The following is a 56,021-nucleotide window of genomic DNA, read 5'->3' on the forward strand; positions in this document are numbered from 1 at the left end:
GAGATTGTCGTAGCGGGACATGGAGTTCTCCGTAAGAAAAAGAGGGTCGATGGCAGTGTGAGAAACGCAGCGGCGTGGCGGTCAGGGCATGGCGCTTGCCACTGGCGTGGCCCAGGCCAGGGACACCGAGCAAGGGCCTGGCCGGCCGCGCCGCCCCGCAGCGATGGCGTCGTCCCCCTGGGGGGAAGGCGCGCAGCGCCTCAGGGGGAGGCATCACCTCACCATGCAGGGCCGTTTGTTGTCGAACTTCCAGCCGGGGATCAGGTGTTGCATGGCGATGGCGTCGTCGCGCGCGCCCAGGCCGTGTTCCAGGTACAGGGCGTTGGCGCGCTTGAGGGCTTCGCGGTCCACGGTCACGCCCAGGCCGGGGGTCTTGGGCACTTCCACAAAACCGCCCTTGATCTGCAGCGGGTTCTGCGTGAGGTACTGGCCGTCCTGCCAGATCCAGTGCGTGTCGATGGCCGTGACCTTGCCGGGCACGGCGGCGGCCACGTGGGTGAACATGGCCAGCGAGATGTCGAAGTGGTTGTTGGAGTGCGAGCCCCAGGTCAGGCCCCAGTCACGGCAGGTCTGGCCCACGCGCACCGAGCCGGCCATGGTCCAGAAATGGGGGTCGGCCAGGGGGATGTCCACGGACTGCAGCGACAGGGCGTGCACCATCTGGCGCCAGTCGGTGGCGACCATGTTGGTGGCCGTGGGCAGGCCGGTGGCGCGGCGGAATTCGGCCATGACTTCACGGCCCGAGAAACCGCCTTCGGCGCCGCAGGGGTCTTCGGCATAGGCCAGCACGCCGCGCATGTCGCGCATCAGGCGGATGGCGTCCTTGAGCAGCCAGCCACCGTTGGGGTCCAGGGTGACGCGGGCCTCGGGGAAGCGTTTCGCCAGGGCCGTCACGGCTTCGACTTCCTGCTCGCCGGCCAGCACGCCGCCCTTGAGCTTGAAGTCGTTGAAGCCGTAGCGGGCGTAGGCGGCTTCGGCCTGGCGCACGATGGTCTCGGGCGTCATGGCCGTCATGTGGCGCACCTGGGTCCAGTCGTCGGTGCCCAGCTTGTCTTCGCCGGGCTTGACGTAGTCCAGGCCGGTCTTGTCGCTGGGGCCCACAAAGAACAGGTAGCCCAGCATTTCCACGCGCTCGCGTTGCTGGCCTTCGCCCAGCAGTGCGGCCACGGGTACGCCCAGGTGCTGGCCCAGCAGGTCCAGCAGGGCGGATTCGATGGCCGTGACCGCATGCACGCCGATGCGCAGATCGAACGTCTGCAGGCCGCGGCCACCGGTGTCTCGGCCTTCCAGGGATTTCTGCACCTCTTGCAGCAGCTGCAGGTGCTGGCCGATGGAGCGGCCGATCAGCACCTGCTGGCTGTCCTCCAGCGCCTGGCGAATGCCTTCGCCGCCCGGCACCTCGCCCACCCCCGTACGGCCCGCGCTGTCGTGCACCAGCACGACGTTGCGGGTGAAGTAGGGCGCATGCGCGCCGCTGAGGTTCATGAGCATGCCGTCGCGGCCGGCGACGGGAATGACTTCAATGGCGGTGATGGTCGGGGTAGTGGACATGGGAAGGCTCTTCAACAGACTCGGAGGGAAAAGGAAATCACTGTGCGGCGGACCAGGGCACCTCGGCCGCAGGGCGGCCCGTGGCGATGAACTGCTGCAGGTTGTGCAGCACCAGGTCGGCCATGGCGCGGCGGGTTTCGTGGGTGCCGCTGGCGATGTGCGGGGCAAGCACCACGTTGTCCAGGGCCAGCAGGGCAGGCAGTGGGCGGGGCTCGTCCTCGAACACGTCCAGGCCGGCGCCGGCGATGCGCTTGCTCTCCAGGGCATCAGCCAGGGCGGCTTCGTCGACCACGCTGCCGCGCGCCACGTTGACCAGAAAGCCCTGCGGGCCCAGGGCGGCCAGCACTTCGGCATTCACCAGGTGGCGCGTGCCTTCGCCGCCGGCGGCGGTGATGACCAGGATGTCGGCCCAGCGCGCCAGCTCCAGCAGCGAGGGCAGGTACTGGTGGGGCGAGCCTTCGACGGGGCGGCGGTTGTGGTAGGCCACTTCCATGTCGAAGCCCGAGGCGCGGCGCGCCACGGTGCTGCCGATGCGGCCCATGCCGAAGATGCCCAGGCGCTTGCCGCTGGCACGGGTGCGGATACCGAAGCGGCTCTGGCTCCAGTCGCCCCGGCGCACGAAACGGTCGGACTCGCTCAGGCCGCGCGTGGCGTCCAGCAGCAGGGCAAAGGCCAGGTCGGCCACGCAGTCGTCGAGCACGCCGGGCGTGTAGCCCACACGTGCGCCACGGCGCAGCAGAGCGTCCTTGTCGAGGGCGTCGAAGCCCACGCCGAAGCTGCTCACGAACTTGAGATTGGGCAGAGCGTCGACCACGCCCGCAGGCAGGCCCATGGCGGCCGAGGTGACCGCATATTCGAACTGGCCGCCATGCTCGGCAAGAAAGCGCTCGGGATCGGGCTGCTCGGAGAGGATGCTCACCTCGTAAGCCTGAGCCAGTTCGGCATCAAGCTGGGTCAGCGGCATCTTGCCGTATTGAAGAACGCGTGGTCGGGTGGTCGCCATGCCGGAAATTCCTTGCTTTGGTCAATGGTGGAGGCCGCAGCCTCCAGGGGAGAAAGCGGCCCGCTTGTACGGGCCGCCAGGGGTTTAAAGCTTATTCGGCCTTGATCCCCTTTTCGGCGATGAGCTGGGCGTAGGTCGTGTAGTCGGACTCGATCAGCGCGGCGAACTGCCGGGGTGTGGTGGTCCTGGCGACAGCGCCCTGTTCGTTGAGCCGCTGGGCGATGTCGGGCTGGGCCACGGTATCGCGGATGGCCGCTGCCAGACGGTCGATGGTGGCCTGCGGCGTCTTGGCCGGAGCCAGCACGCCCACCCAGGAGATGGACTTGAAACCTGGCACGGTCTCGGCCACCGTGGGCACATCGGGCAGTGCCGGCACACGCTTGTCACCAGTCACGGCCAGAGCGCGCAGCTTGCCGGCCTTGATGTGACCCAGGCTTTCGAGCACGGTGGCAAACGTGATCTGCACATGGCCGGACAGCAGGTCCACGATGGCCGGCCCGCCACCTCGGTAGGCCACATGCTGGATATCGGTCTGGGTGGCGCTCTTGAACATCTCGCCGGCCAGGTGCATGGAGCCGCCCGGGCCCGAGGTGCTGTAGCTGAGCTTGCCGGGCTGGGCCTTGAGCAGGGCAATCAGGCCGGCCACGTCCTTGGCCTGCACGCCGGGATGCACCAGCAGCACCTGGGGCAGCTCGGCGACCAGGCTGATGGGGGCGAAAGCCGTCTTGGCGTCGTAGGGCAGCTTCTTGTAGAGGATGGGGTTGATGGACTGGGTGCCGATATTGCCCAGCAGGATGGTATTGCCGTCGGCCGGCGCTCGGGCCACCTGGTCGGCACCGATCACCCCCGCAGCGCCGGGCTTGTTCTCGATGACCACGGTCTGTCCCAGGCGGCTGGCCAGGGCCTGGCTGAGCAGGCGGGCACTGGTGTCGCTGCCGCCACCGGGCGCGAAAGGAACGACCAGGGTCAGGGGCTTGCCGGACTGTTGTGCGCTGGCGGCGCAGGACAGTCCGGCCAAGACCAGTGTGAGCAGCAATCGGCGGGAAGGGTGTCGCATGCTTTGTCTCCGTTATCGGTTTTGTGGGTGCATGGGCCGCGGTTCGCGGCAGGAAAAGCCGCCGGGCGCAGAGCGCCCGTCGGCGGCGGACCGCCTTCAGTCGGCGGTGATCTTGCGGGTCTGGATCAGCTGCTTCCAGCGCTCGTTCTCCTGGGCCTGAAAACGCGTGAATTCCTCGGGTGTGTTGCCCACGATTTCCAGCCCCTGCTCCACAAAGCGCTTGCGGATGTCGGATTGCTGCACGGCGACAATGGCGGCCTTGGCCAGTCTGGCCTTGACATCCGCCGGCAACCCCTTGGGAGCGGCCATGCCTTGCCAGGAGTAGACCTCGGCGCCCTTGACGCCGGACTCGGCCAGTGTGGGAACGTCGGGCAGCACGGGCGAACGCTGGCTGCCGGTCACGGCAATGGCACGCAGCTTGCCGCTACGCAGATGGGGCAGCACGGCATTGACGTTCTGGAAGGAAAAATCCACCTGGCCGCCCAGCAGATCGGTGATGGCCGGTGCTCCGCCCTTGTAGGGCACATGCACGGCTTCGGTACCCGTTTGCTGCCAGAACAGTTCGGCCGAAAGATGGTCCGAAGAACCATTGCCGGAGCTTGCAAAACTGATCTTGCCGGGATTGGCTTTGAGCGCGGCAATCACCTCGCTCACGCTGCGGGCCTTTTGCGTCGGGCTGGCAACGAGCACATTGGGCGCCTGCACGGGAATGGTGATGTAGTCGAAATCCTTGCTGGCGTCATAGGGCACGTTCTTGACCATATGAGGGGTCACCACAAAAGGGCCCAGCGAGGCCACCAGCAAGGTGTAGCCATCGGCCGCTGCACGCTTGACGGCTCCCGCACCGATGGTGCCCGTGGCACCAGGACGGTTTTCCACGACAAAGGGCTTGCCCAGTTGCTCGGCCATGCTCAGGGCCACCGCACGCGCCACGGTGTCGGTGGAGCCGCCGGCCGGGAACGGCACGATGATGTTGACGGGCCGGTCGGGAAAGTTGCCGGCCGCCTGGGCAGCCAGGGCCAGGGTGGCACCCAGCGTGATCAGTATCTTTTTCATGCGTTGTCTCCTGAAGACGCGGGGCCCGGTTCTTGGCCTGGCCCCTGCATCGGGTCTTACTGGGGGCCGAGCTTGTCGATCAGGACCTTGAGTTCCTCCATCTCGGAAGGCTTGAGGTCGGTCAGGGGAGCGCGCACGGGACCGGCATCGTGGCCGACCAGCTTGGCGCCGGCCTTGATGATGCTCACGCCGTAGCCTTCGACACGGTTGCGGATCTTCAGGTAAGGCATGAAGAATTCCTTGAGCAGCTTGTGCTGCGTGGCCATGTCGTCAGTGCGCACGGCTTCGTAGAACGCCATGGCCGTCTTGGGGATGAAGTTGAAGACGGCAGAGGAATACACGGGCGTGCCCAGAGCCTTGTAGGCGGCTGCATAGACTTCGGCCGTGGGCAGGCCACCCAGGTAGGCGAAGCGGTCGCCCATCTTCATGAAGATGGAGGACATGGTCTCGATATTGCCCATGCCGTCCTTGAAGCCCACCAGATTGGGGCAGCGCTCGGCCAGAATGGCCAGAGATTCGGGCGTGAAGCGTGTGCGATCGCGGTTGTAGACGATGACGCCGAACTTCACGCTCTTGCAGACCTGCTCCACATGGGCGATCAGGCCTTCCTGGCCGGCTTCGGTCAGGTAGTGGGGCAGCAGCAGGATGCCGTGGGCGCCCAGGCGCTCGGCTTCCTGGGCGTGGGCAATGGCGGTGCGGGTGGGGCCGCCGGCGCCGGCAATGATGGGCACCTTGCCGCGGCAGGTATCCACGGCGGTCTTGATGATCTGACCGTATTCCTCGCCATACAACGAGAAGTATTCGCCTGTGCCGCCCGCAGCAAACAGGGCACTGGCGCCATAGGGGGCCAGCCATTCAAGGCGTGCGGCATAGCCCTTGGCATTGAAGTTGCCCTGGGCATCGAAGTCCGTCACGGGGAAGGACAGCAGGCCGGAACTCATCACGTCTTTGAGGTCTTGGGGTGTCATGGTAATCCTTGAAAAGAGGAGAGCAAAAAAGATCTGGCAGCTCAATCCAGCTGCAGTTGGGCGGCTTGCACCACGGCGCGCCAGCGCGCGCGCTCGGCATTGAAGAATTTGTCGGTTTCGGCGGGCGTCATCGTGACGACCTCGGCACCCTGGCCGGTCAGCCGGGAGCGGACCTCGGTGGAGCGGATGGCACCGAGCAGCACCTGGTTCACACGCTGCACCACGGCTTCAGGCGTCTTGGCGGGCAGCACCACGCCCTGCCAGGTGCCCGAGGCAAAGCCCTGTGCGCCCTGCTCCGCCAGCGTCGGCACATCGGCAATCAGGGGCATGCGGGTGTTCTTGGAAATGCCCAGCAGCTTGAGCTTGCCGCTTTGCACATGCGGATAGGTGGCCAGCATGCCGTTCATCAGCACCTGGGTCTGGCCTGCCACCGTGTCCTGCACCGACTGCACGCCGCCCTTGTAGGGCACATACACCCATTTGGCGCCGGTGATCCGGGCCAGCTCCACGCCGGCCAGATGGGGGGCACTGCCCGATGCGGTAACGGCAAAGTTCAGGTCCTGCTTCTTGGACAGTTCCACCAGTTCCTTGAGATTGCTGGCCTGGACGGAGGGGTGCACCACCAGCATATGGGGCGAATAGGCCAGCATGGCCGCACCGCGCAGCGCCTTGGAAGGATCGAAGCTGAGCTTGGTATAGATCGAGGGAGAGATGGCCAGTGCACCGAGATCGCAGAGCAGCCAGGTATAGCCGTCGGCCGGTGCGCGGGCGACGAACTCAGCGCCCAGATTGCCATTGGCGCCGGGCTTGTTGTCGATCACCACGGTCTGCTTGAGCTCCTGGGATATCAGCTGCCCGATGGAGCGCGCAATGATGTCGGAGCTGCCGCCGGGCGGATAGGGAACGACCAGACGAATGGGTTTGCTGGGCCAGGCATCGGCAGCCAGCAATGTGGACGACAGCAAACCGCCGGCCGCCAGGGCCAGCAGAGAGCGCAGAAAGTGCGAGCGTCGGACCATGGTGAAATGTCTCCTTGTTGTGGTCAGTCATCATACAACTAGGTTTTTTTGAACACCAAGACATTTTTTCTAAGGGTAAGCACGGGTCACCGTCGTTGATCAGGCTTCAGCGCGTGCGACCCTCATCCATTAAATACGCTTCAAACTCAATAATGAAGAGCGTTTCAAGCTATCATTTTTAAATAGCCTTCATATGTTTGGCGCAGCGGAGCCACAGCGACCGCCGCATGCTGCGGGCAGTCCGCCGCGCTTTGCTGCGGTCAGGCTCCTCCATCAAGCGCCCGCCCAGGCGCCTGGGCACGGCGGGCTCAGGACTCGGCGCTCAGGCTCAGACGCTGGGCCAGGCGCAAACGCTCCCGCGAGTTGGTCAGATGGATGCGCATGGCGGCGCGGGCCGAATCGGCATCCTGGCGCACGATGGCGGCATAGATCTCCTCGTGCTCGCGGTTCACCCGGCGCAGATAGTCGGGATCGCGTGCCGGCGTATGCATGGAGGCGATGCGATTGCGCGGAATCAACAGCGTCCCGAAATGCTGCAGGATGTCCTGAAAATACCGGTTGCCTGTGGCCTGCGCGATGCTCAGGTGAAAGGCCAGATCATGTTCGACGGTGTCGTGCCCCAGGGCGAAATGATGCTCGAACTCCTGCAGAGCCTCGCTCATTACCTTCAGATGGGCTTCGCTACGGCGCTGGGCAGCCAGACCGGCAGCCTCGGTCTCCAGACTGATGCGCAGCTCCAGCACGGCCAGCACATCGACGGACTCGCTGAGCTCGCGCGCGCTGAGCATGGGGCTTGCACTCTGGCGCGCGGGCAGCACAAACGTGCCTATGCCATGGCGGGTCTCGACCAGACCCGCAGCCTGCAATTTGGACAGCGCCTCGCGCACCACGGTGCGGCTGACGTCATAGCTGCGCACGAGTTCGGACTCGGTGGGCAGCTTGTCCCCCTCATGCAGCAGGCCCTGACGGATCTTGTGCTCGAACTCCTCGGACAACAGATTCGCCAGACTGCGGCTGCCCTTGCTGGTTTTGCTGCGCAGCGCGTACCCCTCCGTCAGCGGCAAAGACGGGGTTGATTGGGGTAATTCCGATGTCTGAGTACTCATGAGCCTGATGATAATGGCTTTCAGTTGTACGACAACATACCACAAAGACTCCCTATTTCAACCTCGGCCCGCAGCTCCTGCGCCGCACCAGTCATCTCAAGATGAGCACTTCTCACCAGATCCGCCACATCCGCATCACGCCGATTGCCTTCCGTGATCCGCCGCTGCTCAACGCCGCCGGCATTCACGAGCCCTGGGCGTTGCGCTCCATCATCGAGATCGAGACTGCTTCCGGCCTGGTCGGCATCAACGAGAGCTATGGCGACCAGCCCATGCTGGATGCTCTGGCCAAGGCCGCACCGGCCCTGGTCGGGCTCTCGCCCTGGGCCCTCAATGAAATGGAGGTCCGTGTTGCGGCCCTGGTCACTCCGCCCAAACTCACAGCCTCGGAATTTCTGGGTCAGCAGGTCTCGCTGGCCCCAGGCACCCATGTCTCCAAGACCGTGGCCAAGGTGGTCAGCGCCTTCGAGGTCGCGATGCTGGACCTGCAGGGCCAGATGGCCAAGGCCCCCATCGTCGACCTGCTGGGCGGCCCCGCACGCGACCGCGTGCCCTACTCGGCCTATCTGTTCTACAAATACGCCGAGCATGTGGACCAGCCCTATGCACCCGACGCCTGGGGCGAAGCCCTGACGCCGGCCCAGCTCGTGGCCCAGGCCCGACGCATGATCGACCAATACGGCTTCCAGAGCATCAAGCTCAAGGCCGGTACGCTGCCACCCGAGCAGGAAGCTGCCGGCATCCTGGCGCTGGCCGAGGCCTTCCCCGGCACACCGCTGCGCATCGACCCGAATGGCAACTGGACTGTGGAAACCAGTCTGAAGATCGTGCAGCAGTTGCGCGGCGTGCTCGAGTACTACGAGGACCCGGCCCCGGGCCTGGACGGCATGGCCGCTGTGGCACGCGAGTGCGACGTGCCACTGGCCACGAATATGGTGGTGACGGACTTTGCCGAGTTCCGCCGCAACGCCGACATGGGCTGCCCCGTGAAGATCGTGCTCAGCGACCACCATTACTGGGGCGGCCTGCGTGCCACACAGCGCCTGTCCACGCTATGCCGCACCTTCGACCTGGGCCTGTCCATGCACAGCAACTCCCATCTGGGCGTGAGTCTGGTGGCCATGACTCATCTGTGCGCCAGCGTGCCCCTGCTGACCTATGCCTGCGACACCCACTATCCATGGCAGGACGAGGAGGTCGTCGAAGGCGGCCGCCTGCAGTTCGAGCAGGGCAGCCTGCGCGTGCCCACCACGCCCGGCCTGGGCGTGACCCTGGACCGCGAGGCCCTGGCCCGACTGCACGACAACTATCTGCATTGCGGCATCCGCAACCGCGACGACCTGGGCCAGATGCGCAAATACGATCCGGAATTCACCGGCAGGCAACCGCGCTTCTGAACTCCAGCCCCCTGCACATAGAGACCGCAAAGAGCAAACATCCAGCCCAAGCCGAGCTGGTTCGATCGCCCCCTTTCCACAGCGCAAGAAGACGCTTTTCAACCGGAGACAACCATCATGCAACGCCGCACCCTGCTTCAATCCACCCTCGCCGCCAGCACCCTGCTGCTGGGCACATCCCTTGTCGCCGCACCCGCACTGGCACAGGGCAACTGGCCCACGGGCAAGCCCATCACCTATCTGGTGCCGTTCCCCCCCGGCGGCAATACCGACACCCTGGCGCGCGTGATTGCGCAGCCGCTGAGCAAGGCCCTGGGCACGCCCGTGGTCATCGAGAACAAGGGCGGCGCCGGCGGCAGCGTGGGCTCGGCTCTGGCGGCACGTGCCCCGGCCGACGGCTACACCATTCTGGGCGGCACCATCAGCTCGCACGCCATCAATGTCAGCCTGTACTCCAAGCTGGACTACGACCCCGTCAAGTCCTTCACGCCCGTCGCCATGCTCGGCTCCGGCCCTCTGGTGCTGGTGGTGCCTGCCTCCAGCCCCTACAAGACTCTGGCCGACGTGCTGGCCGGCAGCAAGGCCAAGGCCTCCTCGGGCGGTCTGACCTCGGCCTCTCCGGGCAACGGCACCTCCAATCACATGGCGCTGGAACTACTGGCCTACCAGACCGGCGTGAAGTTCACCCATGTCCCCTACAAGGGCAGCGGTCCCGCCGTGCAGGATGTCATGGGCGGACAGGTGGACATGATGTTCGACACGGCCCTGGTTGTCGGCCCCCACATCCAGTCCGGCAAGCTGCGCCCCATCGCCGTGAGCAGCTCCAAGCGCCTGGAATCACTGCCCGATGTACCCACGATTGCCGAGGCCGGCGAGAAGGGTTTCGACATGGGCTCCTGGCAGGCCGTTTTCGCCCCTGCGGGCACACCCAAGCCCATCGTGGACCGCCTGCATGCCGAAATCCTGAAGATCGTGGCCACTCCCGAAGTCCAGGCCCGCCTCAAGAACTTCGGCATGCTGCCGTCGAACATGAGCACCGTCGAGCTGGCCGACTACCAGAAGGCCGAGGTGAGCAAATGGGCCAAGGTGATCAAGTCAGCTGGAATAAAAGCTGAATGACCCCCTGAGGCGCTTCGCGCCGTCCCCCTTCTCACTTCGTGGAGGGGGACAACGCCTTCGCCGCAAGGCGGCTCTTGCTCGGCGTTCCTGAGTTGGGAACCTGAAGTCTGCGAGGGCTGCACTCCGATTGCGACAGGCACCTAGAAAATTGAGACATTGACATGAGTACCCCACTTCCGCTTTCCATCAGCATGCATCCGGCCGACAACGTGGCCATCGTGGCCAATGACGGGGGCCTGCCTGCGGGCACGGTGATGCCCGGGGGGCTGGTGCTGATCGACAAGGTACCGCAGGCGCACAAAGTGGCGCTGGTGAACATTCCCGAAGGCGGTGCGGTGCGCCGCTACAACGTGATCATCGGCTATGCGCTCAAGCCCATTGCTGCCGGCAGCTGGGTGCATGAGCGCTTGCTGCAGATGCCCGAGGCACGCTCGCTTGAGGGCCTGCCCATCGCCACCGTCAAGCCGCCCGTGCTGGAGCCGTTGGCAGGCTATACCTTCGAGGGCTACCGCAATGCGGACGGCACGGTGGGCACGCGCAACATCCTGGCCATCACCACCACGGTGCAATGCGTGGCCGGGGTGCTCGACTTTGCGGTGCGCCGCATCAAGTCCGAGCTGCTGCCACGCTACCCCCATGTTGACGACGTGGTGGGTCTGGAGCACAGCTATGGCTGCGGCGTGGCCATCGATGCCGTGGGAGCAGAGATCCCGCAGCGCACGCTGCGCAATATCAGCCGCAACCCGAACTTCGGCGGCGAGGTCATGGTGGTCAGCCTGGGCTGTGAAAAGCTGCAACCCGAGCGCCTGCTGCCGCCAGGCAGCTTTCCCATCGTCGACGAGCGTGAACCCGAACTGGACGTGGTCTGTCTGCAGGACGAGGCCCATGTGGGCTTTATGTCCATGATCGACTCCATCATGCGCCAGGCCGAGCAGCATCTGCGCCGCCTCGACGCCCGCCGCCGCGAGACCGTGCCTGCCAGCGCCCTGGTGGTGGGCGTGCAATGCGGGGGCAGCGACGCCTTCAGCGGCGTCACCGCCAACCCGGCCGTGGGCTTTTGCACCGACCTGCTGGTGCGCGCGGGCGCCACCGTGATGTTCAGCGAGGTGACCGAGGTGCGCGACGGCATAGACCAGCTCACCTCACGCGCTGCAAGCCCCGAAGTGGCCGAAGCCATGATCGAGGAAATGGCCTGGTACGACGCCTATCTGGACAAGGGCCGTGTGGACCGCAGCGCCAACACCACACCGGGCAATAAAAAAGGCGGATTGTCGAACATCGTCGAAAAGGCCATGGGCTCCATCATCAAGAGCGGTACAGCCCCCATCACCGGCGTGCTGTCACCGGGTCAGCGGCTGGCCGATCGCGACATCAGCCAGGGTCTGGTCTATGCGGCCACGCCGGCCAGCGACTTCATCTGCGGCACGCTGCAGCTGGCGGCCGGCATGAACCTGCATGTCTTCACCACGGGCCGCGGCACGCCTTACGGTCTGGCTCAGGTGCCGGTGATCAAGGTGGCCACGCGCAGCGACCTGGCGCGACGCTGGCACGATCTGATGGATATCAACGCCGGACGCATTGCCGACGGCGAGGCCACGATCGAAGACATAGGCTGGGAGATGTTCAGGCTGATGCTCGATGTCGCCAGCGGCCGCAAAAAGACCTGGGCCGAGCATTGGCAGTTGCATAACGCGCTGGTGCTGTTCAACCCGGCTCCGGTGACCTGAAGCCACGCACTGATCATGCTTCTGAAGCTGTAGCAGCTTGTGCAAGCAATTGGTTGGCTGCGAGCAGAAATCATAAAAAAAACGCTGCCAAGGCAGCATTTTTTCATGGGTGCTTCAGCAAGCGATCAAGCCTGCATGGAGCCCGTCTTCAGATAGCGCTGATGCCAGGCATACGCCTGATCAAGCAAATGTGGCGTGTGCTTGCCCGGTGCATCGCGCAGCGCGCGCTCCAGATACTCGCTCATCGCCGCCTTGTAGTCGGGATGCACGCATTTCTCGATGATCAGACGTGCGCGCTGCACCGGAGCCAGGCCGCGCAGATCGGCCAGGCCTTGCTCGGTCACGATGACCTGCACGTCGTGCTCGGTGTGATCGACATGGGAGACCATGGGCACGATGCAGCTGATCTTGCCGTCCTTGGCCGTCGATGGCGTCATGAAGATGGACAGATAGGCGTTGCGTGCAAAGTCGCCGCTGCCGCCAATGCCGTTCATGATGGACGAGCCCATGACATGCGTGCTGTTGACGTTGCCGTACATATCGGCCTCGATCAGCGCGTTCATCGAAATCAGGCCCATGCGGCGGATCAGCTCCGGGTGGTTGGAGATCTCCTGCGGGCGCAGCATGATGCGCTGGCGGTAGTAGTCGATGTTGGCCAGAAAGCGCTCCATGGCCGCCGGGCTCAGCGCCAGCGAGGTGGTCGATGCTGTATCGAGCTTGCCCGACTCCAGCATGTCCAGCATGCCGTCCTGCAGCACCTCGGTATAGGCGTTCAGGTGGTCGAACGGGCCGTTGTTCAGCTCCGCCAGCACGGCGTTGGCGATATTGCCAACGCCCGACTGCAACGGCAGCAACTCGGGCGGCAGGCGGCCCACTTTCACCTCGTGCTGCAAAAAGTCGATGATGTTCTCGGCAATGCGCATGGAGCCCTCATCGGGTGCCGTGAACGCTGCCAGCCTGTCACGCTGGGCCGTTGGTACCACGGCAATCACCTTGCTCAGATCGCAATGCAGATAGGGCTCGCCAATGCGGTCGAACGGGTGCTCCATGGGTATGGGCTTGCGCCTGGGCGGGACGGCCGCACCGTAGTAGATGTCGTGCATGCCCTCGAGTTCGGCAGGCTGGGCACTGTTGACTTCGAGAATGATCTTGTCGGCCTGCTCCAGCCAGGTCTTGTTGTTACCCACCGAGGTCGATGGAATCAGACGACCGTCGGGCAGGATGCCCGCCACTTCGATCACCGCCACGTCAAGATGACCGAGGAAGCCGAACCACACATGCTGCGCAACATGGGACAGATGGATGTCTACATACTGCATGCGCCCCTCGTTGATCTCTTTGCGCACCGTGGGATCACTCTGGTAGGGCAGGCGGCGTTCAATGCCATGCACCTTGGCCAGTGCGCCATCGAGTTCGGGCGAGGTCGAAGCTCCCGTCCACAGACTGATGCGGAAGTTGCCGCCACTGGCGTTCTGCGCTTCGATGCGGCGTGCCAATGCCTGGGGCACGGCCTTGGGCGCACCTGCGGGAGTGAAGCCGCTCATGCCCAGTGTCATGCCGGATTGAATCAGGCCGGCGGCCTGGTCCGCCGACATGATGCGTTCGCGCAAGACAGGGCAAAGCACGCGATCTGCAGGAGATGCGGTGGAAAAGGAAGTCTGCATGTAATGTGTCTCGTCTTGCCAGCTTTCGTGAAGCGATATGGCTTTTTGTAGTTAAAGAGTTGCACTTTGACTGGTGCAAACCCGGATTGAACTACGACACACAGAAGGTCGCCAAGCGTAGTTGACTAGAGAAAACCCCGATGCGCTTTCTTAAAAGAAGCCAGCGAAATTGAATTCACAACTCAAATAAGTGAGCACCCATCGCTCAACGGACAACAGATGAAAACTTGAAACTGCTGAAATTTGTCTCCATGGCGGAGTTGCCAGAATGCAGGCGGAAATTACAAAATATTTGCCTGTACTCACTGCCAGCAGACATAGGCTGACAAAACGACCATGGTTCAGCAACCAGAATTCGACACATGGCTTTTGATACCTCCGGCTGGCAGCACAAGCTGCGACGCCTCGCCCACCCCCTGCAACCGCTGATCGACTCCGTGCAACTCTGGCTGCAGGCCGACGGTCTGCGCATGAGTGCCGCCATGTCGTTTTACGGCATGCTGAGCCTGGCGCCGCTATTGCTGGCCGTCGTGGGGCTGCTCGGCTGGTGGCTGGATCGCAGCTATGTGGAAAGCACCTTGATCAGCCAGATACAGAGCGTGGTCGGAGAGCGCGCGGCACAGGTCGTCAAGAGCGCGCTGGCCAGCGCCCAGAATTCCAATCAGGGCTCGCTCGCGTCCGTGCTTGGTCTGGTGATGATGCTCTCGGGCGCCACGGGCGTGTTTGTAGAGCTGCAGGCTTCGCTGGACAAGCTCTGGTCCATGGGCGAAGAGTCTCGCCCGCAGGAAAACAAGCCCTGGTGGAGCATGGCCGTCTCACGTCTGTGGGGTTTGAGCTATGTCGTGGGCCTGGGCTTTTTGCTGCTGGTGTCCATGGTGATTTCAACCGCCATCCAGATGATCACCAAATGGGCCAATGACGAGCTGCAGCTTGTGCCGCTGGGCCCGCTGATGGGGCTGATCAACGAGGGCCTGTCCTTTGGCATTGCAGTGCTGCTGTTCTGGGGTCTGATGCGCATGGGTACCGGCATCAAACCCGTCACCCGATACCTGCTGCTGGGCTCGCTGACGGGAGCTGCCCTGTTCACCATCGGCAAACAGGCCCTGGCCTGGTATCTGTCCACCGCCGCCGTGGTATCGGCCTATGGTGCAGCCGGCTCGTTGGTGGTGGTGCTGATGTGGTTCTATTTCACCTCGGCCATCCTGCTGTTCTCGGCCGCCACGGCCAAGGCCTGCAGCAAGTCCAGGGTCCAACTGGGCATCCCGTTTGTCTCGCGCAATCCGTCCAACGCCACACACATGGATGTGCAGCCTCTTCCCGAAAATGCAGGGGAGAACATATGAAGCGGCAAAGATCGACTGCCATACCTGCGCACGCAACCATCTGCGTCATGTCGAAAATGTAAAAAGGCCTGCTAATGCAGGCCTTTTTCTCTGGGCAAGGTGGAATTACTTTTCCACAAATGCGCGTTCGATGACGAAGTCACCTGGCGTGGTGGTGTTGCCTTCCTTGAAACCACGCTTTTCCAGCAGTTCCTTGAGTTCAGACAGCATGGCGGGGCTGCCGCACAGCATGACGCGATCGGTCTCGGGATTCAGATCGGGCAGACCCAGGTTTTGCGGGAAAGTGCCGTTGTTGATCTGGGCCGAGATACGGCCCTGATTGCGGAAGGGCTCGCGTGTCACCGTGGGGTAGTAATGCAGCTTGCCCTTGACGATATCGCCGAGGAATTCATGCTCGGGCAGTTCCTTCTCGAACAACTCCTGATAGGCCAGCTCCTGCACTTGACGCACGCCATGCACCACGACCACGTTGTCGAAACGCTCATAGGTCTCGGGGTCGCGCGCCACGGCCAGCCAGGGAGCCAGGCCGGTGCCAGTGCCGATCAGATACAGATTCTTGCCGGGCAGCAGATAGTCGATCAACAGCGTGCCTGTGGGCTTCTTGCCCACGATGATGGTGTCACCCACCTGGATGTTCTGCAGCTTGGAAGTCAAAGGGCCCTCGGGCACCTTGATGGACAGGAACTCCAGATGCTCCTCATAGTTGGGGCTGGCGATGGAGTAGGCGCGCAGCAGGTTCTTGCCATCCACCTTCAGGCCGATCATGGTGAAGTGGCCGTTGGAAAAGCGCAGCGATGTGTCGCGGGTGGTGGTGAAGGAGAAAAGACGGTCGGTCCAGTGGTGGACGGACAGCACGCGTTCTTCGAGAAAAGCACTCATGATTCGTCTGAAATAAAAACTCTAAGCAGAAAACCTGCGCGGCAAATGCTGGGCGGTGGCGGGGCACTGCAGGTCAGGGCTGCTAGCGCGTTGGCTGCCGGTTGCCAAGCGGGACAAGACCTATATTGTCCGGCAATTGCACAGAAACGGGGGAATCACCCATCAATGTCTTGAGATCGAATAGTGATAAGCAGAATGAAGCGCTCAGATACCGCCCGAACGCCGAAAAACTGGCTCACCCTTCTTGACTCAGGGAAAACGCTGCTCTAGGATCAGCCCTCACGCGCTTGGAACAAGCGCTTTATTTGTCTATATAAATGCTCAAATTGAGCATTAATGATTGCGACGACCCTGCGCTTCAGGCCATGGTCGCCCACCTAGCACCAAGGAGAATGACGATGCAGCTGCGCTGGTCCCTGCCCCTGCTGACACTGGCCGCCCTGCCCGCCTGGGCACAGGGCGTGATCAAGATTGGCGAAATCAACAGCTACAAGGCTCAACCCGCGTTTCTGGAGCCCTACAAGAAGGGCATGGAACTGGCGGTGGAGCAGGTCAATGCCGCAGGCGGCATTGCCGGCAAGAAGCTGCAGCTCATCGTGCGCGACGACAACGCCACGCCGGGCGATGCCGTGCGTGCCGCCGAGGAGCTCTACACGCGCGAAAAAATCGATGTGCTCACGGGCAGCTTTCTCTCGCACGTGGGCCTGGCACTGACCGATTACGCCAAGCAGAAAAAGCGCTTCTTCCTCGCCTCCGAGCCGCTGACCGACAAGATCGTCTGGGCCGACGGCAATCATTACACCTACCGTCTACGCGGCTCCACCTATATGCAGACCGCCATGCTGGTGGAGGAGGCGCTCAAGCTCAAGAAGAAGCGCTGGGCCATCGTCTACCCCAACTATGAATACGGCCAGTCCGCCGTTGCCACCTTCAAGACACTGATGAAGGCCAAGCAGCCCGATATCGAGTTTGTGGCCGAGCAGGCACCTGCACTGGGCAAGATCGACGCCGGCTCCGTGGTGCAGGCACTAGCTGACGCCAAGCCCGATGCCATCTTCAACGTGCTGTTCGCCACCGACCTCGGCAAGTTCGTGCGCGAAGGCAATACACGCGGCCTGTTCAAGGGCCGTGAAGTCGTAGGGCTGCTGACCGCAGAGCCCGAATACCTGGACCCGCTCAAGAAAGAAGCGCCTATCGGCTGGACCGTGACCGGCTATCCCTGGTATTCCATCAACACCCCCGAACACGCAGCCTTCCTCAAGGCCTATCAGGCCAGGTTCAAGGACTACCCGCGCCTGGGCACCATCGTGGGCTACAACGCCATCCAGTCGATTGCTGCGGGCCTGCGCAAGACCAAGGGCGACCCCGACACCGAGAAACTGATTGCGGCCTTCAAGGGCCTGGAAGTCGCCACGCCCTTCGGCCCCATCACCTACCGGACACAGGACAACCAGTCCACGATGGGAGCCTATATCGGCAAGACCGCCTATGACGCGAAGCTGGGACGCGGCGTACTGGTCAACTACCACTATGCCGACGGCAAAAACTACCAGCCCACCGACGAGGAAGTGAAGAAGCTGCGCCCCGCGACAGCGAACTGATTTCGCTTCGGCGAAAATGTCGGGCCACCTGCATTCACGCAGGTGGCTTTTCTTATTCACCCACACTATGTCGAGCTTCAGGAGCTAAGCAGCATGAGTGCATCCGGCCTGCTGGCCCAGTTGCTCAACGGACTGGCCAGCGCATCGTCGCTGTTTCTGGTTTCGGTCGGGCTGTCGCTGATCTTCGGTGTCACCCGCACCATCAACTTCGCCCATGGCTCGTTCTACATGCTGGGCGCCTTCATCGCCTACAGCAGCGTGGACCTGCTCTCGCCCCATATTGGTTTCTGGCCCGCGCTGCTGCTGGCTCCGCTGGCCTGCGGCGCACTGGGGGCGCTGACCGAGACACTGCTTCTGCGCCGCATCTACAAGGCGCCCGAGCTGTTCCAACTGCTGGCCACGTTTGCGCTGGTGCTGGTCATCAAGGATGCGGCGCTGTGGCTGTGGGGCCCCGAGGAACTGTTCGGCCCGCGTGCCGCAGGGCTTGAAGGCTCGGTGGAGATTCTGGGCCGCCAGTTCCCCACTTACGATATTTTCCTGATAGCGGTCGGTCCCTGCGTGCTCCTGGGTCTGACGCTTTTGTTGACCAGGACCCGCTTTGGCACCCTGGTGCGTGCCGCCACACAGGACCGCGAAATGGTGGGTGCCCTGGGCGTCAACCAGGCCTGGCTGTTCACCGCCGTCTTCGCACTGGGCACGCTGCTGGCAGGCCTTGGCGGCGCGCTGCAGCTGCCGCGTGAGCCCGCCAGTCTGGAGATGGACATGCTCACCATTGGCGCCGCGTTTGTGGTGGTCGTGGTCGGCGGCATGGGCAGCATACCGGGGGCCTTCATTGCCGCGTTGCTGGTGGCGGAGCTCAAGGCCGTCTGCGTCTGGCTGGGCGTGCAGGAGATCGCGGGTCTTGAGCTGTCGTTCTCCAAGCTCACGCTGGTGGTGGAGTTCCTGGTCATGGCCGTGGTGCTGATCTGGCGACCCTGGGGCCTGTTGGGCAAGCCACAGGCGCTGGCACGCAGCGCTGGCGAGCCCGAGCAACCTCTGCACCGCACAGGCCGTGGCGCATCGGCCGCCTGGCTGTGCCTGCTGACCCTTCTGGTGCTGCTGCCGCTGATGGCCAGCAGCGCCGAAGGCGGCAGCTACGCCACCGTGCTGCTGGCCGACATCTTTGTCGCCGCACTGTTCGCGAGCAGTCTGCACTTCATACTCGGGCCCGGCGGCATGCACTCCTTCGGTCATGCGGCCTACTTTGGCCTCGGTGCCTACGGTGCGGCACTGCTGGTGCGTACGCTGAATCTGCCCATGGAAGCCGCACTGCTGCTCGGCCCCCTGGCCGCCGCTGCGGGCGCCCTGCTCTATGGCTGGTTCTGCGTGCGGCTGTCAGGCGTCTACCTGACCATGCTGACGCTGGCGTTTGCGCAGATCAGCTGGGCCATCGTCTTTCAGTGGGATGACTTCACGGGCGGCAGCAACGGCCTGACTGGCGTATGGCCCCCCGAATGGGCATCACAGGGTCCGGCGTTCTACTGGCTGGCTCTGGGCATCTGCGCACTAGGCATCTATCTGCTGCGCCGCCTGCTGTTTTCGCCGCTGGGCTACGCGCTGCGCGCATCGCGCGACTCGGCTCTGCGGGCCGATGCGATCGGCATCGACGTGCGCCGCATTCAGTGGACGGCGTTCGTGATCGCCGGGCTGTTTGCCGGTCTGGCCGGAGCGCTGTTTGCCTTCAGCAAGGGCGGCGTGGCACCCGACGCCATGTCGGTCACCAAATCGGTGGATGCACTGGTCATGGTGCTGCTGGGCGGCGTGCAGACGCTGGCCGGCCCCATGGTGGGCGCAGCAGCCTTTACCTGGCTGCACGACACCGTGGCGCGCAACACCGAATACTGGCGCGCGCTGATGGGGGCGACCATGCTGATTCTGGTGCTGCTGGCACCGCAGGGCATTGCAGGCTATGCGCAACTGCTGTGGTCGCGCACATGTGGCAAGGTATGCGGCAAGGACAAAGCAGGAGCCAGGACATGAACCTGCTGCAAGTACAGAACCTCAGCAAGGCCTTTGGCGGCGTGAAAGCCGTGCAACAGGTTTCATTCGACCTGCAGGCGGGCGAGCTGCTGGCCCTGATCGGCCCCAACGGCGCGGGCAAGAGCACTACCTTCAACATGGTCGGCGGCCAGTTAGCGCCCGATAGCGGCCAGGTGCTGCTGAACGGCCAGCCCATCACGGGCCTGCCGCCACGCGCCATCTGGCGCAAGGGTGTGGGACGCACCTTTCAGATTGCACAGACTTTTGCCTCGCTCAGCGTGGCGGAAAACGTGCAGATGGCTCTGCTGTCGGCCGATTGCAGGATCTTCAGCTGGTGGCCGCGTGCCGCCAGCCACCGCCGTGCCGACGCACTGGCCCTGCTGGAGCAGGTGGGCATGGCCGCTCAGGCCGATCGCCCCTGCAGCGCTCTGGCCTATGGCGATGTGAAACGAGTGGAGCTGGCCATGGCGCTGGCCCATGACCCGCAATTGCTGCTCATGGACGAACCCACGGCCGGCATGGCCCCGGGTGAGCGTGTGGCTCTGATGCAGCTGACGCGCCGGATTGCGCAGCAACGCCGCATGGGCGTGCTGTTTACCGAGCACAGCATGGATGTGGTTTTCGGTCAGGCGGACCGTGTGGCCGTGCTGGTGCGCGGCCAGTTGCTGGCCGAAGGTACGCCGCAAGCCATTCGCGACGACGCGCGCGTGCAGCAGGCCTACCTCGGTACCGGCCTTGTTCTTGAAAAACAGCAATGAATCAAATGCATAGCAACCAGCACTTGATGGATAAGGGCAAGAGCCCCAAATTGCTTGAAGTCCAGAACCTCAACGCCTGGTATGGCGCGGCCCATATCCTGCATGAGGTATCGCTGAACGTGGGGCGCGGCGAGGTCGTGGCACTGATGGGGCGCAATGGCGCAGGCAAGTCCACCACGCTCAAAAGCATTGCCGCCCTGGTGCCGCGCCGCGAGGGCAGTATCCGCTTCATGGGCGAGGCGCTGGAGAAAAAGGCCTCGCACCAGATCGCACAGCGCGGCCTGGGCTATGTGCCCGAGGACCGCCGCATCTTTACCGAACTGACAGTGCTGGAAAACCTTGAGGTCGGCAAGCAAAAGCCACGCCGCTGGCCCGACGGCCAGGCCGTGCCGCACTGGACACCCGAAAAGCTGTTTGCGCTTTTCCCCAACCTGGGCGAGATGCCCGAGCGCCTTGGCGGGCGCATGAGCGGTGGCGAGCAGCAGATGCTGAGCGTGGCCCGCACGCTGATGGGCCAGCCCTGTCTGGTGCTGCTGGACGAGCCCTCCGAGGGGGTTGCTCCGCTGATCGTCGAGCAGATGGCGCGCACGATTCTGGAGCTGAAGGCACAGGGCATTGGCATCTTGCTCAGCGAGCAGAACCTGCCGTTTGCCGAGGTCGTGGCCGACCGGGCCTATGTGCTGGAAAAAGGTCAGATCGTGCACGCGGCCAGCATGGCCGAGCTGGCGGGCGACAAGGCGGCACGCCAGCAATATCTGGGCGTTTGAAAGCCGAGGTTCAGCGCGTCGGCAGCAAGGGCGTCAGCGCGCGCAGCCGGCTGGAGCGCAACAGGCTGCTCGGCAGCAGATAACGGCCGCCCAGAATCGGCAGTTCCACCTCGGTAAATACCACCTCGAGATCCGCTCCACTTTGCAGCCAGGCCTGCCAGACCAGCGTGGTGCAATAGATGCCCTTGCCCGAGCCCAGCAGCTGAAACGGCTGGCCCTGCTGGGCCATGGCCCAGGCCACGGCCCGCTCACGTGTGCCGGGGTCGGAAGCGACCTGATACAGGCGATAGGCCTGAGCGCGCTGAGCGTCCAGAAAAAAGTCCAGCGAATCCAGCACCACTGCATCCGCCTGACCCGGGCGCTCGGACGGCGTGGCATGCAACACCTGCCACTGACCGGGCCGCCCCACCAGCATGCCCACATGGCTGAAGTCACCATGGTCCACGGCTTGCACCAGGTGGCTGACGTTCTCCGTCCCACGACGAAAGATCAGATCGCCGGGCGCAGCCTGCGGCGGCAATGGCGGCATTGCAAAAGCCAGGTCCACAGAGCAGGCCGACACCGCGATCACAGCGGCCGTTGCCAGCCACAGAGGCATCACAGCAGCACTTTCCAGACACCTTCTTCCTGGACCAGATTGATGCGCTCGCGGCGGGTGCTGCCATCGCGATAGCTGACCAGCACCCTGAGCTTGATGACCTGCTCTTCCTCGGAAACTGTTCTTTCCACCACTTCCACCTTGGCCAGGCCGCCCTTGGAGTCGATCATTCCCTTGGCGCCTGCCAGCATGCGGCGCAGCTTGTGCTCAAAACTCGCCAGCTGCTTCCTGGAAATATTGCGTGCCGAGATCAGGGCAATGCAGGCGTCGAAATCGCCAGCCGCCATCAGCGCGTAAAAGCGCTGGATCAGCGCATCCTGACTTTGTTCAGGGGTAGTCGTGGCACAGGCCGACAGCCCCAGAGCCAGAGGCAGCGAGAAGGAAAGATACAGACAGCAGCGGCGGGAAAGGGAGACAGAAGCAGACACGGACCGGGTACAGCAAAAACAAGGAAGGCCGCAGTGTAGTCGCCACAACGGCCCTGCCCTTGCCTGCAGTCAGTGCACCGGCTTATTCGACCACCACCGGACTGAACTCCGGTGGTGCGCCGAAATAGGCGCGCGGAGACGGCGGCTGCGCGCCATCGATGTCCTGCACGCCGTACTGGCTGGCCAGTTCGGCCGTGTAGAACACGCCGCCGGAGCGCTTTTCCAGGCAGTCGGCATCGCCATGCAAGGCCAGCACCACCCGGCCAATGAATTGCGGCGTTTCGGCGCTGTCGAAACTGTCGCCGTACTTGTCGGGTTCGGCCGCGCAGACGCGTTGGGAGCGTTCGGTCCTGACCAGTCCAGGCCAGAGCGAAACCACGCTTACGCCGGCAGGCCTGAAATCGTGGGCCATGTCGAAGCTCATCTTGTCCGAGCCGGCTTTGCCCGCGCCATAGGCCGGCCCATGCATATAGCAGCGGCTGCCTGCCGACGAGATATTGACCACCAGGCCGCGAGCCGCGATCAGCAGCCCCGCCGCGCAATGGCTGGCCACGTAGGTGGAGCGCAGCCCCACATCGAGCAGCCCGGTCATCTCCAGCGACTTTTGCCAGAACGGGCCAGGCACGGTCAGCGGATCGGGAATCGCAATTGCACAGTTGACCAGAATGTCGAGCCGGCCATGCTCGCGGCGTACGCGCTCGAAGAGCGCCGCCACCTGGACATCATCGCCATGATCACATGCCACGGCAATGCCGTTGCCACCGGCAGCCGTCACATCGGCGGCCGTCCTGCCCACCGTGCCGGGCAAGGGCGAGTCGCCCTCCTTCACGCTGCGCCCGGTGACATAGACGGTGGCCCCCGATGCGCCCAGCGCCAGCGCCACTCCCCGGCCCACGCCACGGCTGCCCCCCGTCACCACACATACCAAAGCCTGGTTCATGCTCTTTCCTTTGTGTCTTGAAGCAGCATGAATCTGGAGCAAACCACGGCGCCCGGCAACGTCCGATAAGACTATGTCTTGCGATGCATGCGCTGCAGGGCCCAGGCGTGGCGGGCCAGTGTCTGCTGCGCCAGATGGAGCACGGGCGCATCCACCATGCGGCCGTCCAGAACGCAGACACCGCCGCCAGCCTCGGCCAGTGCCTGGCACAGGCGCTGCGCCTGGGTCACTGCAGCGGGGTCGGGGTCGAAGACAGCGTGCAGCGGCTGCACCTGGGCCGGGTGAATGCACAGCTTGCCGCCAAAGCCCATGCGCCGCGCGCGTGCCGCGTCCTGGGCCAGCCGCTCGGGGTTGCGTGTGTCTACTGTCACGCCGTCCACGGCCGCGCCGATGCCGGCGCGGCGCGAGGCCAGGACCAGGGCCATGCGCATGGGCAGGAGTTCTTCCTCGCCCTGCTCGCAGGCCATGCCCGCATCGACCTGGAAGTCCAGGTGGCCGAAGGCCAGGCGCACCACCTGGGGCGCGGCGGCCAGGGCGTCGGCCGCGTCCAGGCCGGCCACGCTTTCGATGAGGGGCAGCACGGCTGCCCGTGCGCCCGCAGCCTTGGCCACCGCATGCAGGGTCTGGGCACGCTCGGCCTTGGAGACCATGGCACCGGCCACGCCCTGCTCCACCAACTGCGCCAGCGCGCGCAGGTCATCCGCATGCCAGGGCGTGCCTTCGGCGTTGATGCGCACCAGCAGGCGGGCACGGGCCGGGCCTTCCAGCGCTTCCACGGCCTGGGCCAGCATCTGGCGCGCGCCCTCCTTGTCGGCCGGTGCCACGGCGTCCTCCCAGTCGGCGATCACCATGTCGGCACCGCTGCCCATGGCCTTGCCCAGGCGCTCGGGCCGCGTGGCGGGGACGAAGAGAAAGGAAGTGGCCTGTCGCGCCAGATCGTGCATGCGTATGTCCTTGCGGGAGTGCTTATTCGGCCGAGACGCCTGCGGCCTTGATGACCTTGTCCCAGCGCGCTACCTCGGCCTGCAGGTGGGTGCGCAGGCCTTCCGGCGTGGCCTTGTCGGGAGTGACCAGGTCGGAGCTGAGTTCGGCGATGCGCTTTTTGACGTTCTCGTCCTTGATGGCCACGTTCAGCGCCTTGTTGATGGCCATGACCACCTCCCTTGGCGTGCCCTTGGGCGCGTACATGCCGTGCCAGACCTTGACGTCAAAGCCCTTCAGGCCCTGCTCGTCCAGCGTCGGAATGCTGGGCAGGGACGACAGACGCTTGGGCGTGGTCACGCCGAAGACCTTGGCGCGCTGGCCGTCCTTGATCACGGGCACGGTCTGGGTGGTCTGGTCACACAGCAGGTCCACCTGGCCGCCCATGAGATCGTTCATGGCAGGGCCTGCACCCTTGTAGGGTACGGTGGTGAGCTTGACGCCCGCCTGGTGCATGAACAGCATGCCGCACAGCTGGGAGACGGCGCCGATGCCGGCATTGGCCAGCGAGACCTTGTCCTGGTTCTTCCTCACGTAGTCCAGCAGCTCGGCGAAGTTGCCGGCCGGGAAGTCCTTGCGCGACAGCAGGGTCATGGGCACGTCCAGCACCTGGCCGATGTACTCGAAGTCCTTGAGCGGGTCATAGGGCAGCTTCTTGTACAGCGCGGGTGCCGTGGCCATGCCCATGTGGTGGATGAGGATGGTGTAGCCGTCCGCCTTGGCCTTGGCTACGCGGGCCGGTGCGATGGTGCCGCCCGCTCCCACGGTGTTTTCCACCAGCACGCTCTGGCCTAGCACCTGCCCCATGGGAATGGCCAGCAGGCGCGCCACCACGTCGGTAGGTCCGCCCGCACTGTAGGGAACGACAAGGACAACCGGCTTCTCCGGCCAGGAACTGGCTTGGGCGCCGGCGCATGCCGCCAGTGCGCAGGCGGCAGCCGCTGCGTGAGCAAGGCGGCGGCGGAAAGGGCTTGTGCTTTGCATGGTTTGTCTCCTGTGCACTTTGGTGGAAGCGGGAGGCGCTCTGGGACGGCGCCTTTCCCGTGGATCCGCCGGCCGGGGCCGGCGGGAAAACTCAGTCCAGCAGGCGCTGCACGCGCGGCCATTGCGCGACCTGCCACAGCCGCTGTACGGCCGCCTTTGCCGGTGCGTCCTGCAACACCCTGCCATAGGCGATCAGCCGCAGCGCCTTGGCCGTGATCTCCTCGCGCGACAACGTGTTGCCGGGGTCACCCTTGGGCTCTTCCACGCGGCCGTGCAGCGTGCGGCCATCGGTGGTGAGCACGGTGACCTTGCCGATCCAGCGGCGCGGGTAGGCGGCATCGACCTCGGCATCCAGAACCATCGAGACCTTCTCGCGCAGGGCCACCGTGGTGGCGGCCAGGTATTCGCTGTCGAATTCGTCGAGGCCGGCATGGCCGTAGCGCGCAGCCAGCGCCAGCACGGTTCCCATGGAGAACTTGCTCTGGTGCACGGTGCTCGGACTGACCACGGGGCCCAGTACATCGATGGCGCCCTGGTGCACATGGCAGGTGACCTGTGCCAGATCTGCGGGGGTCAGGCCATGGTCCTGCATGACCTGCAGCAACGCGTCAGCCGCCGGGTGGGTGTGGCGGCAGGAGGCATGCCATTTGAACGAGGTCTCGGCAGTGGCCCAACGCATGCCCAGACCATCCGTGAGACGCGTTGGATCGGCATCCGTTGACATGCCTGCAGCCAGTCCCTGCGGCCCCGTGAAGATGTCCTGCGCGCCCGTGAAACCGTCCTGCGCCAGGAAGGCGGCCGTCAGCCCCACCGAGGCGGCATGCGCCGTGTGCAGCTGCTTGCTGTCGGCGCCTGTGCGCAGAAACTCCCACAGCCCGGCCGACTGCGTGCCGGCCGAGCCGAAGGCATGCTGCATCTGCTCGGGCGTCAGCTTGAGCAGGCGGCCCACGGCGGCAGCCGCTGCCAGCGTGCCGGCAGTGGCCGTGGTGTGGAAGATGCGGTAGTGGCTGCGGCCCAGAAACTCGCCCACGCGGATGCCGACCTCGTAGCCGGCCACGCAGGCGGCCATGAGCTCGGTGCCGCTGGCGCCGATGCTCTGGGCCACGGCCAGCGCGGGCGGGAAGACCACAGCGGCGGGATGGAACACCGAGCCGTTGTGCACATCGTCCTGCTCGGCCACATGCGAGGCCGCGGCATTGGCCTGGGCCGCCATCATGGGCGAGGTGGTGACGGCACTGCCCAGAATCTCGCAAGGCCCCTGCGCCGGCCCCTGGGACAGCGCGAAGCGCGTAATGCTCTGCACGGGGCGCGCGCCCTGGCCCGCCATCACCGAACCGAACCAGTCCACCCAAAGATCTTCGGCGCGGCGCTGCACCTCCTGCGGAATGTCCTCCCAGCACAGCGTGGCCGCGAACCGGGCCAGCGGATGAATGCTCACTTGGGTGTCGTTTTTCATGGAATCACTCCCGCGCATACGGTGCGCACAGTTCTCACAGAGTCGCTTCTTCGGCGTAAAGGGCACGGATGCGCTCGACCGACCAGCCCAGCTCGGCCAGGATGGCCTCGCTGTGCTCGCCTACGGAGGGCACCGCCTCCATGCGGTAGTCAAAGGCACTGTTGACGCCGGGCGGCAGCAAGGCCTGCACGGGACCGCCCGGACTGTCCACGCTGCACCAGCGCTGACGCGCGGCCAGCTGCTGATGGGCCCACAGGCCGGCCATGTCGTTGACTCGCGCATTGGCAATGCCGGCCGCGTCCAGCCGCTGCACCACCTGGGCAGCATCCAGCGCGTTGAATACATCCAGGATCAGCGCTCGCAGCTCCTCACGGTTGGCGTTGCGTCGCGCGTTGCTGTCGAAGCGCGCATCGCCGGCCAGAGCAGGCTGCAGCAGCACCTGCTCGCAAAAGAGCTTCCATTCGCGCTCGTTCTGCAGGCCCAGCATCACCGTGCCGCCATCACCTGCCTCGAAGGGGCCATAGGGATAGATGCTGGCATGCGAGGCACCCGTGCGCGGCGGCGGCGGCGCGCCGTCCCAGGCGTAGTACATGGGATAGCCCATCCATTCGCCCAGTGCCTCCAGCATGGAGACATCGATATGGCTGCCCTCGCCCGTACGCCCGCGCAGCAGCAGGGCCGAGAGAATATTCGTATAGGCGTACATCCCGGCCGCGATATCGGCCACCGAGATGCCGGCCTTGGACGGCTCCTGCTCCGTGCCCGTGACCGAGAGAAACCCCGCCTCGCTCTGGATCAGCAGGTCATAGGCCTTCTTGTCGCGGTAGGGGCCGTCTGCGCCGTAGCCGCTGATGTCGCAGACGATGAGCTTGGGGTTACGAGCCTTCAGCACCTCCCAGGACAGCCCCATGCGTGCAGCAGCGCCGGGCGCCAGGTTCTGCACCAGCACGTCGGCGCCTTCGAGCAGTTGCATCAGCGCCTCCAGCGCATCGGGCCGCTTGAGATCGAGCGCCAGGCTTTGCTTGCTGCGGTTGATCCAGGTGAAGTGCGAGGAATGGCCGTTGACGCGCTGGTCGTAGCCGCGCGCGAAATCGCCGCTTCCCGGACGCTCCACCTTGATCACGCGCGCGCCTAGATCAGCGAGCTGGCGGGTGCAGAAAGGCGCGGCCACCGCATGTTCCAGCGAGACGACGGTGATGCCGTCGAGGGGTCGAAGACTATGCTTTTTCATCTTGGAAATCCATTGCACTTTGGCGAAACTCACGAACCGAACAACTGGCGCGCTCAAAGCCAGGGACAGCAAGCAGGGGCCTTGGCGGCCCCGCCGCCCCGCAGCGAGGCTGTCGCCGGATGCCCGTACGCCCCCCGGCGCGAAGCGACTCAGGGGGTCTTCATTTCAGAATGAACGTGGCAGGCCCAGCAGGTGCTCGGCCACATAGGAATAGATCAGATTGGTGGAGATCGGCGCCACCTGATAGAGGCGGGTCTCGCGGAACTTGCGCTCCACGTCGTACTCGCAGGCAAAGCCGAAGCCACCGTGGAACTGGATGCAGGCATTGGCCGCCTCCCAGCTGGCCTTGGCCGCGAGATACTTGGCCATATTGGCCTGTGCGCCCATAGCCTGGTTCGCATCGAACAGCTCGCAGGCCTTCCAGCGCATGAGATTGGCGGCCTCGACCTCGATGAAGGCGTCAGCGATCGGGAACTGCACGCCCTGGTTCTGGCCGATGGGACGGCCGAACACCTGACGGTCCTTCACGTAATTCGTCACACGATCCAGGAACCAGTAGCCGTCACCTATGCACTCGGCCGCGATCAGCGTGCGCTCGGCGTTCAGACCGTCGAGGATGTACTTGAAACCCTTGCCTTCCTCGCCGATCAGGTTCTCCTCGGGGATCTCCAGGTTCTCGAAGAACAGCTCGTTGGTCTCGTGGTTGACCATGTTGGGGATGGGGCGCACGGTCAGGCCGCTCTTCTGGGCCTCGGCCAGATCCACCATGAAGATGGACATGCCTTCGCTCTTCTTCTTCACGTCGGCCAGCGGCGTGGTGCGCGCCAGCAGGATCATGAAGTCGCTGTGCTGGATGCGGCTGATCCAGACCTTCTGGCCGTTGACCACATAGCGCCCGTCCTTCTTCACGGCGCTGGTCTTGATCTTGGTGGTGTCCGTGCCCGTGGTGGGCTCCGTGACACCCATGGACTGCAGCCGCCATTCGCCCGAGGCGATGCGCGGCAGGTATTTTTCCTTCTGCGCCTGCGAGCCATGGCGCAGCAGCGTGCCCATGTTGTACATCTGGCCGTGGCAGGCACCCGAGTTGCCGCCGCAGCGGTTGATCTCCTCCATGATGACGCTGGCCTCGGTCAGGCCCAGGCCGCTGCCGCCGTACTCCTGCGGAATCAGCGCGGCCAGCCAGCCCGCCTGCGTGAGCGCGTTGACGAAGGCTTCGGGGTAGATGCGCTGCTCGTCGATCTTGCGGAAATACTCGTCGGGGAACTCCGCGCACAGCGCGCGGATGGCATCGCGGATCTCGTGGTGGTTGTTGGAGCTGGTGTGTTCAATCATTTCAAGCCTTCTGGCGACAAACGCTTGTCCAGCAAGCGCTATCTAGCTATGGGTTCAGTCTTCAAGCCACGGTGGCCGTGGCATGCATGGTCAGAAGCCCTTCGTGGTCCTGCGCCCACAGGTCGATGGTCCTGCCGTCCTCGCGTGGCTTGCCGTGAACACTGAAAGGATGAAGGTCGAAGGTCGGCCGCAAGGCCTTGAAGTCGAACGCGACCAGCCTGGCGCCGGGCAACTGGCGGCGCAGCAGATCGAGCAGCAGCGTGGCAATCAGCGGACCATGCACGATCAGGCCCGGGTAGCCCTCGACCTGGGTCACGTACTGGCGGTCGTAGTGGATGCGGTGACCGTTGAAGGTCAGCGCCGAGTAGCGAAACAGCAGCACGTCGTCGGGAACGATGGTGCGAGACCAGGCCGCCTGGCCGGCGAGCGGCGGCTGCTGCGGTGGCGGCACCGGGTCGCCGGGCCTTGCAGCGCCCCGGTAGACGATGTCGTGCTCTTCGGTCAGCGCCAGACCGTCCTGGTTCGAGAAACGGTGCTCCACCAGCACGAACAGCAGCTCGCCCGAGCGTCCTGTCTTGTGCTGCACGCTGCGGATGGTGGAGACGCGCTGCACCTGCTGCCCCAGGCGCAGCGGATTGAACGCTTCCCAGCGCAGCCGACCGCCCGCCCACATGCGGCGCGGCAGCGGCACGGGCGGCAGGAAGCCGCCGCGCCGGGGATGCCCGTCGGGTCCTATCTCGCTCTGGCGCGCATGCGGCAGGAAATACAGCCAGTGCCATAGCGGCGCCACCGGCGTACCGTGTGCGGGAGCAGGGTCATCCCGGTCCAGCGTGGCCGACAGGGCCCGCAAGGGAGCGGAGGTGATGAGGTCGAGCGTAGTTTCGCTTTTGCTCTGCCAGGCCTGAAGATGCGCCAGATTGGCGTCGTCGATGATTGCAGGTTGCGGTTCTGTCATGGCTGCCATGGTCGAGGCAGCGACGTCGTCAGGCAAGCCGCGTTTTTGAAAGCATGTCTTCAGCGCTGCCTAAGGGCGTGACAACCCGTGGTGCGCAACAGCGGCTTTCACGCTGACGAAGTCCGTCCTCGGGATTGGCAAATGGCGTCCGCGCCGGTTTGCCGGCATGCTGGGCTCATCTCTCACGACAACAGCAAAGGACGACAAGCCATGGCCCAGAAGATGATGCAAGACAAGGTCGTAGTGGTGACCGGCGCCGGAGGCGGCATCGGTCGAGACATTGCCTTGGCCATGGCGGCGTCGGGAGCCAGAGTGGTGGTCAACGACATCGGCACGTCCACCACAGGCGAAGGCACCGACGCCGGTCCGGCGCAGAAAGTGGTCGACGAGATCAAGTCCGCAGGCGGCCAGGCCGTTGCCAGTACCGACAGCGTCTCTGAAGCGGCCAGTGCCAGCCGCATTGTGCAATGCGCGGTGGACAGCTTTGGCCGCATCGATGGCGTCGTCAACAACGCCGGCATTCTGCGCGACCGCTTCTTCCACAAGATGAGCCTGGAGGAGTGGGACGCCGTCATCAAGGTTCATCTCTACGGCAGCTACTTCATGAGCCGCGCCGCCGCCAACCACTTCAAGGAACAGGAAAGCGGCGCCCTGGTCCACATGACGTCCACCTCCGGCCTGATCGGCAACCTGGGCCAGGCCAACTACAGCGCTGCCAAGCTGGGCCTAACCGCCCTGTCCAAATCCATTGCGTTGGACATGGCCAAGTTCAATGTGCGCTCCAACTGCATCGCTCCCTTTGCCTGGAGCCGCATGATCGGCTCCATCCCCACCGATACCCCCGAGCAGCAGGCGCGCGTGGCCAAGATTCAGCAGATGACGCCCAACAAGATCGCGCCGCTGGCGGTCTATCTGCTGTCCGACCAGGCCAGGGATGTGAACGCCCAGGTCTTTGCCGTGCGTAACAACGAGCTGTTTCTGATGAGTCAGCCGCGTCCGCTGCGCTCGGTGCATCGCCGCGAAGGCTGGACACCCGAGTTCATTGCCGAGCACGGCATGCCCGCGCTCAAGGCCTCATTTGTACCCATGGATCGCTCGGCCGACGTGTTCAGCTGGGATCCGGTGTGACCAGCTGCACCCCCTGAGCGGCCACGCCGCTTCCCCCTCTCTCACGCTGCGCGTGGGAGGGGGACGACACCAGCGCGGCGGGGCGGCCCTTGCGCGGTGTCCCCGCCGAAAGAGGCTCCATGCCCCGGCTTGTCTTTACTACCTCGCCTGCTTGCGGGAGAGGCCCCCCACAGCGCCCCATAGCGAATCACACCGAGGAGCCTGTCCATGGCCATTGACTACCACCACCTCAAGGCGCGCCACTTCGAGCCTGTGCACCAGCAATACAGCGCACGCGACAGCATGTTGTATGCGCTCAGCCTGGGTCTGGGCAACGACCCGCTGGATCACAGCGCCCTGCCTTATGTGTTTGAGGGCAAGGACGGCCAGGGCCTGCTCACCCTGCCTTCTCAGGCCGTGGTGCTGGGTTACCCCGGCTTCTGGGCGCGCGAGCCCGACACCGGCATCGACTGGGTCAGGCTGCTGCATGGCGAACAGCGCATGCGGCTGCACCGACCGCTGCCAGCTGCCGCCCAGGTCGTGGGCCACAACCGGGTCACCCATCTGACGGACAAGGGCGAAGACAAGGGCTGCATCATGGTGACAGAGCGCCGCCTGGAAACCACCGACGGCACGCTGCTGGCCACCGTACAGCAGGTATCTTTTCTGCGCGGTGATGGGGGCTTCAGCCAGACCGGACAGCCCACGGACACCCCGCTGCCCGCGCTGCAATCCACACCGGAAGACAATGCACCGCACTTCACAGACATCCAGGCAACTCGCCCCGAGGCCGCGCTGCTCTACCGCCTCTGCGGTGATTACAACCCTCTGCATGCAGACCCCGCAGTCGCCACGGCCGCGGGCTTTGAGCGCCCCATTCTTCATGGTCTGGCCAGCTATGGCCTGGTCACCCGCGCCCTGTTGCGCCAGTGTGCGGGCGGCGATGCCTCACGCTTTCGGGCACTGGACATCCGTTTTGCCTCACCGGTCTTTCCCGGCGAAACCCTGGTCACCGAAATCTGGCGTGTGCCTGGCAGCCAGACGCATTACCAGTTGCGTGCCAAGGTGCAGGAACGCGACAAGCTGGTGCTCAGCCATGGTTTTGCGGAGCTGATGTGATCCCCCTTCGGCGCGTTGAGCCTTCCCCGCATCACGGCGCTCGCAGGCAGGGGATGCGGGGCGCCCCTTGTACGCAGCTCTGACCTAGGCCACGTCGGCTCTGGGCTTTGCACCACCGGTTTGCCTCCCTCTGCCAAGAAGATGTGTGAGGAACTGCCCAGCCTGCACATTCCGTTCTTTCCTCTCTTTGACTGGTACCAACCATGAACACTCCTGCCGTATTGACCGCCGTAGAAAACGGTGTGGGAACCATTAGCCTCAACCGCCCCGAAGCGCGCAACGCCCTGAGCCTGGAAGTGCGCGACGGTCTGGCCCGGGCCGTAGTCCAGATGCGCGACGACGCCAATGTGCACACCGTGATTCTCACCGGCGCCGGCGGCGCCTTCTGTTCGGGCGGCGACATCGGTCTGATGATGAACAGCCGGCAAGACGGTGTGGCTCACCGGGAGCGTATGCGAGCCTTGCACCAATGGTTTGCCGAGCTGGTGAACATGGAAAAACCGGTGATTGCCGCCGTCGATGGCGCGGCCTTTGGTGCCGGACTGAGCCTGGCCCTGGCTGCCGACTTTGTGCTTGCCACACGCCGCTCCAAGTTCTGCGCCGTCTTCGGTCGCATCGGCCTGGTGCCAGACCTGGGCGCCATGCAGCTGCTGCCACGCAGCGTGGGTCTGCAAAAAGCCAAGGAGCTGGTGTTCACCGCACGCACCGTGGCTGCGGACGAGGCCAAGGCTCTGGGCATGGTCTACGACCTCGTCGAAGACGCTGCCGCATTGCAGCTGGCAGCCCAGCAACTGGCCGCCCGTTTTGCCGACGCATCGACGACGGCCATCGGTATGGCCAAGAACATCATGAACCAGTCCTTCGAGCTGAACGCCCATGCAATGGCGGAGCTGGAAGCCAGTGCACAAGCCATTTGCCGCGGCTCCGACTACCACTTGGACGCAGTGCGCCGCTTCAAGGACAAGCAAGCACTGCGCTTTGACTGGGATCGCAAGGAATGAGCACGATTGCTACGCGACTGCAGGCCTTGCTGCGTCCCGGCGACACCTTGTGGTGGGGTCAGGCCACGGCCGAGCCGCTGACCTTGACCCGCACCTTGGTGCAGCACCGTCATGCGCTGGCGCAAGGTGGTCGGTTGCAGGTGTTTGTGGGCCTGGGCCTGTCGGACACACTGCAACCCGCACATGCAGATGTGCTGGATTTTCTGGGCTATGCCGCGAGCGGCCCCCACCGCGCGCTGGCCCAGGCCGGCGTGCTGGACATCATTCCCTCGCACTACTCGCAGCTACCGCCATTGATTGCACAAGGCCATATTCCGGCCGATGTGGTGTTGCTTCAGGTCTCGCCGCCCGATGCACAGGGCCGCCACAGCTTGGGGCAGGTGCGCGAGTACCTGCCCGCCGCCATGGAGCACGCCCGTGTCATCGTGGGCGAAGTCCACCGCGATGTACCGTGGACTGCAGGTGGCCCCTATCTGCAAGCTGGCGACTTTGATCTGCTCATCGATTCCGACGCAGACTTGCTCGACATGGCCCGCACGGAGCCGGGCACCGTAGAGCAGGCGATTGCTGCCCATATTGCCGGTCTGGTTGAGGATGGCAGCTGCCTGCAGCTGGGCGTGGGCAATCTGCCCGAAGCCGTGCTGACCGCACTGCACCGGCACAGGGACCTGGGCTTGCACAGCGGCGCCATCGGCGACGGGGTGGTCGCCCTGGCCGATGCCGGCGTGCTGACCCACGCGCGCAAGAGCGTAGATCCCGGCATCGGCACCGCAGGCGTGCTGATGGGCGGGGCAGGTCTGCGCCAATGGGCCCATTGCAACCCACGGCTGCAGATGCGCGACACCGCTTACACCCACCACCCCGAAGTCCTGGCAGCCATGGACAAGCTGGTGGCGATCAATTCCGCCATTGAAGTGGATCTGACCGGTCAGATCAATGCCGAGGTGGCCGGCGGCATCTATATGGGCGCCGTCGGCGGCGCCGTGGACTTTCTACGCGGTGCTGCCCGCAGCAAAGGAGGTCTGCCGATTCTGGCCCTGCCCTCCACCGCCAAGACACACAGCCGCATCGTGCCCCGGCTTGGCGGACCGGTAAGCACGCCGCGCGCCGATGCCGGACTGATCGTCACCGAGCACGGCGTGGCCGACCTGCGCGGCCAACCACTGTCCAGGCGCGTGCGCCGCCTGATCGACATTGCCGCACCGCAGCACCGAGAACATCTGGAACAGCAGGCCCATGGTCTGCTGCGCCAGTGCGGAGCAGTTTTCCCTTGCTGAGCCGCTTTCCCATCACCACCACAAGGAGCCCCCACCATGCGCCGCGCCGCCATTGTTTCCCCGCTTCGCACCCCCGTCGGTACTTTCGGAGGCAGCCTGCGCCCCGTCCCCGTGGAGGAGCTGGCTGCCACCACGGTGCGCGCCGTGGTAGAGCGCAGCGGCATAGACCCCGCCCGCATCGATGATGTGGTGTTCGCCCAGTCGTATGCCAGCAGCGAGACCCCTTGCGTGGGCCGCTGGGCCGCCTTACAGGCCGGCCTGCCGGTGGAGGTGCCGGGCATGCAGCTGGACCGCCGCTGCGGCGGTGGCCTGCAGGCCGTTGCAACGGCAGCCATGATGGTGCAAAGCGGCGCGGCTGACGTGGTGATTGCCGGTGGCGTGGAGAGCATGAGCAACATCGAGTACTACAGCCCCGACATGCGCTGGGGCGCGCGCTCGGGCAATGTGCGCATGTACGACCGCCTGGATCGCGGCCGTGAGCGCTCGCAGCCCGTGGAGCGCTTTGGCAAGATCTCGGGAATGATCGAGACGGCCGAGAACCTGGCCCGCGACTACGGCATCAGCCGCGATGCGGCCGACGCCTTTGCCATGCGCAGCCACCAGCGTGCCGCCGATGCCTGGGCCGCTGGTCGCTTTCACCACGAAGTCGTTCCCGTGAGCGTGCCCCAGCGCAAGGGCGAGCCTCTGCTCTTCAGCCAGGACGAGGGCTTTCGCGCCGCCACCACCATGGACAGCCTGGCCAGGCTACGCGTGCTGATGCCGGGCGGCACGGTGACGGCGGGCAACGCCAGCCAGCAAAACGATGCTTCGGCGGCCTGCCTTATCGTGGCAGAGGACAAGCTGGCCGAACTGGGCCTGACGCCCATGGCCGCCCTGGTGGGATGGGCGGCAGCGGGCTGCGAGCCTTCGCACATGGGCATAGGCCCGGTTGCGGCCGTTAAGAAGCTGCTGGCACGCCTGCACCTCACGCTAGACGATATGGATCTGGTGGAACTCAATGAGGCCTTTGCCTGTCAGGTTCTGGCCGTGCTCAAAGGCTGGGAGTGGCATGACCAGGCGGCCATCGAGCACAAGCTGAACGTGAATGGCTCCGGCATCTCGCTGGGCCACCCCATTGGCGCCACCGGCGTGCGCATTCTGGCCACGCTGCTGCACGAACTTGAACGGCGCAAAGGCCGCTATGGCCTGGAGACCATGTGCATCGGTGGCGGCCAGGGCATTGCCGCCGTTTTCGAGCGTTACTGAACACCGTCTCCTCGGTTGTGCTTGCCACCGGCAGTCTTGGCCGGTGGCTTTTTTGCGTGACTGTGCAGGGATGGCTCAGGGTTACTACCCCATAAAAACGCGCAAAGCCCGGGTTCGCAAAATGCAGATTCCCGTAGGCAACCGACTCGCCCACCATGGCGTCTTGTCGGTAAACCAGGCCCGATACGCATGACCTTCATGCATACCCACAAGGGCCCCATCACCAGGAGACAAGACATGCATACCTGCACACGTCGCAACGTTCTACTGTCCGCGTTGGCGCTGAGCGCGGCCACCACGGCCATGGCCCAGATCGGTGCCAGCAGCGCCCCTGTTCGCCTGCTGGTCGGCTACTCGGCCGGCGGCCCTGTGGACCAGGGCGCCCGCCTGTTTGCACAAGCGCTTTCCAAGGAGCTGGGCAGCCCGGTCACCGTGGAGAACAAGACCGGCGCCAATGCCACGCTGGCCGGCAGCGAGGTGATGCGCGCCAAGCCCGACGGCAAGACCCTCTGGTTTGCGGCCAGCCCCACCATCACCATCAGCCCCAATGTGATGAAGCAAATGCAGTTCGATCCGGCCAAGGATCTGAGCGCACTGGCCCCCGTGCTGAGCTACTACAACGTGCTGGTGATCAACAAGAACGAGCCCTACAGCAACGCAGCCGAGCTGGTCAGCTACGCCAAGGCCCATCCCCAGAAACTCAGCTATGGCTCGGCCGGCATCGGCGGCTCCAATCATCTTGGCGCTCTGCTGTTCGCCACGCGCAGCGGCATCGAGATGAATCATGTGCCCTACAAAGGCAATGCCCCGGCCATGAACGATGTGATCGGCGGCCAGATCAGCATGATGATGGACATCATCAGCACCGCCAGCACCTTTATACACAGCCATAAGGTGCGGGCCGTGGCGGTGACCTCGCCCAGGCGCAACCCCTCTCTGCCCGATGTACCGACCTTTGCCGAATCCGGCATCGAGGGCCTCAAGGGCTTTGACGTGGGCGGCTGGTATGGAGTCTACGGACCCAAGGGCATGTCGCCGGAGCTGGTGCAGCAGATGAACAAAGCCATCAATGCCGCACTGGGCCAGCCCGAGCTGAAAAAGCGCTACGCAGAACTGGGCTATGACGAATGGACCGGCTCTGCCCAGACGCTGGCCGACCGCGCCGCCAAGGAGCGCGCCATGTGGGCCACCGTGACCCATGGCATCGAGATCAACTGACCATGACTGCACGCATCCACCATTTGCTGGAACGCAGCCTGGAGCAGGGAGCCGATGCCCCTTTCATCCTGCTGCCCGATCGCAGCCTCAGTTTTGGAGACATCTCCCGCCTGGCCGATCAAGCCGAGAAGGAGTTGCGCAGCCTGCAGGTACGCCCCGGCGACCGCGTGATGGTCGTGGCCGAGAACTGCCCCGAACACGCAGCGCTGATCTTTGCATGCAGCCGCATAGGTGCCTGGTCTTGCGGCGTCAACGCGCGCATGGCGCCGACCGAAATCGATGCCTTCGCCGAACGTGCCGATGCGCGCACCGTGTACTTCACGGCCAGCGCTTCCGCCAGCGCACAAGCACATGCCCGGCGCTACCAGGCCCTGCCCAGCTGTCTGCCAGGCATGGCCTACAGCCCGATCAGGGCGGACAGCCTCAGCGAAACCGGGCCGCTGCAATCCGAGGTGGCAGGCCTAATCTTCACTTCTGGTACCACGGGCCAGCCCAAGGGAGTGATGCTGGGCCATGATGCGCTGTGCCATTTTGCGCAGCAGTCTGCGGCCTCGCGTGCGCTGTCGCCGGCTGACCGCTGCTATGCCTTCGTACCCATGACGCACATCTTTGGCCTGGCCACCGTCATGTTCACGGCCTTGCATGCGCGGGCCCAGCTGGTAATGCGCCCCCAGTTCGACCCGGCCGATCTGCTGGATGCACTCGAATACCATGGAGTCTCGCAACTGCAAGGTCCGCCCGCACTGTTCTCTCGTCTGTTGGCCTATCTGCAGGAGCAAGGCATAGATCAGGTCAAGGCTCCGGCGCTGCGCTTTGTCTATACCGGTGCCGGCCCTCTCGACATGGCGCTCAAGGAACGTGTGGAAAACCTCTTCGGTCAGGCCCTGCACCACGGCTACGGCCTGTCGGAATACGCGGGCTCGGTCCACATCACCCGCATGCGCGAGTGGCGCAAGGACACCAGCGCTGGCTATGCCGTGGCCGATGCCGAAGTACAGGTGACCGACCCAGCCACTGGCCAGGCCCTGCCCTGCGGAGAGCGCGGAGAGCTGTGGGTGCGCGGCCGCGGTCTGATGCCCGGCTATTTCCGCGACCCGCAAGCCACTGCGGCAGCCATGCGCCCCGGAGGCTGGTATGCCAGCGGCGACCTGGGCGAGCTGAGTTCAGACGGCGCTCTGTGGGTAGTGGGCCGCCTGAAGGAAATGATCATTCGCTCCGGCTTCAACGTCTATCCCGCAGAGGTCGAGACCGCACTCAACGCACATCCCAGCATCGAGCGCTCGGCCGTGGTGGGACGCAGGGAGGCCGATGGCAACGAACAGGTGATTGCCTTTGTGGAACTGCGCCCCGGTTCCCAGCTGGATATCCCGGCCCTGCAAGCCCATTTGCGCGAACGCCTTGCGCCCTACAAGCGCCCATCCCGCATCGAGACGGTGGCAGCGCTGCCTACCAACCCCAACGGAAAAATCGTCAAGCGCCTGCTGCATGCCCAGGCCGAGTCCCTTCCCATGTGAGGCCCGGGCCTCCGCCAAGATCCAGTGAGACATCCTCCATGCCATCACACGTCGTTTCCCTGAACCGCCGCCATCTGCTCGCAGCGGCCTTGCTCAGTTCCCTGGGCAATGCCTCCTGGTCCCAGGCCAGCCACTGGCCAGTCAAGGCCGTGAAATTCACCGTGCCTTTTCCTCCCGGCGGCCCGGTAGACACCACGGCGCGCATCTTCACGCAAAAGCTGGCCACGATGTGGAACCAGGCCGCCATCATCGACAACCGCGCCGGCGCGGGCGGCGTGGTCGGTGCCGCGGCTGCAGCCAAGGATCCCGCCGATGGCTACAACTTCTTTGTAGGCTCCATCCACCATGCAGTGAATCCCTGGCTGATGGGCAAGCTGTCCTATGACATCGAAAAGGACTTTGTCCCCGTCAGCTTTGTCGCGTTGTTCCCGGTCTTTCTGGTAGCCCATCCCTCCGTGCCGGCAAACAATGTCAAAGAGCTGATAGCCCTGTCCCAAAAAGGCACGGTGCTCAGCTATGGCTCCTCCGGCAATGGCGGCGGCACCCACCTGGCCGGCGAACTCTTCAACATGGAAGCCGGCACCCAGCTGCAGCACATTCCCTACAAGGGCAGTGCACCGGCCATGACCGACTTGCTGGGCGGGCAGATCCAGCTGATGTTTGCCGATGCCCCCTCGGCCCTGCAACACATCAGGACAGGCCGTATCAAGGTACTGGGCGTGGCCAGCAAGAAGCGCTCGGACATGCTGCCCCAGGTTCCGACGATTGCCGAATCCGGCGGTCTGCCGAACTATGAAGCCTATTCATGGGCAGCGCTGTTTGCACCAGCCAAGACGCCGGAGGCAGTGCTGGCCAAGCTGAACGCCGACTTCAACCTGGCCCTGAGCGATCCTGCCGTCAGGACCCGTCTGCTGGAGGCCGGCGCCGAAGGCGATCCTGGCACGCCCGAAGAGATGCGCCTGCGTCTGAAAGGCGAGCTTCGGAAATGGCAGAAGGTGATACAGACCGCAGGCATCAAGGCCGGCTGATCCTCTGTCTCACCACTCAGTAATGGCCCGGGAAAACAGCATGCCTGAGGCGCTTCTGTCGCGTTCGCGTCATGCGCGGTCGCCCGCTCCGCGGCTCTCCCGGATGCGAAGCCTGACCCTCGCCATATTCCGTGAAGACGGTGTTTCAGATTCACGAATTGAGACCGGGGCGCGATGCAGGCATGCTGGTCTCAAAACAAGGAAACCCGGAGCTTCACCCATGCACTTAAGCGCGCAGACCCATTACCAGGCCGAACTGGATGCCGGCCGATTCGCCATCCAGCAATGCACGGCCTGCCAGCAGCATGTGTTCACCCCCCGTGAGCTGTGCCCGCACTGCGGCGCCAGCCCGCTGCGCTGGGTACGCCCCAGCGGCCAGGGCACGGTCTACTCCACCACCACCATCGCCCGCAAAGCCGAAGCCGGCGGTGACTACAACGTGGCGCTGATCGATCTGGATGAAGACGTGCGCATGATGAGCCGCATCGAAGGCATTGCACCCGAGCGCGTGCAGATCGGCATGCGGGTCACTGCCCAGACTATCCAGCACAACGGCAAGGGACTGGTCGTATTCCACCCCTCCGTCAATGCACCAGGAGAGGTCGCATGAGCGTTTCTCTGCCTTCATCCAGCCTGGATGCCGCAGCCGTGAATCGTGCCCTGCGCGGCAAGGTTGCCATTGCGGGCGCTGCCACCTATGGCTGCGGCGAAGCCCCCGGCATGGACGATATGACGCTGCTGGTACGTGCTGCCCACGCGGCCGTGGCCGATGCCGGCCTGACCATGCAGGACATCGACGGCCTTGCCACCTGCAGCGTCACCGCCAGCATGTGGGCCATGCCGGTGATCGAACATCTGGGCATCAATCCCAGCTACATCGACGGCACCATGCTGGGCGGCAGCAGCTTCGTGGCCCATTTGCTGCCCGCCATGCGCGCGCTGGAAGCCGGCCAGTGCAAAGCCGTGCTGATCTGCTACGGCAGCGCCCAGCGCTCCGGCACCGCAGGCCGCAAGGACATCGTGGCCGCGCGCCGCACCATGGACCCTCAGCCTTATGAACACCCTTACGAGCCGCTGCTGCCGGCCTCGGCCTATGCGCTGGCCGCCCAGCGCCATATGCACCAGTACGGCACCACGCGCGAGCAGCTGGCCGAGGTGGCGGTAGCGGCCCGTGCCTGGGCCCAACTCAACCCCGAAGCCTTCATGCGCGACCCGCTCACCATCGACGATGTGCTGAAGGCGCGCATGGTCTCCAGCCCCCTTGGCGTGCGCGACTGCTGCCTGGTCACCGACGGTGCCGGCGCCATCGTGCTCACCCGCGCAGACCGTGCCAGGGATCTGCCACAGCCCCCCGTCTACATCCTGGGCAATGCCACGGCCTGCTGGAACCGCCAGATATCCTGCATGCCCGATCTGACCGTGACCTCGGCCACCCAATCCGGCCGGCAGGCCTTTGCCATGGCGGGGCTGATGCCAGCCGACATGGACATGGCCCAGCTGTATGACGCTTTCACCATCAACACCATCCTGTTCCTCGAAGACCTGGGCTTTTGCCGCAAGGGCGAGGGCGGCTCCTTTGTGCAAGGCGGCGCCATCGCCCCCGGCGGCCGTCTGGCCGTGAACACCAATGGCGGCGGCCTGTCCTGCGTCCACCCGGGCATGTATGGCGTGTTCCTGCTGATCGAGGCTGTGCGCCAGCTGCGCGGTCAGGCCGGCCAGCGGCAGCTGGCACGCCACAGCACGGCCGTGGTCCATGGCAACGGCGGCACGCTGTCCAGCCAGGCCACGGCGGTTCTGGGAACCTCGCAGGCACTCTAAGCCCAGGCCGCTACGCGTCATCCCTGGCAAGGCACCCACTTTTCGGTGCAGGCCAGCCTCCGCGCGAAGCTGCACCGGCTTTTTCCTCACGGACAGCAGCTGCTGAGTGGTTCTGCAAGAAGCTATCCATCAGGCAAGACAAGCCATACGAGACAAGGAATAAATTACATGATTCGCGATCCCGAAACCCTTGAAGCCCTGCTCGACAGCGTGCGCCGCTTTGTGCGCGAGCGTCTGGTGCCTGCCGAGAACGAAGTGGCGGACACCGACGAGATCCCCGCCACCATCGTGCAGGAGATGCGTGATCTGGGCCTCTTCGGTCTGACCATTCCAGAGCGCTTCGGGGGGCTGGAGCTGACCATGGAGGAAGAGGTCCGCGTGCTGCTGGAGCTGTGCCAGACTGCACCGGCATTTCGTTCCGTCATCGGCACCACCGTCGGCATTGGCTCACAAGGCATTTTGATGGATGGCACGCCCGAGCAGCAGGCACAGTGGCTGCCCAGGCTTGCCACCGGCGAGGTGATTGCTTCGTTCGCGCTGACCGAGCCCGAGGCCGGCTCGGACGCGGCATCGCTGCGCACCACGGCGGTCAAGAACGGCGACCACTACATCGTCAACGGCACCAAGCGCTTCATCACCAATGCGCCGCACGCGGGCATGTTCACGCTGATGGCCCGCACCAACCCCGAGGACAAGGGCGCGGGTGGTGTGTCCTCCTTCATCGTCGACGCCAGGTCTGCGGGCATCAGCTTCGGAAAATACGACAAGAAGATGGGCCAACGCGGCGCCCACACCTGCGACGTGATCTTTGACAACGTCAAGGTGCCGGCCGCCAATCTGATCGGCCTGCAGGAAGGCAAGGGTTTCAAGACTGCCATGAAGGTGCTTGAAAAAGGCCGCATCCACATTGCCGCCGTGGCCGTGGGCTGCGCAAAGCGCATTCTGCGCGATGCCTTGCAGTACGCGCTGGAGCGCAAGCAGTTCGGCCAGGCGATCTGTGACTTTCAGCTGGTGCAGGCCATGCTGGCCGACAGCCAGGCCGAGCTGTACGCGGCTGAATGCATGACGATCGATGCAGCCCGCCGCCGTGACGACGGCAGCAATGTGTCGACCGAGGCCTCCTGCGCCAAGATGTTCGCCACCGAGATGTGCGGCCGCGTGGCCGACCGCGCGGTGCAGATCCTAGGCGGATCGGGCTATATGTCGGAATACGGCATCGAACGCTTCTACCGCGATGTGCGCCTGTTCCGGCTGTACGAAGGCACGACGCAGATCCAGCAGATCATCATTGCCCGCAACATGGTGCGCGAAGCGCGGGCCAACGCATGAGCGTCATCACCCCGCCGACAACAAGGCCTGTGGCATCCGGCCATGAGCGCAGCGCTTTCATGCGCCTGCTGGGTGCCTGCCAGGTGGCCGATGCGCCCCCCGGCATGGTGCAGATACGACTGCCCGAGTTGCGAGAGGAGCTGCTCAACCAGCTGCCTGCCGCTCATGGCGGCGTGCTGATGAGCCTGCTGGATTCTGTGATGTCGCGCGCCGCCAGCGCGCTGCCCCAGGCGCCGTCGCAGACCGCCGTGACGGTGGAGATGAGCAGCCGCTTTCACCGTCCCGGTCGCGGCGGTTTGCTGGCCGAGGGCTGGGTAGTGCAAGCCAGCCGCAGCCTGTGCAGCTGCGCCGCCAGGATCACCGACGCACAAGGAACGCTGGTGGCTACCGCCCAGGGCACATTCAAGTACTGGAAGGCCCCCACCAGACTGGAAAATTGAGCAGCTTCCGCTCATGGAGTCACGTTTTTAGGATTGAATCACCTTGAAATCGATACTTTACGTACGCAATGCGCTCTCGTTTTAGAAAGTGCTTGCGCTCCTAAAGCAGCTTGCCGGTATCGGACGTTCCCGCAGCGTCGATCACCAGCAGCTGCACCAGCTCCTTGGCAAAACTGGGCAACGCATCCAGGCTGCGCATGCAGATCTGCATATCGCGTAGCGACCAGGCATCCGACAGCGGCACGATGGCGATGTTCATGACCGCCGCATGGCGGCTGGCCGCCGACTCAGGCAGCACGCCTACGCCCACGCCGGACTCGATCATGCGGCAAGCCGTCTCGAAGTTGCCGACCTGGATGCGCTGCTTGATGGGCTTGTGCAGATGGTCCGAGGCCTGACGCAGAAAAGCATGGATGGCGCTGGACTCGTGCAGGCCCACATAGTCCAGATCCAGCGTGTCGGAAAACGCCAGCTGCATCTCCCCATCCAGCGCATGCCCCTTGGGCACCACCAACACCAGCCTGTCCTTGCGATAGGGCAGGGTTTCCAGGTTCTCTGTACGCACCAGACCGGCCACGATGCCGATGTCGGTCTGCCCTTCGGTCACGGCGCGCACGATGTCGTGGGACAGACGCTCGCGCAGATCCACATTCACATCCGGATTGCGGCCCAGAAACTCGCGCAATACCGGCGGCAGGAATTCGCTCAGCGAGGTGGTGTTGGCATACACGCGCAGATGGCCCTTGATGCCACGCACATACTCCTGCATGTCACCACGCAGATGCTCGATCTGGCTGAGCACCATGCGCGCATGGGTCACAAACGCCTGGCCGGGCGGCGTCAGGGTCACGCCCTGGCTGGTGCGATAGAGCAGCTTGGTGCCGATGCTGTCTTCCAGATTCTTGATGCGCGTGCTGGCAGCCGGCAGCGAAATGCACGAGAGCTCGGCGCCACGAGTCATGCTGTTGGCCTCCGCGATATGGGTCATCAAGCGCAGGTCTACGAGGTCAAAGTGCATGGACATGGCTTCATTGTATGAACGCAGCCAGTGATCGGCTGTCGCGGATTGGCGCGGCTGGCCCGGATAAACCCGGCTTCCACAAATGCGAAACACGCGGCGGCCAGGCTTGCCTACGATGGCTGCCAGCCTCTTTTCGGACTCGAGCCCTCTTTCCACATCCATGACTGCTGCTGCCCCTGCCTCTTCTGACACTGCCCGCACCGGTGCCCTGAGCCATCTGCGCGTGCTGGACCTCTCCCGCGTGCTCGCCGGCCCTTGGTGCACGCAGAATCTGGCCGATATGGGCGCCGACGTGATCAAGATCGAAAAGCCCGGCGAAGGCGATGACACCCGCCACTGGGGCCCGCCCTTTTTTGGCGATGCACTGGGCGATGCATCTGCACATGCCTGCTATTTCGCGGCCTGCAACCGCAACAAGCGCTCGGTCACGGTCGACATGGCAACCCCGGAAGGCCAGGCCATCATTCGCGAGCTGGCCAAGGACAGCGACATCGTTGTCGAGAACTTCAAGACCGGAGGCCTGCAGCGCTACGGCCTGGACTACGCCAGCCTTGCGGCGCTCAATCCCCGTTTGATCTACTGCTCCGTCACCGGCTTCGGCCATACCGGGCCCTATGCGCCGCGCGCAGGTTACGACCTGCTGATCCAGGCCATGAGCGGTCTGATGAGCATCACCGGCCGCGCGGACAGCGAGCCCGGCAGCGGCCCCTTGCGCGTGGGTGTGGCCGTGATCGATCTGTTCACCGGCATGTATGCCACCAGCGCCATTCTGAGCGCGCTGGAAGCACGTCACCACACGGGCCGGGGCCAGCATATCGATATGGCGCTGCTGGACGTGGCCATGGCAGTGCTGGCCAATCAAGGCACAGGTTTCCTAAACACCGGGAGCATTCCGGGCCGCCAGGGCAACACCCACCCCAGCGTGGTTCCTTATCAGGACTTTCCCACGGCCGACGGCAATATGCTGCTAGCGATAGGCAACGACGGCCAGTTCGCACGCTTTTGCGAAGCGGCCGGCGTGGCCTGGCACCAGGACGCGCGCTTCACCACGAACGCGGGCCGGGTCATTCACCGCGTGGAGATGGTGACCATGATGTCCGAGCTGACCGTCAGCCGCAGCACGGCCGACTGGATCGCGCTGCTGGAAGCCCGCGCCGTGCCCTGCGGCCCCATCAACAACATCCATCAGGCCTTTGAAGACCCCCAAGTGCAGGCACGTGGCCTACGCATCACGCAGCAGCGCTACCCGGATGGACAGCTGCCGCAGGGCGAATGCATCAACCAGGTGGTCACCACGGCCAGCCCTTTGCGCCTGTCCGACACTCCGGCAACACTGCGTTATGCGCCTCCAGCCCTGGGCCAGCACACCGAGGAGGTGTTGCGTGAAAGACTGCAGCTCGACGCTGCGCAACTGCAGGCGCTGCGCGAAAAACAGGTCTTCTAGCTTCGGAGGACCACACCATACCTTGCTGGGTAGCCCGCGCCTGGTCCGGGCTAAGCCGAAGTCGCCGCATCCAGCTCCTGCGCCAGCGTGTGCACGAGTTCGGCAGCAGGCATGGCGCGAGCCAGCGGTGCGCCCTGGCCGGCCCAGTGCGCGGCATAGTCGCTGCAGCCCTGCGCGCTGGCGGCCTGGTGCAGCGCCTTGCCTGCGTCATACACCATGGGATAGGCGGGCAGTGCTCCAGCATAGTCTCGTCCCAGCTGGTGCAGACGGTTGAACATGCCGCGCGCAGGACGGCCGGAAATGGCGGCGGTGATGGCCGTGTGCTGCGCGCTGTCGCCTTGCAGCTCGGCGCGGTAGGCCTGGCTGGCTGCGGATTCTGGACAGAGGATGAAGGCCGTTCCCATCTGCACGGCACAGGCTCCGAGCTGCAAAGCGGCAGCGATGCCTGCACCGTCCATGATGCCGCCAGCGGCGACCACGGGCAGACGGGACTCGCGCGCCAGCAGCCGCACCAGCGCCATGGTTCCCAGCAGCCTGTCCTGCTCGGGCACGAAAGCGCCGCGATGGCCGCCCGCCTCCATGCCCTGGGCCACGATCACATCCACCCCGGCCTGCTCGATCTGGCGCGCCTCATCGAGACTGGTGGCACAGGCCAGCGTGGTGATGCCGGCCGCGCGCAAGGCATCGACAAAGCCCTGCTCCGGCAGACCAAAATGAAAGCTCACCACGGCGGGATGCAGCTCCAGCAGCATGGCCTGCAATCGCGCATTGCCCAGCGCTGACTCGTAGATGCAGCGCAGGCCAGACGGCACGGACACGCCGTAGCGCTCGAACTCCGGCGCCAGATAGCGCAGCCACTGCGCTTCGCGCTCTGCATCTGCTGCTGGTGCACGGTGACAGAAGAGGTTGACGTTGAAGGGGTGATTGGTCAGCGCACGCGTCTGTTCAATGTGCTGGCGCGCCTGCTCGAGGCCGTAGGCGCCTATGCCGACCGAACCCAGGGCGTATGCATTGCTCACGGCAGCCGCCAGCTGCGGGGTCGAGGTCCCGGCCATCGGGGCCTGAATGATGGGATGCTGCAGACCCAGGCCTGTCATCCACAAAGGTAGTTTGCTCATCGTGCGTCTCCTGGTTCTCACTTCTCGATATGGATCATTGCGCCGCGCGGGCCAGGCGGCTGGAGGCCACCAGCAGCGCCCCGAGGCCCAGCGCCGCGCAGCCCAGCACGAACAGCTGGCGATAGCTGCCGCTGCTGGCGTAGACAAATGCCATCAGATAGCCGGAGCTGGCCTGCAACAGCGCAAATGCCGCCGTGGCATAGCCCCACATTTTCTTGTGCTGGCCGGGGCCGATGAGCTGCATCAGATAACCCGAGGTGATGGCCGCCATGCCCGGTGACAGCGCCCCCACCACAAAACCCGACAGCGCATGACCGCCGAAACCGGCCCAGACCAGCGGCAGGCCGATGGCCACGGCCTTGAGGGCATAGGCGCCCGTGGTCGTTCCCCACCAGCCCCAGCGCGTGGCACAGTAGGCCGCACACAGCGGCCCGATCATCGCGCCAAGCCCGAAGAATGCCCATTGCGTCGAAGCATAGGCGCCGCCCAGCTGCAGCTCGCGATCCAGGTAGTCCACCCAGAACACGGTGTGCGGCACAAAGCCGAAGGCGTCGCAGGCATAGGCGGTCAACACCAGGATCACCGCCAGGCTCCATGGCGTTGCACCGGAAGTTGCGGCCGTCGCCGTGGGCTGGACCGCCACCGGCGCATTCAGCGGGATCTGGCGCGCAGCATGCCAGCCGCTGTAGAGCGCCAGCGCACATAGCGCCGTCAGCGCCCACCAGACGGCGCTCAGGCTGCTGCGCGCAAACATGGGCACCAGGGTGGCGGCCAGCAAGGCGCCCACGCCAATGCCGCAGAACATCAGCGGGCCCAGCGTGGCACGGCGCTGCGGCGCGGCCGCAGCCATGGCCACCGAAGGGCCCAGCACCATCAGCGCGGCCCCGGCAATGCCAGAGATCAGCCGCCAGACAAAGAACAGGGCCATGGGCTGGGGCAGGCTGCAGCCGGCAAAGCTCAGCATTACGGCCACCCAGCAGATCACCAGCACGCGCAGCGCGCCCATGCGCTCGGCCAGCGGCGCGGCGACCAGAGCCCCGATCAGATAGCCGAGCAGATTGGCTGCCCCCAGATAAGCCACCTGCTCGCCGCTGAACCAGCCCGCATGCACCATCTGCGGCATCAGCGCCGTATAGGCGAAACGGGCCAGACCGACGCCGCTCAGGGTGGCCATGAAGCCGGTCAACAGCAGGGGAAGTTCTTTGCGTTCGATCACAGCTCGGGTTCCAGGGAAATTTGCATCAAGCCTAATCGCTGCGACTCGATCATGTCCAATGATTCAAAATGATGACTTGCATCTCAATTCAAGATATTGGAGCCGCATATGCAACTCAAATCCCTGCGCATGTTCGAAGCGGTCTGCGAAAGCGGCAGCTTTGGTGCCGCTGCCCAGCGGCTGCACACCGTGCAATCCAATGTCACTGCCCATATCAAAAAGCTCGAGGATGAAGCAGGCGTGCAGTTGCTGATGCGGGCCAGCCCGGTCTTTCCCACTCCGGCCGGACGCACGCTGCTGGAGTCCGCACGGCAGATGCTGCAGTCGCACGACCAGGTGCTGGCCATGCTGCAAGCCCGGCAGTTTGCAGCCGGCCAGGTCAAGGGCGCCTTGCGCATAGGCTCGATGGAAACCACGGCCGCACTGCGTCTGCCGCCCCTGCTGGCCGAGTTGCGCAGGCTGCATCCGGATATCGACCTGGAGCTGGACGCCCAGCCCACGGCCGCATTGCTGATGGAGCTGGCGGCCGGTCGCATCGACTGTGCCTTCATCAACGGTGCAGCACCACAGAGCGAGCTGCAATCCTGGCCCGTGTTCCGCGAAGAGCTGGTGCTGGTCAGCGGACAGCCGCTGACGCGCTTCCCCAGCGCCGCAGAGTTCAGCAGCGCCGTGTTTCTGGCCTTTCGCCAGGGCTGCAGCTATCGCCAGCGGATCGAGCTGCTGATGGCCTCTATGGGTGTGACGGCGGTACGCATCATGGAGTTGGGCATGCTGGACACCATCCTCGGCTGCGTGGCCGCCGGCATGGGCTATGCACTGCTGTCGCGCTCTCTGGTCGAAGCCCAGCAGCAGCGCTTTGGCGTGCACTGGATGACTCTGCCCGGCAAGAGCGGGCAGGAGCTGGCCTTTGTCGACACCTGTTTTGTGACTGCTGCCGTACAAGGCTGGTCGCCGGCACTGCATGCATTTGCGCAGGTACTGTGTGTCCATCCGCATGCCACACAGGCACAGCCCGTGGCGCTGGCTCTTGCCGCCTGAGGGCGGCAGGACCTCACGGCTGCATCAGTGCGCGGCGGTATTGCAATGCCTCGGCCAGATGGGTTTGCGTGATGGCATCCGAGTCCGCCAGATCGGCAATGGTTCGCGCCACCTTCAAGGCCCGGTGCGTGCCGCGTGCCGACCAGCCAAGGCGCGCTGCGGCCTTGTGCGCAAAGGTCAGCGCCTCGGGCTCCAGCTGCAGATGCTTGTCGAGCTGCACCCCCTGCAACTGATGATTGGGCAGGCCCTGACGCTGCAAGGCCTTGTCTCTGGCTGCACTCACGCGTTGCTGCACGGCAGTGCTGCTCTCGCCTTCGGGCGCTGCCAGAAGCTCCTCGGGCGACAGTGCCGCCACCTCAACATGCAGATCGATACGGTCCAGCAAGGGCCCGCTGATGCGCGCCTGATAGCGTGCCACCTGATCGGGCGAGCATCGACAGGCCCTCACGCGCGAGCCCCAGTAGCCGCAAGGGCAGGGGTTCATGGCTGCCACCAGCTGGAAACGGGCCGGAAACTCCGCCCTCTGCACGGCCCGCACGATGGTGATGCGCCCGGTCTCCAGCGGCTCGCGCAAGGCCTCCAGGGCACTGCGCGCGAACTCGGGCAACTCGTCCAGAAAAAGCGCCCCGCAATGGGCATATGAAATCTCGCCAGGCCGGGGCGGAGAGCCGCCGCCGACCAGCGCGATGGAGCTGGCCGTGTGATGGGGAGCGGCAAACGGCCGCTGGCGCCACAACTGCGGCGTGAAACGACCGCTGAGGCTGGCAATGGCTGCGGCTTCGAGCGCTTCCTCATCGGTCATGCCGGGCAGCAAACCCGCAAAGCGCTGGGCCAGCATGGATTTCCCCGAACCCGGAGGACCGATCATCAGCACACCATGTGCGCCGGCAGCTGCAATTTCAAGCGCGCGCTTGGCCTGCATCTGGCCGCGCACCTCGCGCAGATCCAGCGACTGCAAAGAGGCTTCGGCAGGTCTGGAGTGCACCCGCTGCCAGCCCTCCGCGTCATCGCCCTGCTCCGCCAGGGTGGCGTCATGCGCGATGAACTGCCTGACCACATCCAGCAGATGCGCAGCGCTGAAGACTTCGATTGCCGGTACGAAAGCAGCCTCCAGCGCACTGTCCGGCGGCAACACCAGCCGCACACGGCGCTGCTGGCGCTGCAAGGCCAGCGCCGTTGCCAGGGCCCCGCGCACCGGGCGCAGCGCACCGGTCAGGGACAGCTCGCCCGCAAACTCATAGTCGGCAAGCCGCTGTGCATCGATCTGCCCACTGGCCGCCAGAATGCCCAGCGCTATCGGCAGGTCGAAGCGGCCGGAGTCCTTGGGCAGGTCTGCCGGAGCCAGGTTGACCGTGATGCGCTGGTTGTTCGGGAACTGCAACCCCGCATTGACGATGGCCGCGCGCACACGCTCGCGTGCCTCCTTGACCTCCACATCCGCCAGACCCACCAGGGTGAACGAAGGCAGTCCGTTGGCCAGATGGACCTCCACAGTGACACGCGGGGCTGCCAGCCCCAGCAGCGCACGACTTTGAACCAGAGCCAGACCCATCACGCCCCTCCCCTTCAAGCCGGACTGTAGAGCCTAGCGTATGCGCCAGCGGCTCAAACAGGCAATAGGGTTGTGCACAGGCCGTCAGCCGGCGGCGTCATCGCGGGCGGGCTGTTTGCCCGCTGCCCGGCCACGACGTCGTTCGGCCTTGGGAAAGCTGCCCTGCTCCTGCATGAGCGCCGCCCTGGTGCGCACGCGCTCGAAGACCTGCGACAGCACCTCAAGCTCGTCATCGCTGACGTCGCCGAGCAGCTCCTGGTTGATCGCCTGTATCTGCGGAAACAGCTGGGTGTGCAGCGCCAGCCCGGCGTCCGTCAGCTGCACCATGGCCTGGCGCCCGTCGCCGGCCATGCCCTGCTTGTCCAGCAGCCCCTTGGCAATCAGCGTGGAGATGGTGCGCGAGGTGCGCGTGCGATCGAGCTGCGCCAGCTCTGCGAGCCCGGACGGCTGCATGGCGCCCTTGGTGGCCAGCAGGCCGATCATGCGCCACTCGCGCCGGGTGATGCCGAAGCCGCCCTCGCACAGGCGCACCACCATGGTCCCGGTCGAGCTCATCAGACGGGCCAGATGGTAGAGGAACAGATCGTCCAGCTCGGACGGCTGCCGCCAGGGGTGGCGCTGCGCCTTGGTCATGGGTGTTTGTGGGTTTTCTCTAGGAATGATGGATTAGATCCATTATCGAGTCACTGCTTACAGTGGCTCCAAAGAAAACGACAGGAGACACCATGCCTTGCACCCGTATCGCCCGCCGCACTCTGGCCGGGCTGGCGGCCGCCGCGCTGCTCACGGCAGCCCATGCGGCCGACACCTGGCCCGCCAAGCCCATACGCATCATCGTTCCCACACCGCCCGCCGGCCCTTCCGACATCGCCGTGCGTCCGCTGGCCGCGGCCGTGCAGAAGGCGCTCGGGCAGGCCGTGATCGTGGAGAACCGGGCCGGTGCCAACGGCAATATCGGTGCGGCCGAGGTCGCCCGAGCCCCGGCCGACGGCTACACCTGGCTGTGGGCCATGGACCCGGTGCTCACCGTCAACAAGCATATCTACAGGAACATCGGCTACTCCAGCGATGCCATCGTGGTGCTCAATGCCGCCGCCAGGTTCTCGCAGACCCTGATCTGCAACCCCGGCCTCGGCTTCAAGTCCGTCAAGGACATGCTGGAGGCCGCCAAGACGCGCGAGCTGACCTATGCCACGGGCGGCGCGGGCTCTCCCGGCCATCTGGTCATGGAGTCGCTGCTGTCGGGCACCGGCGTGAAGATGGTGCATGTGCCCTACAAGGGGCCGGCACCGGCCATGCAGGATCTGATGGGCGGTCAGGTGGACTGCGGCTTCCTGGCCGCACCCACGGTGCTGCCACAGATCCAGAGCGGCCGGGTCACCGCGCTGGCCACCACGGGGCGCACGCGCTCGCCCCTGCTGCCGGCGCTGCCCACGATTGCCGAGTCGGGCTACCCCGATTTCGACGGCACCTACTGGCTGCTGCTGGCGGCACCCAAGGGTGTTCCTGCCGATATCCAGAAGCGCTTTCTCGCCGCCATGGATGCCGCCATACGCTCGCCACAGCAGCAGGAGCGGGTCAAGGCCGTGGATATCGAGATGGTGGGCAGCAGTCCCGAGCAGGCCCAGGCCAGGGTGCGCGAGATCTCGGACAAATGGGAAGCGCTGGCCCGCAAGATCAATCTGAAACCCGATTGAGGCAGCAGGCCCTGGCGCCGGCCATCTGAGCGGCTCAGGCCAGTGCCGGCACGCACTTACACTGCCCGCTTTTCCATCAGAAATGGCGCGAGCCCTCGGCTCGGATCACAGACCAGGAGAGACATGACGATGCAAAGAAGAATCTTCGGCAAGCTCGCGGCGGGGCTTGGCCTGAGCGCAGGATTGCTGGGCAGCGGCGCGCTGCAGGCCCAGGAGGCCCACGCCCTGTTTCCCAACAAGACACCGCTGCGCATGGTGGTCGGCTATCCGCCCGGTGGCGCCACCGACCGCGTGGCGCGCATCGTGGCCGACCGGCTGCAGGCCCGGCTGGGCAGCCCGGTCATCGTGGAAAACAAGCCCGGCGCGGGCGGCCGCCTGTCGGCCCAGTACGTGAAGAACGCGCCCGCCTCCCAGCCCGCCGTGCTGCTGGCCAATCCCGCCGTGATGGTGGTGGCGCCGCTGGTGTTCCCGGACTCGGGCTACGACCCGGAAAAGGACTTCCGCCCCATCAGCGAGGTCAACCGCTACGAGTTCGGTCTGGCAGTGGCCAGCGCCGTGCCCGTGAAGGAGCTGCCGCACCTGCTGGCCTGGCTCAAGGCCAATCCGCAGCAGGCCAATTTCGGCGTGCCGGCCACGGGCAGCCTGCCGCACTTTTTCTCGCTGATGCTGGGCGAGGCCGCCAAGGTGCCGGTCGAGGTCGTGGGCTACAAGGGCTCAGGCCCGCTGCTCACGGACCTGATGGGCGGGCAGATCCCCATTGCCGTGGACACCCTGGACACCCAGATCGCCCAGCACGAAGCGGGCAAGCTGCGCGTGCTGGCCACCTCGGGCGAGCGCCGCAGCACCATGGCGCCTGGCATTCCCACACTCAAGGAGCTGGGCGTGAACCTGGTCGGCACGGGCTGGAATACCTTGTTCGCGCCGCAAAGCATGGCGCCAGCCACGGTGCAGCGCCTGTCGCAGCTGGTGCAGGAGGTGATGAAGGAAGCCGACACGCAGCACAAGTTCGCCGCCTCCAACCTGGTGCCCGTGGTCAGCAGCGCGCAGGAGACGGAAAAAATGCTCAAGGCCTATCGCGCGCAATGGTCGCCGGTGGTGCAGCGCTCGGGCTTCAAGCCCTGATATTTGAGGAGCACCTATCGCTTGCCACCAAACATTTTCATCATCAAATCTATTCAGAATCCTTGCATAGCAAGCGATAGAAGCTCCTATTTTTGAATGTTATCCGCTCTCTCATGACCGACTCCCGCCCCAATCTGATCTTCATCCTGGCCGATGACCTCGGCTATGCCGACCTGGGCTGCACCGGTGCGCGCGATGCGCACAACAACGCCACCGACGTCTCGCCGCGACTGGACGCCATGGCCGCCCAGGGCCTGCGCTTCACGCGCGGCTACTCCAACTCGTCGGTGTGCTCGCCCACGCGCTTTGCGCTGGCCACGGGCCGCTGGCAGTACCGCCTGCGCGGTGCGGCCGAGGAACCCATCGCCAGCGTGCATGGCGACAAGGTGCTGGGCCTGCCGCCCGATCACCCCACGGTGGCATCGCTGCTGCGCGATGCCGGCTATGCCACGGCCCTGGTCGGCAAATGGCATCTGGGCTACCCCCCGCATTTCGGCCCGCGCCTGTCGGGCTACGAGGAGTTCTACGGCTTTCACGCCGGCGGCGCCGACTACTTCGCCCACTGCGATCCGCGCGGGCGCCCCGACTTCTGGATCAACGAGAAGCCGCATGCCGAAGACGGCTACCTGACCGATCTGCTGAGCCGCCGCGCCGTGGACTTCGTCAAGCGCCAGACGGCCAAGCAGCCCTTCTACCTCTCGCTGCACTACAGCGCGCCGCACTGGCCCTGGCTGACGCGCGAGGACCGCGCCGAGTCCGAACGCCTGCAAGGCATGGGCAAGCATATCGACGGCGGCTCCATCGACACCTATCAGCGCATGATCCATCACATGGACGAAGGCATAGGCTGGCTGCTGGATGCGCTGGAGGAAAAAGGCATGAGCGAGAACACGCTCATCGTCTTCACCAGCGACAACGGCGGCGAGCGCTTCTCCAATACCTGGCCTTTCGTGGGCCAGAAGATGGATCTGCTCGAAGGCGGCATCCGCGTACCTTTGCTGGCACGCTGGCCGGCGCGCATGACGGCCGGCGCCGTCTGCGACACGCCCAGCCTGACCATGGACTGGTCGGCTACCTTCCTGGCCGCTGCCGGCGTATCGGCAGATGCCGACTATCCGCTGGACGGCATCAGCCTGCTGCCCCTGATGCAGGATCAAAGCTGGATGCCCGAGCGCGACCTGGCCTGGCGCATGAAGCACCGCGAGCAAAAGGCCTTGATACGCGGCGACTGGAAATACCTGCAGATCGAGGGCATCGAATACCTGTTCAACATCGCCAGCGACCCGCGCGAGCGCGCCAATCTGCGTGATCGTGAGCCCCGGAAGCTGGCCGAGTTGCGCAGCGCCTGGGAGCTCTGGAATCGGGACCTTCCGCCGATTCCCGAAGAAGCCAAGGTCTCGCTGGTGTTCACCAAGGCAGACCTGCCCCAGGCCAGCTTCTGAGCTGCGCGCGACCTGCAAGCCCATCGCCCTGGCGATGGGCTTTTTTTGCGTCCGCGCCCAAACGGAGAGCACGCACTCACTTGCAAATCACCTGTTTGGTGCAAAAAGACGCGCAAAAGCCGGGCCATGGCGGTGCATCGCAAAAACGCACCATCCTGGTGCATCCGGTTCAGGCCGCAGCCCGGGTGGCGAAAGTTGCGCACAGTGATTGTGAAAACTCGTAGCTTTTTGTACCGGGCAGCTATGGCCCGCCGCCTGTTCCAGGGCCTTGGGCAGCGAACCGCGCCGCAGCCGCCGCAGAGACTGGCACGGTCTGTGCTTTGAGAGTTCATCCGAGATTTTTGCCACGAAATTTTCAAACCGGAGGAACCCTGAATGCCTAGTCCCGCTGCAAGCCGTTTCAAGACTTTCGCCAAGACTGCCGCCCTGGCCTGCGCCGTTGTCGCCCCCATGTGGGCCCATGCCCAGCTCTCCGCCAACGTTGCCCTGACCACCAACTACAAGTTCCGTGGCCAGGATCAGGACGCCAGCCGCACCAAGGCCGTCAAGCCCGCGCTGCAAGGCGGTTTTGACTACACGTTCGGCGACAGCGGCTTCTACGTCGGCAACTGGAACTCCTCCGTGGACTGGCTGCCCGGCAACTCGCTGGAAACCGACTTCTACGGCGGCTACAAGTTCAAGGCCGCCGATGTGGACTGGGATGTGGGCCTGCTGACCTATGTGTACTCGGGCAATGCCAACGGCAACACCACCGAGATCTACGGCTCCGGCACCTATGGCCCGTTCACGGCCAAGTACTCGCACACAGTGTCCAAGGACTACTTCGGCTGGGCCGGAGCCAAGGCCGGCTCGGGTCTCAAGGGTCGCAACACCGGTTATCTGCAGTTCTCCTACAGCCAGGAAGTGATGCCCAAGGTGACACTGAAAGCATCAGTTGGTTACACCCATTTCTCCAGCGACATCAAGGACCTGGGCGTTCCCAACTATGTGGACTACAGCGTCGGTGGTGCCTATGACCTGGGCGACGGCTTCTCTGCAGGTGCAGCGGTGACCGGCGCCAACAAGAAGGCCTACTTCGGCGATGTGAACAAGGCGCGTCTGATTCTGACGCTCTCCAAGACTTTTTAATTTTTCAGGAGCCCGTCATGAAAATGGTGATCGCCATCATCAAACCCTTCAAGCTCGACGAAGTGCGTGAAGCTCTTTCCCAAATCGGTGTGCAAGGCATCACCGTGACCGAAGTCAAGGGCTTTGGCCGTCAGAAGGGTCACACCGAGCTGTACCGCGGTGCCGAGTATGTGGTGGACTTTCTGCCCAAGCTCAAGATCGAGGCCGC

50 protein-coding genes (1 of these 50 running past the window's edge) are annotated in these 56,021 nt (G+C 64.6%); 27 read left to right on the top strand and 23 right to left on the bottom strand.

The genetic code is table 11. From position 1 onward, the window contains the following. Positions 1-213: 213 nt before the first annotated feature. From CTATCC11996_RS00030 to CTATCC11996_RS00060, 7 genes are all read right to left on the bottom strand, one after another. Entirely contained in the window at positions 214-1,551 is a 1,338-nt protein-coding gene (locus CTATCC11996_RS00030) for an enolase C-terminal domain-like protein (protein ID WP_003071709.1), read from the bottom strand. A 37-nt stretch (positions 1,552-1,588) separates the two neighbouring features. After that, positions 1,589-2,554, bottom strand: a complete 966-nt coding sequence (locus CTATCC11996_RS00035; RefSeq protein WP_003071710.1) for a 2-hydroxyacid dehydrogenase — start codon at positions 2,552-2,554, stop codon at positions 1,589-1,591. Positions 2,555-2,645: 91 nt separating this feature from the next. Next, positions 2,646-3,611 (bottom strand): Bug family tripartite tricarboxylate transporter substrate binding protein, encoded by a 966-nt coding sequence (locus CTATCC11996_RS00040; protein WP_034347897.1) that lies wholly within the window; start codon positions 3,609-3,611, stop codon positions 2,646-2,648. Positions 3,612-3,707: 96 nt separating this feature from the next. Next, positions 3,708-4,667, bottom strand: coding sequence for a Bug family tripartite tricarboxylate transporter substrate binding protein (locus CTATCC11996_RS00045; RefSeq protein ID WP_003071713.1), 960 nt, complete (start codon positions 4,665-4,667; stop codon positions 3,708-3,710). A 56-nt stretch (positions 4,668-4,723) separates the two neighbouring features. Beyond that, the gene (kdgD, locus tag CTATCC11996_RS00050; protein WP_003071714.1) at positions 4,724-5,635 is read right to left on the bottom strand and encodes a 5-dehydro-4-deoxyglucarate dehydratase; all 912 of its coding nucleotides are present in this window, start codon (positions 5,633-5,635) and stop codon (positions 4,724-4,726) included. 41 nt (positions 5,636-5,676) lie between these two features. Further along, positions 5,677-6,654, bottom strand: coding sequence for a Bug family tripartite tricarboxylate transporter substrate binding protein (locus CTATCC11996_RS00055; RefSeq protein ID WP_003059547.1), 978 nt, complete (start codon positions 6,652-6,654; stop codon positions 5,677-5,679). Between the two features lie 308 nt (positions 6,655-6,962). Beyond that, positions 6,963-7,760 (bottom strand): FadR/GntR family transcriptional regulator, encoded by a 798-nt coding sequence (locus CTATCC11996_RS00060; RefSeq protein WP_034347898.1) that lies wholly within the window; start codon positions 7,758-7,760, stop codon positions 6,963-6,965. Between the two features lie 101 nt (positions 7,761-7,861). Between CTATCC11996_RS00060 and CTATCC11996_RS00065 the strand changes: the two genes are divergently transcribed. The 3 genes from CTATCC11996_RS00065 to garD all read left to right on the top strand — a co-directional run bounded on the left by CTATCC11996_RS00065 (position 7,862) and on the right by garD (position 12,003). Next, the gene (locus CTATCC11996_RS00065; protein ID WP_003071716.1) at positions 7,862-9,157 is read left to right on the top strand and encodes a glucarate dehydratase family protein; all 1,296 of its coding nucleotides are present in this window, start codon (positions 7,862-7,864) and stop codon (positions 9,155-9,157) included. A gap of 117 nt (positions 9,158-9,274) precedes the next feature. Next, entirely contained in the window at positions 9,275-10,276 is a 1,002-nt protein-coding gene (locus tag CTATCC11996_RS00070; protein WP_003071717.1) for a Bug family tripartite tricarboxylate transporter substrate binding protein, read from the top strand. A gap of 161 nt (positions 10,277-10,437) precedes the next feature. After that, positions 10,438-12,003: a galactarate dehydratase gene (gene garD / locus CTATCC11996_RS00075; RefSeq protein WP_003071718.1), complete on the top strand. Its 1,566-nt coding sequence runs from the start codon at positions 10,438-10,440 to the stop codon at positions 12,001-12,003. Positions 12,004-12,128: 125 nt separating this feature from the next. On the opposite strand, the gene CTATCC11996_RS00080 is transcribed toward garD, so the two are convergent. After that, entirely contained in the window at positions 12,129-13,667 is a 1,539-nt protein-coding gene (locus tag CTATCC11996_RS00080; RefSeq protein WP_003071720.1) for an acetyl-CoA hydrolase/transferase family protein, read from the bottom strand. A 362-nt stretch (positions 13,668-14,029) separates the two neighbouring features. On the opposite strand from CTATCC11996_RS00080, the gene CTATCC11996_RS00085 reads away from it, so the two are divergent. Beyond that, positions 14,030-15,010, top strand: a complete 981-nt coding sequence (locus tag CTATCC11996_RS00085; RefSeq protein WP_003071721.1) for a YihY/virulence factor BrkB family protein — start codon at positions 14,030-14,032, stop codon at positions 15,008-15,010. Between the two features lie 105 nt (positions 15,011-15,115). Here the strand turns inward: CTATCC11996_RS00085 and CTATCC11996_RS00090 are convergent, their stop codons facing one another. Next, positions 15,116-15,889 (bottom strand): ferredoxin--NADP reductase, encoded by a 774-nt coding sequence (locus tag CTATCC11996_RS00090; protein ID WP_003059561.1) that lies wholly within the window; start codon positions 15,887-15,889, stop codon positions 15,116-15,118. A gap of 398 nt (positions 15,890-16,287) precedes the next feature. Between CTATCC11996_RS00090 and CTATCC11996_RS00095 the strand changes: the two genes are divergently transcribed. From CTATCC11996_RS00095 to CTATCC11996_RS00110, 4 genes are all read left to right on the top strand, one after another. Continuing rightward, positions 16,288-17,490 carry an ABC transporter substrate-binding protein gene (locus tag CTATCC11996_RS00095; protein ID WP_003071722.1) on the top strand — a complete coding sequence of 401 codons (1,203 nt, stop codon included), beginning with the start codon at positions 16,288-16,290 and terminating at the stop codon, positions 17,488-17,490. A 93-nt stretch (positions 17,491-17,583) separates the two neighbouring features. Further along, a complete protein-coding gene (locus CTATCC11996_RS00100; protein WP_003071723.1) occupies positions 17,584-19,509 on the top strand; it encodes an ABC transporter permease in 1,926 nt (641 codons plus the stop codon). Next, a complete protein-coding gene (locus CTATCC11996_RS00105; RefSeq protein ID WP_003071724.1) occupies positions 19,506-20,267 on the top strand; it encodes an ABC transporter ATP-binding protein in 762 nt (253 codons plus the stop codon). Before CTATCC11996_RS00100 ends, CTATCC11996_RS00105 begins: the two co-directional genes overlap by 4 nt. Continuing rightward, complete coding sequence (locus tag CTATCC11996_RS00110; protein WP_003071725.1) at positions 20,264-21,034, top strand: ABC transporter ATP-binding protein; 771 nt, start codon at positions 20,264-20,266, stop codon at positions 21,032-21,034. Before CTATCC11996_RS00105 ends, CTATCC11996_RS00110 begins: the two co-directional genes overlap by 4 nt. Before the next feature lie 10 nt (positions 21,035-21,044). Here CTATCC11996_RS00110 and CTATCC11996_RS00115 read toward each other — a convergent pair whose 3' ends face one another. The 9 genes from CTATCC11996_RS00115 to CTATCC11996_RS00155 all read right to left on the bottom strand — a co-directional run bounded on the left by CTATCC11996_RS00115 (position 21,045) and on the right by CTATCC11996_RS00155 (position 29,948). After that, complete coding sequence (locus tag CTATCC11996_RS00115) at positions 21,045-21,632, bottom strand: YiiX/YebB-like N1pC/P60 family cysteine hydrolase (protein WP_003071726.1); 588 nt, start codon at positions 21,630-21,632, stop codon at positions 21,045-21,047. After that, positions 21,632-22,060 (bottom strand): DUF4878 domain-containing protein, encoded by a 429-nt coding sequence (locus tag CTATCC11996_RS00120; RefSeq protein WP_003071727.1) that lies wholly within the window; start codon positions 22,058-22,060, stop codon positions 21,632-21,634. Before CTATCC11996_RS00120 ends, CTATCC11996_RS00115 begins: the two co-directional genes overlap by 1 nt. Positions 22,061-22,142: 82 nt before the next feature. Then, positions 22,143-23,000, bottom strand: coding sequence for an SDR family NAD(P)-dependent oxidoreductase (locus CTATCC11996_RS00125; protein WP_003071728.1), 858 nt, complete (start codon positions 22,998-23,000; stop codon positions 22,143-22,145). Positions 23,001-23,071: 71 nt separating this feature from the next. Further along, positions 23,072-23,944, bottom strand: a complete 873-nt coding sequence (locus tag CTATCC11996_RS00130) for an HpcH/HpaI aldolase/citrate lyase family protein (protein WP_003071729.1) — start codon at positions 23,942-23,944, stop codon at positions 23,072-23,074. Between the two features lie 22 nt (positions 23,945-23,966). Further along, a complete protein-coding gene (locus CTATCC11996_RS00135) occupies positions 23,967-24,965 on the bottom strand; it encodes a tripartite tricarboxylate transporter substrate-binding protein (RefSeq protein WP_003071730.1) in 999 nt (332 codons plus the stop codon). Between the two features lie 91 nt (positions 24,966-25,056). Then, the gene (locus tag CTATCC11996_RS00140) at positions 25,057-26,421 is read right to left on the bottom strand and encodes an MmgE/PrpD family protein (RefSeq protein WP_003071731.1); all 1,365 of its coding nucleotides are present in this window, start codon (positions 26,419-26,421) and stop codon (positions 25,057-25,059) included. 34 nt (positions 26,422-26,455) lie between these two features. After that, positions 26,456-27,652: a CaiB/BaiF CoA transferase family protein gene (locus CTATCC11996_RS00145; RefSeq protein ID WP_003071732.1), complete on the bottom strand. Its 1,197-nt coding sequence runs from the start codon at positions 27,650-27,652 to the stop codon at positions 26,456-26,458. A 165-nt stretch (positions 27,653-27,817) separates the two neighbouring features. After that, complete coding sequence (locus CTATCC11996_RS00150) at positions 27,818-28,984, bottom strand: acyl-CoA dehydrogenase family protein (RefSeq protein ID WP_003071734.1); 1,167 nt, start codon at positions 28,982-28,984, stop codon at positions 27,818-27,820. Between the two features lie 61 nt (positions 28,985-29,045). After that, entirely contained in the window at positions 29,046-29,948 is a 903-nt protein-coding gene (locus CTATCC11996_RS00155) for an HTD2 family dehydratase (RefSeq protein ID WP_034347901.1), read from the bottom strand. Between the two features lie 201 nt (positions 29,949-30,149). Between CTATCC11996_RS00155 and CTATCC11996_RS00160 the strand changes: the two genes are divergently transcribed. The 12 genes from CTATCC11996_RS00160 to CTATCC11996_RS00215 all read left to right on the top strand — a co-directional run bounded on the left by CTATCC11996_RS00160 (position 30,150) and on the right by CTATCC11996_RS00215 (position 43,035). Then, positions 30,150-31,067, top strand: a complete 918-nt coding sequence (locus tag CTATCC11996_RS00160; RefSeq protein WP_003071736.1) for an SDR family NAD(P)-dependent oxidoreductase — start codon at positions 30,150-30,152, stop codon at positions 31,065-31,067. 207 nt (positions 31,068-31,274) lie between these two features. Beyond that, positions 31,275-32,165, top strand: a complete 891-nt coding sequence (locus tag CTATCC11996_RS00165) for a MaoC/PaaZ C-terminal domain-containing protein (protein ID WP_003071737.1) — start codon at positions 31,275-31,277, stop codon at positions 32,163-32,165. A 203-nt stretch (positions 32,166-32,368) separates the two neighbouring features. Next, the gene (locus CTATCC11996_RS00170; RefSeq protein ID WP_003071738.1) at positions 32,369-33,166 is read left to right on the top strand and encodes an enoyl-CoA hydratase/isomerase family protein; all 798 of its coding nucleotides are present in this window, start codon (positions 32,369-32,371) and stop codon (positions 33,164-33,166) included. Then, positions 33,163-34,443 (top strand): acetyl-CoA hydrolase/transferase family protein, encoded by a 1,281-nt coding sequence (locus tag CTATCC11996_RS00175; RefSeq protein WP_003071739.1) that lies wholly within the window; start codon positions 33,163-33,165, stop codon positions 34,441-34,443. The genes CTATCC11996_RS00170 and CTATCC11996_RS00175 overlap by 4 nt, the downstream gene beginning before the upstream one ends. A 36-nt stretch (positions 34,444-34,479) precedes the next feature. Further along, the gene (locus tag CTATCC11996_RS00180; RefSeq protein WP_003070456.1) at positions 34,480-35,688 is read left to right on the top strand and encodes an acetyl-CoA C-acetyltransferase; all 1,209 of its coding nucleotides are present in this window, start codon (positions 34,480-34,482) and stop codon (positions 35,686-35,688) included. 237 nt (positions 35,689-35,925) lie between these two features. After that, entirely contained in the window at positions 35,926-36,906 is a 981-nt protein-coding gene (locus CTATCC11996_RS00185; protein ID WP_003071741.1) for a Bug family tripartite tricarboxylate transporter substrate binding protein, read from the top strand. Positions 36,907-36,908: 2 nt separating this feature from the next. Beyond that, positions 36,909-38,420 (top strand): class I adenylate-forming enzyme family protein, encoded by a 1,512-nt coding sequence (locus CTATCC11996_RS00190; protein WP_003071742.1) that lies wholly within the window; start codon positions 36,909-36,911, stop codon positions 38,418-38,420. 38 nt (positions 38,421-38,458) lie between these two features. Beyond that, the gene (locus CTATCC11996_RS00195) at positions 38,459-39,448 is read left to right on the top strand and encodes a tripartite tricarboxylate transporter substrate-binding protein (RefSeq protein ID WP_003071743.1); all 990 of its coding nucleotides are present in this window, start codon (positions 38,459-38,461) and stop codon (positions 39,446-39,448) included. A 220-nt stretch (positions 39,449-39,668) separates the two neighbouring features. After that, positions 39,669-40,058, top strand: a complete 390-nt coding sequence (locus tag CTATCC11996_RS00200; protein WP_003071744.1) for a Zn-ribbon domain-containing OB-fold protein — start codon at positions 39,669-39,671, stop codon at positions 40,056-40,058. After that, the gene (locus tag CTATCC11996_RS00205) at positions 40,055-41,266 is read left to right on the top strand and encodes a thiolase (protein WP_003071745.1); all 1,212 of its coding nucleotides are present in this window, start codon (positions 40,055-40,057) and stop codon (positions 41,264-41,266) included. Before CTATCC11996_RS00200 ends, CTATCC11996_RS00205 begins: the two co-directional genes overlap by 4 nt. A gap of 168 nt (positions 41,267-41,434) precedes the next feature. Then, the gene (locus CTATCC11996_RS00210) at positions 41,435-42,595 is read left to right on the top strand and encodes an acyl-CoA dehydrogenase family protein (RefSeq protein ID WP_003071746.1); all 1,161 of its coding nucleotides are present in this window, start codon (positions 41,435-41,437) and stop codon (positions 42,593-42,595) included. Further along, entirely contained in the window at positions 42,592-43,035 is a 444-nt protein-coding gene (locus CTATCC11996_RS00215) for a PaaI family thioesterase (protein ID WP_042437789.1), read from the top strand. The genes CTATCC11996_RS00210 and CTATCC11996_RS00215 overlap by 4 nt, the downstream gene beginning before the upstream one ends. A 100-nt stretch (positions 43,036-43,135) precedes the next feature. On the opposite strand, the gene CTATCC11996_RS00220 is transcribed toward CTATCC11996_RS00215, so the two are convergent. Then, positions 43,136-44,059 carry a LysR family transcriptional regulator gene (locus CTATCC11996_RS00220; RefSeq protein WP_003070474.1) on the bottom strand — a complete coding sequence of 308 codons (924 nt, stop codon included), beginning with the start codon at positions 44,057-44,059 and terminating at the stop codon, positions 43,136-43,138. A gap of 157 nt (positions 44,060-44,216) precedes the next feature. Here CTATCC11996_RS00220 and CTATCC11996_RS00225 point away from each other — a divergent pair, with 157 nt between their 5' ends. Beyond that, positions 44,217-45,500, top strand: coding sequence for a CaiB/BaiF CoA transferase family protein (locus tag CTATCC11996_RS00225; protein ID WP_003071749.1), 1,284 nt, complete (start codon positions 44,217-44,219; stop codon positions 45,498-45,500). 50 nt (positions 45,501-45,550) lie between these two features. On the opposite strand, the gene CTATCC11996_RS00230 is transcribed toward CTATCC11996_RS00225, so the two are convergent. Further along, positions 45,551-46,618: an NAD(P)H-dependent flavin oxidoreductase gene (locus CTATCC11996_RS00230; protein ID WP_003071750.1), complete on the bottom strand. Its 1,068-nt coding sequence runs from the start codon at positions 46,616-46,618 to the stop codon at positions 45,551-45,553. Positions 46,619-46,652: 34 nt separating this feature from the next. Continuing rightward, a complete protein-coding gene (locus CTATCC11996_RS00235) occupies positions 46,653-47,834 on the bottom strand; it encodes a YbfB/YjiJ family MFS transporter (RefSeq protein ID WP_003071751.1) in 1,182 nt (393 codons plus the stop codon). A gap of 108 nt (positions 47,835-47,942) precedes the next feature. Between CTATCC11996_RS00235 and CTATCC11996_RS00240 the strand changes: the two genes are divergently transcribed. Continuing rightward, the gene (locus CTATCC11996_RS00240; RefSeq protein ID WP_003071752.1) at positions 47,943-48,872 is read left to right on the top strand and encodes a LysR substrate-binding domain-containing protein; all 930 of its coding nucleotides are present in this window, start codon (positions 47,943-47,945) and stop codon (positions 48,870-48,872) included. A gap of 13 nt (positions 48,873-48,885) precedes the next feature. Here the strand turns inward: CTATCC11996_RS00240 and CTATCC11996_RS00245 are convergent, their stop codons facing one another. Together CTATCC11996_RS00245 and CTATCC11996_RS00250 are read right to left on the bottom strand one after the other, a co-directional pair. Beyond that, positions 48,886-50,424 carry a YifB family Mg chelatase-like AAA ATPase gene (locus CTATCC11996_RS00245; protein ID WP_003071753.1) on the bottom strand — a complete coding sequence of 513 codons (1,539 nt, stop codon included), beginning with the start codon at positions 50,422-50,424 and terminating at the stop codon, positions 48,886-48,888. Positions 50,425-50,508: 84 nt separating this feature from the next. Beyond that, a complete protein-coding gene (locus CTATCC11996_RS00250) occupies positions 50,509-51,057 on the bottom strand; it encodes a MarR family winged helix-turn-helix transcriptional regulator (protein WP_003071754.1) in 549 nt (182 codons plus the stop codon). Between the two features lie 92 nt (positions 51,058-51,149). Between CTATCC11996_RS00250 and CTATCC11996_RS00255 the strand changes: the two genes are divergently transcribed. From CTATCC11996_RS00255 to glnK, 5 genes are all read left to right on the top strand, one after another. After that, a complete protein-coding gene (locus CTATCC11996_RS00255; protein ID WP_003071755.1) occupies positions 51,150-52,121 on the top strand; it encodes a tripartite tricarboxylate transporter substrate binding protein in 972 nt (323 codons plus the stop codon). 129 nt (positions 52,122-52,250) lie between these two features. Next, on the top strand, positions 52,251-53,243 hold the full coding sequence (locus tag CTATCC11996_RS00260) for a Bug family tripartite tricarboxylate transporter substrate binding protein (protein WP_003071757.1): 993 nt from the start codon (positions 52,251-52,253) through the stop codon (positions 53,241-53,243). Between the two features lie 113 nt (positions 53,244-53,356). Next, positions 53,357-54,685 (top strand): sulfatase family protein, encoded by a 1,329-nt coding sequence (locus tag CTATCC11996_RS00265; protein WP_003071760.1) that lies wholly within the window; start codon positions 53,357-53,359, stop codon positions 54,683-54,685. A gap of 375 nt (positions 54,686-55,060) precedes the next feature. Further along, positions 55,061-55,813, top strand: coding sequence for a TorF family putative porin (locus CTATCC11996_RS00270; RefSeq protein WP_003071762.1), 753 nt, complete (start codon positions 55,061-55,063; stop codon positions 55,811-55,813). Positions 55,814-55,830: 17 nt separating this feature from the next. Beyond that, positions 55,831-56,021, top strand: the 5' portion of a protein-coding gene (gene glnK / locus CTATCC11996_RS00275) for a P-II family nitrogen regulator (RefSeq protein ID WP_003059648.1). The gene runs 148 nt beyond the window's last position; only the first 191 of its 339 coding nucleotides appear in the window; the start codon lies at positions 55,831-55,833; the stop codon falls past the right edge of the window.

The sequence above is a fragment of the Comamonas testosteroni ATCC 11996 genome (assembly GCF_000241525.1).
In the GTDB taxonomy this organism is placed as follows: Bacteria; Pseudomonadota; Gammaproteobacteria; order Burkholderiales; family Burkholderiaceae_C; genus Comamonas; species Comamonas testosteroni.

What these genes read in the sequence shown, in the direction of transcription:
- CTATCC11996_RS00095 (WP_003071722.1), top strand. Translation starts at nt 16,288, where the DNA reads ATGCAGCTGCGCTGGTCCCTGCCCCTGCTGACACTGGCCGCCCTGCCC.
- CTATCC11996_RS00215 (WP_042437789.1), top strand. Translation starts at nt 42,592, where the DNA reads ATGAGCGTCATCACCCCGCCGACAACAAGGCCTGTGGCATCCGGCCAT.
- CTATCC11996_RS00045 (WP_003071713.1), bottom strand. Translation starts at nt 4,667, where the DNA reads ATGAAAAAGATACTGATCACGCTGGGTGCCACCCTGGCCCTGGCTGCC.
- CTATCC11996_RS00115 (WP_003071726.1), bottom strand. Translation starts at nt 21,632, where the DNA reads ATGCCTCTGTGGCTGGCAACGGCCGCTGTGATCGCGGTGTCGGCCTGC.
- CTATCC11996_RS00060 (WP_034347898.1), bottom strand. Translation starts at nt 7,760, where the DNA reads ATGAGTACTCAGACATCGGAATTACCCCAATCAACCCCGTCTTTGCCG.
- CTATCC11996_RS00035 (WP_003071710.1), bottom strand. Translation starts at nt 2,554, where the DNA reads ATGGCGACCACCCGACCACGCGTTCTTCAATACGGCAAGATGCCGCTG.
- CTATCC11996_RS00220 (WP_003070474.1), bottom strand. Translation starts at nt 44,059, where the DNA reads ATGTCCATGCACTTTGACCTCGTAGACCTGCGCTTGATGACCCATATC.
- CTATCC11996_RS00065 (WP_003071716.1), top strand. Translation starts at nt 7,862, where the DNA reads ATGAGCACTTCTCACCAGATCCGCCACATCCGCATCACGCCGATTGCC.
- CTATCC11996_RS00165 (WP_003071737.1), top strand. Translation starts at nt 31,275, where the DNA reads ATGGCCATTGACTACCACCACCTCAAGGCGCGCCACTTCGAGCCTGTG.
- CTATCC11996_RS00245 (WP_003071753.1), bottom strand. Translation starts at nt 50,424, where the DNA reads ATGGGTCTGGCTCTGGTTCAAAGTCGTGCGCTGCTGGGGCTGGCAGCC.
- CTATCC11996_RS00080 (WP_003071720.1), bottom strand. Translation starts at nt 13,667, where the DNA reads ATGCAGACTTCCTTTTCCACCGCATCTCCTGCAGATCGCGTGCTTTGC.
- CTATCC11996_RS00185 (WP_003071741.1), top strand. Translation starts at nt 35,926, where the DNA reads ATGCATACCTGCACACGTCGCAACGTTCTACTGTCCGCGTTGGCGCTG.
- CTATCC11996_RS00040 (WP_034347897.1), bottom strand. Translation starts at nt 3,611, where the DNA reads ATGCGACACCCTTCCCGCCGATTGCTGCTCACACTGGTCTTGGCCGGA.
- CTATCC11996_RS00230 (WP_003071750.1), bottom strand. Translation starts at nt 46,618, where the DNA reads ATGAGCAAACTACCTTTGTGGATGACAGGCCTGGGTCTGCAGCATCCC.
- CTATCC11996_RS00260 (WP_003071757.1), top strand. Translation starts at nt 52,251, where the DNA reads ATGCAAAGAAGAATCTTCGGCAAGCTCGCGGCGGGGCTTGGCCTGAGC.
- CTATCC11996_RS00030 (WP_003071709.1), bottom strand. Translation starts at nt 1,551, where the DNA reads ATGTCCACTACCCCGACCATCACCGCCATTGAAGTCATTCCCGTCGCC.
- CTATCC11996_RS00145 (WP_003071732.1), bottom strand. Translation starts at nt 27,652, where the DNA reads ATGAAAAAGCATAGTCTTCGACCCCTCGACGGCATCACCGTCGTCTCG.
- CTATCC11996_RS00130 (WP_003071729.1), bottom strand. Translation starts at nt 23,944, where the DNA reads ATGCACGATCTGGCGCGACAGGCCACTTCCTTTCTCTTCGTCCCCGCC.
- CTATCC11996_RS00255 (WP_003071755.1), top strand. Translation starts at nt 51,150, where the DNA reads ATGCCTTGCACCCGTATCGCCCGCCGCACTCTGGCCGGGCTGGCGGCC.
- CTATCC11996_RS00200 (WP_003071744.1), top strand. Translation starts at nt 39,669, where the DNA reads ATGCACTTAAGCGCGCAGACCCATTACCAGGCCGAACTGGATGCCGGC.
- CTATCC11996_RS00125 (WP_003071728.1), bottom strand. Translation starts at nt 23,000, where the DNA reads ATGAACCAGGCTTTGGTATGTGTGGTGACGGGGGGCAGCCGTGGCGTG.
- garD (WP_003071718.1), top strand. Translation starts at nt 10,438, where the DNA reads ATGAGTACCCCACTTCCGCTTTCCATCAGCATGCATCCGGCCGACAAC.
- CTATCC11996_RS00155 (WP_034347901.1), bottom strand. Translation starts at nt 29,948, where the DNA reads ATGGCAGCCATGACAGAACCGCAACCTGCAATCATCGACGACGCCAAT.
- CTATCC11996_RS00270 (WP_003071762.1), top strand. Translation starts at nt 55,061, where the DNA reads ATGCCTAGTCCCGCTGCAAGCCGTTTCAAGACTTTCGCCAAGACTGCC.
- CTATCC11996_RS00250 (WP_003071754.1), bottom strand. Translation starts at nt 51,057, where the DNA reads ATGACCAAGGCGCAGCGCCACCCCTGGCGGCAGCCGTCCGAGCTGGAC.
- CTATCC11996_RS00105 (WP_003071724.1), top strand. Translation starts at nt 19,506, where the DNA reads ATGAACCTGCTGCAAGTACAGAACCTCAGCAAGGCCTTTGGCGGCGTG.
- CTATCC11996_RS00090 (WP_003059561.1), bottom strand. Translation starts at nt 15,889, where the DNA reads ATGAGTGCTTTTCTCGAAGAACGCGTGCTGTCCGTCCACCACTGGACC.
- CTATCC11996_RS00150 (WP_003071734.1), bottom strand. Translation starts at nt 28,984, where the DNA reads ATGATTGAACACACCAGCTCCAACAACCACCACGAGATCCGCGATGCC.
- CTATCC11996_RS00140 (WP_003071731.1), bottom strand. Translation starts at nt 26,421, where the DNA reads ATGAAAAACGACACCCAAGTGAGCATTCATCCGCTGGCCCGGTTCGCG.
- CTATCC11996_RS00240 (WP_003071752.1), top strand. Translation starts at nt 47,943, where the DNA reads ATGCAACTCAAATCCCTGCGCATGTTCGAAGCGGTCTGCGAAAGCGGC.
- CTATCC11996_RS00205 (WP_003071745.1), top strand. Translation starts at nt 40,055, where the DNA reads ATGAGCGTTTCTCTGCCTTCATCCAGCCTGGATGCCGCAGCCGTGAAT.
- kdgD (WP_003071714.1), bottom strand. Translation starts at nt 5,635, where the DNA reads ATGACACCCCAAGACCTCAAAGACGTGATGAGTTCCGGCCTGCTGTCC.
- CTATCC11996_RS00195 (WP_003071743.1), top strand. Translation starts at nt 38,459, where the DNA reads ATGCCATCACACGTCGTTTCCCTGAACCGCCGCCATCTGCTCGCAGCG.
- CTATCC11996_RS00070 (WP_003071717.1), top strand. Translation starts at nt 9,275, where the DNA reads ATGCAACGCCGCACCCTGCTTCAATCCACCCTCGCCGCCAGCACCCTG.
- CTATCC11996_RS00170 (WP_003071738.1), top strand. Translation starts at nt 32,369, where the DNA reads ATGAACACTCCTGCCGTATTGACCGCCGTAGAAAACGGTGTGGGAACC.
- CTATCC11996_RS00100 (WP_003071723.1), top strand. Translation starts at nt 17,584, where the DNA reads ATGAGTGCATCCGGCCTGCTGGCCCAGTTGCTCAACGGACTGGCCAGC.
- CTATCC11996_RS00110 (WP_003071725.1), top strand. Translation starts at nt 20,264, where the DNA reads ATGAATCAAATGCATAGCAACCAGCACTTGATGGATAAGGGCAAGAGC.
- CTATCC11996_RS00135 (WP_003071730.1), bottom strand. Translation starts at nt 24,965, where the DNA reads ATGCAAAGCACAAGCCCTTTCCGCCGCCGCCTTGCTCACGCAGCGGCT.
- CTATCC11996_RS00265 (WP_003071760.1), top strand. Translation starts at nt 53,357, where the DNA reads ATGACCGACTCCCGCCCCAATCTGATCTTCATCCTGGCCGATGACCTC.
- CTATCC11996_RS00210 (WP_003071746.1), top strand. Translation starts at nt 41,435, where the DNA reads ATGATTCGCGATCCCGAAACCCTTGAAGCCCTGCTCGACAGCGTGCGC.
- CTATCC11996_RS00160 (WP_003071736.1), top strand. Translation starts at nt 30,150, where the DNA reads ATGGCCCAGAAGATGATGCAAGACAAGGTCGTAGTGGTGACCGGCGCC.
- CTATCC11996_RS00180 (WP_003070456.1), top strand. Translation starts at nt 34,480, where the DNA reads ATGCGCCGCGCCGCCATTGTTTCCCCGCTTCGCACCCCCGTCGGTACT.
- CTATCC11996_RS00225 (WP_003071749.1), top strand. Translation starts at nt 44,217, where the DNA reads ATGACTGCTGCTGCCCCTGCCTCTTCTGACACTGCCCGCACCGGTGCC.
- CTATCC11996_RS00190 (WP_003071742.1), top strand. Translation starts at nt 36,909, where the DNA reads ATGACTGCACGCATCCACCATTTGCTGGAACGCAGCCTGGAGCAGGGA.
- CTATCC11996_RS00175 (WP_003071739.1), top strand. Translation starts at nt 33,163, where the DNA reads ATGAGCACGATTGCTACGCGACTGCAGGCCTTGCTGCGTCCCGGCGAC.
- CTATCC11996_RS00055 (WP_003059547.1), bottom strand. Translation starts at nt 6,654, where the DNA reads ATGGTCCGACGCTCGCACTTTCTGCGCTCTCTGCTGGCCCTGGCGGCC.
- CTATCC11996_RS00085 (WP_003071721.1), top strand. Translation starts at nt 14,030, where the DNA reads ATGGCTTTTGATACCTCCGGCTGGCAGCACAAGCTGCGACGCCTCGCC.